A 57,671-nucleotide genomic window follows, 5' to 3' on the forward strand; every position below is an offset into this window, starting at 1 on the left:
TGCACACCTTTGATCCGCAGCAATTCTTTTGGATCGATCGAACCTTCTGTGAGAACATCTCCAGCAAACACTTCGTCGCCTTCCACCACTTTCAAACGAGAACCATATGGAATGGTGTGTGTTTTGCTTTCCACATCTCCCTCGATCTCCACCTCGCGGCGATCTTTCACTTCACGAATTTCGATTATTTTTCCATCGATTTCCGCAACTATGGCTTGACCTTTTGGATTTCGGGCTTCAAAAAGCTCTTGAATACGAGGTAGACCTTGGGTGATATCATCCCCTGCAACCCCTCCAGTATGGAAGGTACGCATGGTCAACTGGGTTCCTGGTTCCCCAATAGATTGAGCCGCAATAATACCAACAGCTTCTCCGATCTCTACTGGTGTTCCAAGTGCTAGATTTCGACCATAACATTTTTTACATACGCCATGTTTGGTTCGGCAAGAAAGCACCGAGCGGATCACTACCGTTTCAAGACCAGATTCCATGATTTGAGTTGCTGTTTCTTCATCGATCAATTCATTGCGATTGATGATCACATGATCCGTTTCAGGATGGCGAACGGTTTGGAAACTAACACGCCCGACAATGCGATCGTATAAATCTTCGATAATTTCATTGCCATCATGGATTCGTTTCACGAGCAATCCTTTATCCGTACCACAATCCTCATCCCGTACGATAACATCTTGAGCAACATCAACCAATCGTCTTGTCAAATAACCAGAGTCAGCAGTACGTAAGGCAGTATCCGCTAGACCTTTCCTCGCACCGTGAGTAGAAATGAAATATTCCAATACAGTCAGACCTTCACGAAAGTTGGTACGAATAGGTTGTTCGATAATTTTACCGGCTGGGTTGGCCATCAAACCACGCATCCCTGCAAGCTGGGTAATCTGAGAAACGTTACCTCGCGCACCAGAGTGAGCCATCATATAAATTGGGTTGTATCTACCCATGTTGCCCATCAATACTTCTGTGATACGATCTTTTGCTTTACTCCAAATGGAGATAACACGCTCATAACGTTCATCATCCGTGATCAAACCACGACGATATTGCTTCATAACTGTTTTCACTTGGTCTTCCGCTTCTGCCAAAATATCCTTCTTCGCTTCTGGAACCATAACGTCTGATACAGACATTGTAATCCCTGCTTTGGTCGAATAAGAATATCCAAGTGCTTTTACACGGTCTAAAATGACAGATGTCATCATGGTACCAAAACGGCGGAAACATTCTGCGATAATGGCACCTAGATCCTTTTTAGTCAATGCACCAGGCTCATCCAATTTTTGAATAAACTCAGGGATATTTACTCCTTTATCATAGATGAAATATTTTTCAGGAGTCGCAGTAAAGTTATTCTTACCAGGTTCATTAATATATGGAAAATTCTCTGGCAAAATTTCATTGAAAATTAATTTACCTGGTGTTGTTACGAGCAAAGATGATTGTTGTTTCTCCGTAAAAGTCGTTTTGTTAAGTGATTTTACTGGAATAGCAATTCGAGTATGCAAGGTGACATATCCATGATGATATGCACTGATTGCTTCTGCTATAGAGTAGAATACAGTACCTTCGCCTTTTTCACCTGTTTTCTGTATGGTTAGGTAGTAACAACCTAATACCATATCTTGCGAAGGAGTAACAACAGGTTTTCCGTCTTTTGGATTCAGGATGTTTTGTGCTGCTAACATCAAAAGTCGAGCTTCTGCTTGAGCTTCTGCCGACAATGGAACGTGTACAGCCATTTGGTCACCGTCAAAGTCAGCATTATAAGCCGTACAGACGAGCGGATGCAGGCGAATCGCTCTACCTTCGACCAAAATGGGTTCAAATGCTTGAATACCTAAGCGGTGAAGGGTTGGAGCACGATTTAAGAGTACAGGGTGTTCTTTGATGACTTCTTCTAAAACATCCCAAACTTCTGGATGTATTCTCTCTACTTTCCGTTTCGCACTCTTGATATTATGAGCTAGTCCTTTGGCTACTAACTCTTTCATCACAAATGGCTTAAATAGTTCCAAAGCCATCTCTTTTGGTAGACCGCACTGGTACATTTTGAGGTTAGGCCCTACTACAATAACGGAACGTCCGGAATAGTCAACCCGTTTACCCAATAAGTTTTGACGAAAACGACCCTGTTTCCCTTTGAGCATATGAGATAAAGATTTCAATGGTCTGTTCCCTGGACCTGTAACTGGACGTCCACGACGACCATTGTCGATTAGAGCATCTACCGCTTCTTGTAGCATACGCTTTTCGTTTTGCACGATAATATCTGGCGCACCAAGGTCTAAAAGACGTTTCAATCGATTGTTCCGGTTGATAACTCGGCGGTACAAATCATTCAAGTCAGAAGTAGCAAAACGACCACCATCTAGTTGAACCATAGGGCGAATTTCTGGTGGTATAACAGGAAGTACATCCATGATCATCCAATCTGGGCTATTGCCAGATGAACGAAATGCTTCCAACACTTCCAAACGTTTTACCGCACGATTGCGGCGCTGCCCTTGTGCTGTTTCCAGTTCTTCCTTTAGTTGTTCGACTTCTTTATCGAGATCGATTGAAGCAAGAAGGCGTTTGATCGCCTCTGCTCCCATCATGGCTACAAAACCATTGCCATATTTTTCACGGTAACTACGAAATTCTTTTTCTGACAACAGTTGTTTCTTTTCGAGAGGAGTAGCACCTGCATCTACGACTACATAAGAAGCGAAATAGATAACTTCCTCCAAAGACCGTGGTGACATATCCAATACCAATCCCATACGGCTTGGAATGCCTTTGAAATACCAAATATGTGAAACAGGAGCAGCCAGCTCGATATGTCCCATACGTTCACGACGTACTTTTGCACGAGTAACTTCTACACCGCATCGGTCACAGACTACACCTTTGTACCGAACACGTTTGTACTTTCCGCAATGACACTCCCAGTCTTTTTGTGGACCAAAAATTTTCTCACAGAACAACCCTTCTTTTTCAGGTTTTAATGTTCTGTAGTTGATTGTTTCTGGTTTTTTGACCTCCCCACGAGACCAAGACCGGATCTTTTCAGGAGAGGCTAAACCTATTTTCATATATTCGAAGTTATTAACATCGAGCATCGGGCTATTCCTCCCTTAGGATTCCATGGTAGAGCGAGTTTCCTGCTCATCCAGTTCAAAACCAAGTCGATCGCTAGAGGGCTCATCTTCATCATCTAGCTCACGCATTTCGATCTCTTCTTCGTTTTCGGCCAAAATCTTGACATCCATTCCAAGACTCTGAAGTTCTTTAATCAATACTTTAAAGGACTCAGGAACACCTGGCTCTGGAACATTTTCACCTTTGACGATAGATTCATATGTTTTGACACGGCCTACCACATCATCCGACTTCACTGTCAAAATTTCTTGCAAGGTATAAGCAGCACCATACGCCTCAAGTGCCCATACCTCCATCTCCCCAAAACGTTGTCCACCAAATTGCGCTTTACCACCAAGTGGCTGCTGCGTAACAAGGGAGTATGGTCCAGTGGAACGAGCATGGATTTTATCGTCTACCATGTGTGCCAGTTTGATCATGTACATCACACCGACTGTAACACGGTTTTCCATCGGCTCACCAGTACGTCCGTCATAAAGAACAAATTTTCCGTCTGCATTCAGACCCGCTTCTACAAGTGTTTCAAATACATCACTCTCATGAGCGCCATCAAATACTGGAGTCGCAATATGCAAGCCTAATGTTTTTGCAGCCATTCCGAGGTGCACTTCTAAAACCTGTCCGATGTTCATCCGTGATGGAACTCCAAGTGGATTAAGTACGACTTCAACTGGCGTACCATCGGGCAAGAATGGCATATCTTCTTCTGGCATGATCCGGGCAATAACCCCTTTATTTCCGTGACGGCCAGCCATTTTATCTCCTTCGGAGATCTTTCTCTTCTGAGCGATATAAACACGCACAAGTTGATTTACACCAGGTGGCAGTTCATCTCCATTTTCCCGGGTAAATACTTTGACATCCACTATGATTCCATCTTGACCGTGAGGTACACGCAAGGAAGTATCCCGAACTTCACGTGCTTTCTCGCCAAAGATTGCATGTAATAGACGTTCTTCCGCAGTCAGTTCGGTTACACCTTTAGGAGTTACTTTCCCAACTAAGATGTCACCAGCTTTGATCTCTGCACCGACACGGATAATTCCACGTTCATCGAGGTTTTTCAATGCTTCTTCCCCAACATTAGGAATATCTCTGGTGATCTCTTCTGGCCCAAGTTTCGTGTCTCTTGCTTCTGATTCATGTTTTTCGATGTGAATGGAAGTATAAACATCTTCTTTTACTAGCTTTTCACTTAAGAGAATCGCATCTTCGTAGTTGTAACCTTCCCAAGTCATGAATGCAACGACTACATTTCGTCCTAGTGCCATTTCTCCTTGTTCCGTAGAAGGACCATCAGCAAGTGTAGCTCCAACCTTAACACGCTCTCCCGCTTTAACAACTGGGCGCTGGTTGACAGAAGTACCTTGGTTAGAACGGATAAACTTGCTCAAACGATAACGATCCAAGTCACCTTTTACCAATCGACCATCGACTTCTGCTTCATGACGAACCAAGATTTCATCTGCTGTAACTCTTTCAACTACACCAGAACGGCGAGCTAGAATCATAACACCTGAATCCACTGCAGATTTATACTCCATACCAGTACCGATAAATGGAGCTTCTGGTTTTAGGAGTGGTACAGCTTGACGTTGCATGTTAGACCCCATCAGAGCACGGTTAGAGTCATCGTTTTCTAAAAATGGAATACATGCTGTAGCAACTGAAACTACCTGTTTAGGAGAAACATCCATGTAGTCAACACGATCTTTTGGCACAGCAATCGTTTCATCCCGATAACGAACGGTCACGGAATCTTGGAGAAAGTTACCTTCTTCATCAATCTGTGCATTCGCCTGAGCTACATAGTAGTTATCTTCTTCATCTGCAGTTAAGTAATCAATCTTGCTCGTCACTTGACCTGTTTCTGCATCTACACGGCGATATGGTGTTTCAATAAAACCAAATTTATTAATTCGTGCATAAGTAGATAGACAGTTAATCAAACCAATGTTAGGTCCCTCAGGTGTTTCAATAGGACACATTCTGCCATAGTGAGAGTGGTGAACGTCACGAACTTCCATCCCCGCACGTTCCCGAGTAAGTCCACCAGGTCCTAAAGCAGATAGCTTACGTTTGTGGGTCAACTCTGCTAATGGGTTTGTTTGGTCCATAAACTGAGACAACTGACTGCTACCAAAAAACTCTTTTATTGAAGCAATCACTGGGCGGATATTGATTAACGCCTGTGGCGTAATTGCATTTGCATCTTGGATGGACATTCTTTCTTTCACTACACGCTCCATCCGAGATAAACCGATACGGAATTGGTTTTGCAGGAGCTCTCCAACTGAACGAATACGACGATTACCAAGATGGTCGATATCATCGGTCAAACCAACCCCATGAAGGAGATTGATAAAGTAGTTGATAGATGCAATGATGTCTGCTGGTGTAATATGTTTGATCTCTTGATCTACTTCTGCATTGGAAATAACTTTGATTATTTGATCATCATTCGTAGCAGAGTGAATATTTACAGATTGTAGGCGAACCAAACCTTCTGTTGCTTTTGGCTCCATTTGAACTCCACCTCGAACGGTATATTCTTGTAGTCCAAATGGTGTTTCACCTACTAGATAAGGGATTACTTTATCTAATAAACGTCTTTCTAATAATTGACCTGCTTCTGCCAATACCTCGCCAGTCTCGCTATCTACGATATGCTCTGCTAGTTTTTGATTGAGAAGTCGATTTTTGATATGTAGCTTTTTATTCATTTTATAGCGTCCAACATTCGCAAGATCGTAGCGTTTCGGGTCAAAGAAACGAGAATATAACAGGTCACGAGCATTTTCTGCTGTTGGAGGCTCTCCAGGACGCAGACGTTCATATATCTCAATGAGTGCCTTTTCTGTATTTCCTGTATTGTCTTTATCGAGTGTATTGCGAATATATTCATCTTCCCCAAGAAGATCAATAATTTCCGCATCTGAACTATATCCTAAAGCGCGCAAAAGAACCGTTACAGGGATCTTTCTGGTACGGTCTATCCGAACATAAATAATATCCTTCGCATCTGTCTCCAGTTCCAGCCATGCGCCACGATTTGGAATTACTGTGGCAGTATAAGTTGGTTTCCCATTCTTGTCTAATTTCGTGCTATAATACACACTAGGTGAACGAACAAGCTGGCTGACGATAACACGTTCTGCCCCATTGTAAATAAAGGTGCCTGTCTCTGTCATCAAAGGAAAGTCACCCATAAATACTTCTTGTTCTTTTACTTCGCCTGTCTCTTTGTTGATGAGACGCACTTTTACACGTAATGGAGCAGCATAAGTAACTTGGTGGTCCTTTGCCTCCTCCAAGTTATACTTTGGTTCGCCTAATTTGTAATCAATGAATTCAAGAACCAAATTCCCCGTAAAATCCTCAATTGGAGAAATATCTTGAAACATTTCACGCAGCCCTTCTTCTAGAAACCACTCGTATGATTGTTGTTGGATTTCTATCAGATTTGGCAACTCTAGTATTTCATTAATTCGAGCGTAACTTCTTCGTTTACGTCGACCGTACTGGACAAGTTTACCTAGCAAATCGAGCTCCCCCCTCATAAGCCTATCCAAGAGAACCAAAAGAAATGAGTAAAAAAATACCATAGATGATACCAAAATAAAAACCTATTAACCTATCATAGCCAAGAAATAGGAAAAATAAACCAACACAAAACTGTTTAACATTCCAAAAGGATTTCTGCAAGTTATAACACTAGCACAAGCAATTATACGTGTCAATTGTTTTTTGCAAGAAATATACAATAACCTTTTTTCTGTGTTACTTGCTCAACGTGATCATATAATCGAACTAGCTCCTCTTTTGCAGAAGCTGCACCTTGTTGTTTTCGGATTACGAGCCATAGAGCGCCGTTATCTGATAGGTGTTTTCGCGCTTGTTGAAATAATTGATAGACAAAGGCTTTTCCCACTCGAATCGGAGGGTTACATAAAATCGCATCAAATTTTTGATCATTTAATTGTTCGAATCCATCACTTACTTTTACGGCAATTTGACTCAAAACTTGATTAATCCGAGCGTTTTCTTTTGCCAAAACAGTAGCCCGCTCATTTATATCAACCATCTGCACTTTTAAAGAAGGATAGGCTTTTGCAAGTGCGATACCAACAGGACCATAGCCGCATCCTAAATCTAAAATATGTTCTTCACCTGTTAGCTGGGTGGATTCGATCAATAATCTACTACCAAAATCTATTCCTTTTTTAGAGAAGACACCAGCATCCGATTGGAAAGATAGTTCATTCCCACACAACTGCGCTTTAATCCACCTATTTTCATGCTTTGATTCTGGTTTCGAAGAATAGTAATGATTAGACACGTGATCCCCCCAATAGGAAAAATAGACTCGCCAGTATTCGGCGAGTCCATTATCTTACTTCACTTCAACGCTAGCACCAGCAGCTTCGAGTTCTTCTTTGATTTTGTCAGCGTCTTCTTTGGATACTCCCTCTTTAACTGGAGATGGAGCACCATCTACAAGAGCTTTTGCTTCTTTCAAACCAAGACCAGTAATTCCACGTACTGCTTTGATAACTCCAACTTTGGAGGAACCAGCGCTTGTTAGAATTACATCAAATTCAGTTTTCTCAACAGCGCCTTCAGCTCCACCGCCGCCGCCACCTTGTACAACAGGTGCTGCTGCAGTTACTCCAAACTCTTCTTCAATTGCTTTTACCAATTCGTTTAATTCTAGAACGGTCATGTTCTTTACCGCTTCTAAGATTTGTTCGTTAGACATGGTAGAACCTCCCAATATATTTATCAGATTTGATTTGTAATTTTAATTCAATAATTTTGCTAGCAGAAAACTATCTTTCACGCTACTACTCTGCAGAAGCAGCTTCTGGCTGCTCCTGTTGTTCTGCAACTGCCTTTACAACATAAGCAAAGTTGCGCACTGGAGCTTGTAGTACGGAAAGAAGCATAGAAAGCAGACCTTCGCGAGATGGCAGAGAAGCGATCTCTTTTACTTTGTCAGGTCCAACTACTGCACCTTCTATGATACCGCCTTTGATTTCAAGATTTTTGTGCTCTTTTGCAAAGTTATGGAGGACTTTTGCAGGAGCAACTACATCTTCTTTACTAAACGCGATAGCAGTAGGCCCAGAAAGAAATTGATCCATTTCAGCAAGTCCAGCTTCTCCAGTCGCACGACGTACCAATGTATTTTTCAATACTTGATATTCTACACCAGCTTCTCGCAACTGTTTGCGCAGTTCTGTTACCTCTGCAACAGAAAGACCACGATAATCAGTTACCACTGTACTCACACTAGCGCTCAATTTTTCTTTTACCTCAGCTACTACTTGTTGTTTTTTCTCAAGTACTTTAGACATTCAAGACACCTCCTCGGGTGGAGTAAAATTCGTAAGCGCAGACTTACAGGCAAAAGAAATAGCCTTCGCAGACGGACGAAGGCCAGTGGCTTTCACCTCGGTAGGAAATTAAGCGCTATTGCGCACCTACTGTCTACGGTAAGAAAGATAGAATCATCTTCTTATTTTGTTAGAACAGTTCATTTGCCGATTAACGAGCGGTTAATGTAGAAGAACTCACTTGAACACCAGGGCCCATAGTGGAAGAAACGCTGATGTTCTTCATATAGGTTCCTTTTGCAGCAGCTGGTTTTGCTTTTGCGAGTGCATCAGACAAAGCTTGCAAGTTTTCGGAAAGTTGCTCAGTGGAGAAAGACACTTTCCCGATTGCTGCATGAATATTTCCGGCTTTATCTGCACGATATTCAATTTTACCAGCTTTGATCTCATTAACTGCTTTTTCTACTTCAAATGTCACGGTACCTGTTTTTGGGTTAGGCATGAGACCTTTTGGTCCAAGGATTCGTCCAAGACGGCCAACTTGTCCCATCATGTCAGGAGTAGCTACTACTACATCAAACTCAAGCCATCCTTTTTGGACTTTGCCAACTAGCTCTTCGTCTCCAACAAAATCAGCTCCAGCAGCTTCTGCTTCTTTCGCTTTTTCCCCTTTTGCAAATACAAGTACACGTTTGGTTTTCCCTGTTCCGTGAGGTAAAACCACTGCCCCTCTTACTTGCTGATCCGCTTTTTTCGTGTCAATTCCAAGGCGGAATGCAGCTTCTACTGTTTCGTCAAACTTAGCAGCAGAAATAGATTTTACCAGTTCCAATGCTTCGACTGGTTCATAAACTTTTTCACGATCTACTTTTTGGATCGCTTCTTGATATTTTTTCCCATGTTTTGCCACTTTCATAACCTCCTAATGTGGTGATAGCGGAAAATCCTCCCACCAGACTAATGATACGCGGCTGGATCATCAGTCTTTGATAACAATACCCATGCTACGTGCCGTACCTTCAACCATGCGCATAGCTGCTTCAACATCAGCTGCATTTAAATCTGGCATTTTCGTTTCAGCGATCTCACGAACTTTATCACGTGAAAGTGTAGCCACTTTGTTTCGGTTTGGCTCGCCGGAACCTGACTCAACCCCTGCTGCTTTTTTCAAAAGTACTGCAGCTGGTGGGGTTTTAGTCACAAATGTAAAAGAACGATCTTCATAAACAGTAATTACTACTGGAATAATTAGACCAGCTTGTTCTGAAGTACGTGCGTTAAACTCTTTACAAAAGCCCATGATGTTAACACCAGCTTGACCTAGAGCAGGCCCAACAGGTGGTGCTGGATTTGCTTTTCCAGCTGGGATTTGTAGCTTGACCACTTTAATCACTTTTTTGGCCATGCTTCTTACCTCCTTCAAATGTGGTAGCCCTTCCCATAAAATTATGGGGATATAGGGTCGCGGGTTTCACCCTCCCACGGTAACAAAAAACCGATCAGGCAAACATCTATTAAAATAACATAATATAACGCAAAAGAAAAGTTTTTTTGTTTGTTAAAGTTTTTCCACCTGTCCAAAATCAAGCTCCACAGGTGTATCTCTACCAAACATATCCACTAATACTTTTAGCTTTTCTCGATCTGCATCTATGCCTTCGATCTCACCAACTAAATTTTCAAATGGCCCTTCGATTACTTTCACACTTTCACCAAGTGCAAAATCAACGATTGCTTGAGCTTCTTCGACTCCCATTTGCTTAAGAATGGCTTGGACTTCATCTGGCAAGAGAGGAGTTGGTTTGGAGCCTGCACCAGCAGAACCGACAAAGCCAGTCACACCTGGAGTATTACGAACAACATACCACGAGTCATCAGTCATCACCATCTCCACAAGTACATAACCAGGGAAAACTTTACGCATGACAGTCTTTTTCTTTCCATCTTTATGCTCGATTTCTTCCTCCATCGGCACCATTACACGAAAGATCTTGTCCTGCATACCCATGGAGTCTAATCGCTTCTCCAAGTTTGTTTTTACTTTGTTTTCATAGCCGGAATATGTGTGCACCACATACCAATTCTTTTCCATACAACTAGGGAAAAAAACCCCTGTCCCCCCTTATGACGTCCATCTTACTTCTTAGTTATCAATTGGATTAGCTGTGCGATTCCCATATCTATGAGGAAGAAAAAGATGGTGAGGATTACAACAGCAGCAATCACAACAGTCGTATATTTGACCATCTCTTTGCGAGTAGGCCATTTTACTTTCTTAAACTCTTGGTAACTAGAGCGAAAGAAGCCAGTTGTTCCACTGACACTTTTCTTTATTCCACGTCCAATATTTGTGAGTACAGCCATCTATCTTCCCACCCCAATTTACTTCGTTTCCCGATGTAGCGTATGTGAGTTGCAACGGGGGCAATACTTGCGGAGTTCCATACGGTCTGGATGTTTCCGTTTGTTTTTGGTTAGCGCATAGTTGCGTTCACGACAATCCGTACATGCAAGCGTAACATTTACTCGCATATTAGCACCTCCTCTTCATTCGTGTTTTCATAAGCGCGATATCGATGAATACTCCCAAAACCTAAAAAGGTGTAGGTTTCTAACGTATCAAAACGTTAGCGGAGTTGACACGTTGACGGACTGGTTACCGTCCAACCCCTCTATCTCATTGGTCTAGCCTTTGAGACTGCTTTTATTCCCTTAGCCAAAATGAATCACATCAAAGTGTGTCTAGGCTAATTTATTTGTGGGGAATCTCTGTACAATTAGATAGAAAATACCCAAGTTAGGTTAACATAATAGCGTTCTCAGGTCAAATGTCAATAGCAACCTATTTACACGGCATCCACATTCACAATGAATGCTCCCCACTTCTGCTACGCTTAGAAGTGGGAATTCCCAACTTCTTTGATAAAAAATAAGGAGACTGGTGTTCTACCCCCGTCTCCGCTCTAAAACCTTTTGATTGATTACTGCTACTGAGGTCGGATTATTTATTTGACAACTCCACACGGCTAAAGCCGTTGGATTCTTGGGACGATAGCCTCATGACTATTTTTTACCAAGCTAACCCCGTGTGCCCCACGGTTTACGTAAGTTGATTTCTTTTTTGCCGCGAACAACTTCGTTTTCGTCTGCTGCGACTAGACATATATCACCATGCGAACTTTCGTTTGTAAAATTGCTTTTTTCAAAAGTTGGACTTGTGAAGAAAAATTCTTCCCTTTCATCCAACGCTCGCTTTCATACCGTGATTTAATTCTCGCTCGCAATGCTATAAATTAGATACTTTTCTCACCTGCAAAGAAAGGAATTTGTCCTTTTTTGTCGAATGTGTACAACATTGAAACTAACTGTTTTAAAGTGAGATTTCCTCAATATCTAAATACTTCTCTAACTTTCGTTTCACTCGCTGCAAAGCATTATCGATCGATTTGACATGTCGATTTAAATCGACTGCGATTTCTTGATAGGATCGACCATCTAAGTATAGCATAAGTACCTTACGCTCTAGATCGCTTAAAATCTGGGAAATCTTATCTTCAATGTCGCTATGCTCTTCTCGATTTATATATATTTCCTCTGGATTGGTACGCCCACCAGTCAAGGTATCATAGAGCGTCCGATCGGAGTCATCGTGACTTGGCTTGTCCAATGATACATACGAATTAAGCGGAATATGCTTTTGTCTCGTTGCCGTTTTGATAGCGGTAATGATTTGTCTTGTGATACATAGTTCTGCAAACGCTTTAAAAGAAGCTAACTTGTCCCCCCGGAAATCGCGAATGGCTTTGTATAAACCTATCATACCTTCTTGCACGATATCTTCGTGGTCCGCACCAATTAAAAAGTACGACCGGGCTTTTGCTCTAACGAAGTTTTTGTACTTATGAATAAGATACTCTAGAGCTTCCTGGTCTCCTACACGTATATCTCTAACTAGTTCCTCATCGCCCAACTGATGGTAGAGAACTCTCCTATCCAAATCTCTAGGACTGCTAGATAGTAGGTCAATGCTCAAAATATTTCCCCCTGACCAAGTCGCATTTCAAAATGGCAGTTCTTATTATATTGAATTGAAACAAAAACGTCAATTTTTCATCTATTTTTTTCTGCGCAATTTTTCCAGTTTATACCTGAGTGCTTCAGGAATACTTTCCCATAAAGGATTTTTTGCTGCTTTTGGTGTATGTTTAGATTGAAGCTGATTTGCTATTCCAGTCTTTGACTTAGCGAGCTGCTCGAGAAACTCCCGAGCAGAAATACGATAGGCACCTTGTCCAAAAACCATGCGCTGTTCCAAAAAATCGGAAGTAGCTACATAAATATGACGCTTGTCATCCTTATATTTACTAACAAAATGTTCAATCCATGCATCTGCTGTCTCTTCTTTATTGGTAAACACAATCTTGATTCTTTTTTCAGGGTCCTTCTCTCGTAGACCCTTCATCCGATATGCGTCAAACACAACAAATGTCTTCATCCCGGAAACCGCTTGATACTCCATTAAATCATGAATTAATTCTTCACGTGCAACTTCTATATCCTCACTATACTTGGAATTGGCACGAATAATGTTGTATCCATCGACTACCAGCCATTCTTCCATCCTTACGCACCCTGTGTATTACGACTTTGGAGTACTTGATAAAGCATTACACCTGTGGCAACAGAAGCATTTAGTGAAGATACTTTCCCTTTCATAGGGAGATGAACAAGAAAGTCACACTTTTTCTTTAGCTGTTGGCCGATTCCTTGGCCTTCATTGCCAATAACTAAAGCTAAAGGCATATTATAGTCAACGCTGTCAAAAGATTGCTTAGCTTCTCCATCTGTTCCAACTAACCAGACACCTTGCTCTTTCAGATATTCCGCTGTTCGATTGATATTGGTCACCTTTGCCACAGGAACATATTCGATCGCACCAGCTGATGTTTTTGCTACTGTTGCGGTGAGCCCTACAGCGCGTCTTTTAGGAATGATGACACCATGCACCCCAGTTGCATCTGCTGTCCGCAATACCGTCCCCAAATTATGAGGGTCTACAATTCCATCCAGCAACAACAAAAATGGAGTCTCTCCTTTTTTCTTAGTCGTAGTTAGAATTTCCTCTAACGAAGCATATTGGTAACTGCTCACTTGCGCTGCTATACCTTGGTGAGTTTGATTTTCTGCTACCTGATCGACTTTCGAACGGGGAACCCAGTGATAAGGTATTTTCTGTTCTTCCAGCTGTCGAACTAAGTCTTCTACACTCTTTTTCTTTAGTCCCTCTGCTAACCATACCTTTTCCATATCTCTACCCGCTGCGGTTGCTTCCAAAACAGCATGTTTGCCAAAAATCCAATCCGCCATTATTTGTTCATCCCCTTCTCTAATGGTCCAAGATCAATTAGCATCTGCATAATTTCTTGCAATCTATCTGCTTGTCCCATCAAATATAAATAACCAAGCAATGTCTCTAAACCTGTACCTTGGCGGTATTCTCCCACATCAGCTCGTCTAGAAATACTTGTAGTTTTGGCGTTTCGACCACGCTTGTATACCGCAATTTCATCTTCTGTCAATTGATCCATTATCTTCTGGATTGCATTTGCTTGTGCAGAAGCAGAAACATATCGAATGGCGATTTGTTGTAACTTTTGAGGTTTTACTTCTCCAGAAGCAACTAAATGGTGCCTGACATATAGTTCCTGAACTGCATCTCCAATATAAGCAAGAGTTAGTGGCGGGAGCTCATCAGGCTTACGCTTGAGAGCTCCTAGAGTACCTAGCAGAGTTTGTTCCATCATTTTTTCTTCCACCTGACACCTTGAGGTGTATCTTCTAAAATGATACCCGCAACTAATAATTGATCACGTATATCATCAGCTCGTTTGAAATTCCTCACTTTGCGTGCATCCTGCCGTTCTTGGATCAAACTTTCGATATCTGACTCCAACACATCTTCAGCATGTGTCTCCACTAAACCTAGTACACCTTCCCCATAAGTGGTAAACCAACTTAGCAAAGCATCGATTGATTCTTTACTCAAAACCGGCTGTGCCAACCATTCATTCGCCACTCGAACTGCTTCAAATAGAACAGTGATACCATTTGCAGCATTAAAATCGTCATTCATTTCTGCAACAAATTGTTCGGATAATTGATTCAATAGTGTGCTCAATGCGTCAGGAATAGTCCCAGAAAGCGAAATTTGCCGACGGTGCCGCAAATTATCTACCGCAGTCTGTAATCGCTCTGCACTTTGTTCTGCTTGTTTCATCACTTCAAAAGTAAAATTAATTGGGTTGCGATAGTGAGCAGAAAGAAGGAAATAGCGAATTGCTTTTGGAGAATACATCTTACGCATATCTATGACACGCATGACATTTCCTAGGGATTTGGACATTTTTTCATTTTCCATATTGATAAAACCATTGTGTAACCAATAACGAACGAAAGGTTTATCATTTAATGCCTCACTCTGTGCTATCTCATTTTCATGATGCGGAAAGCAAAGATCGATGCCTCCTGCATGAATGTCTAGGGTTTCTCCTAAATATTCCTTAGCCATAACCGAGCACTCAATATGCCATCCTGGACGACCTGCTCCCCATGGAGTATCCCAACTAATTTCCCCTTCTTTGGCACGTTTCCACAGAGCAAAATCAAAAGGATGTTCTTTCCTTTCATTTACTTCGACTCGTGCCCCTGATTGCAGATCCTCCACCGATTGATGAGATAGTTTTCCATAACCATCTTGGCGAAGTGTACGGAAATATACGTCTCCATCCACTTCATATGCTTTACCTTTTTCGATCAAGGTTTGAATCGCATCGATCATCTGCGTAATATGCTCTGTCGCCTTTGGATGCATATCTGCTCGATGGACACCGAGTGCATCCATGTCTTCAAAATAAGCATCTGTGTATCGCTGAGCGATTTGAGCTACACTTCTCCCTGTTTCAATAGATGCTTTAATCAACTTATCATCTACATCGGTAAAATTTTGTACGTAGGTAACTTTATATCCAAGATGCGATAAATATCGTCTAACCACATCAAAAAAAACAAATACACGGGCATTCCCGATATGAATGTAATTGTAAACAGTTGGACCACAGACATACATAGAAATAGTCTTGTTCTTTGTTTCAAAAGTCTCTTTTTCTTTACTCAATGTGTTGTAAACTTTGACTGTCATCTGTTGATTTGCCCCCTGTGTGTCTCTTTAAGCCTTCTACTTCTTTGCGCAATTCATCTATCTCTTCTTGGATAACACGAAACATTTCAGCTACTGGATCGGGTATATTTACATGATCCATATCTGCTTGCACTCTAACTCCATCTTGGACAACAACGCGTCCCGGTACTCCTACAACAGTAGAATTTGCTGGAACATCTCGTAAAACTACCGAACCTGCACCTATTTTGGCACACCGTCCCACTCGAATGGAACCAAGAATTTTTGCACCAGAAGAAACCATCACATGATCCTCTAAGGTTGGATGTCTCTTTCCTTTTTCTTTTCCAGTCCCGCCCAAAGTCACTCCTTGGAAAATCGTCACATAATCTCCAATTTCACATGTTTCACCGATTACAACTCCCATCCCATGGTCAATAAAAACGCCTTTACCGACGGATGCACCAGGATGGATCTCAATTCCAGTAAAAAAACGACTTATTTGAGAAATAATTCTAGCCAAGAGGAATGCTTTGTGACGATAAAGAAAATGAGCGATACGATGAGACCAAAGTGCGTGAATGCCTGAGTAAGTAAGGATGACTTCTATTGTTGTCCTCGCAGCTGGATCTCGATCAAACACTGCTTGAATATCAGCTTGGATATTTCGTTTACAATTTCTCCACTTACTGAGAATGGACAAAATAACCAGTCCTTTCTAACAAAATAACCGCCCCTGTAGCAATGCTACAGAGACGGAAAAATCCGCGGTCCCACTCTGTTTGGAAAAAACACAGTCCCACTTTTGACTGATAACGGCAGTTACCGGATTATCCTACTTGTCTTTTCAGATAATCACTCATAGGTGCATTTCAAGCAGTCGACATAAAGCTTTGCATCAACCAGCTTCTTTCTAAAATGTCGAACTACTGTACTTTTCCTAGTCATCGTTTTCATTACATTCTATTCTGTTGTAGCTAAATATGTTTGTCAAGATTTTGACACTAATGAAACCACAGCCATGGATGCAATCCCTTCTTCTCTTCCTGTAAACCCTAGCTGTTCCGTAGTTGTGGCTTTTATATTTACTTGATCCATTTCTGCTTCTAGCAACTGGGCGATGCGTTCGATCATTTTGGGAATATAAGGAGCCATCTTAGGCTTTTGGGCAATGATCGTAGCATCTAAATTATTTAAGACATAACCTTTTTCCTTTACCATCAGCCATACATCACGGAGCAAGACAGCACTATCTGCTCCTTTGTAAGCTATATCCGTGTCTGGAAAATGCTTGCCAATGTCCCCAAGTGCAAGGGAACCCAATATTGCATCCGTTATCGTATGTAATAAAACATCTGCATCAGAGTGGCCAATCAACCCTTTTTCATAAGGAATGGAAATGCCTCCTATAATCAAAGGACCTTCGCCCCCAAGTTGATGTACATCAAACCCTTGTCCAAATCGAATCATGTTGTCTGTACGCTACCTTTCCTTCTTTTGGCCAATATTGCCTCCCCCAAAAAAATATCATCTGGGGTAGTTATTTTAATATTTGTATATTCCCCTCGAACCACTTTTACTGGATTACCGAGCATTTCCACAAGCATTGCATCATCAGTGGCTAATATATCTTGCGACTCTGCCTGCTGATGTGCCCCTAGCAGCAATTCTCTATCAAACATTTGAGGGGTTTGTATAATCCACAACTCTTTGCGATTTAATGTCTCTTCCACTAATCCAGATTCATTTACTCTTTTAATTGTATCTTTTACAGGAACTGCAAGTGTTGCCGCTGGTTGATTTTCGTTCACTGCTTGAATAAGAGCTGTTATCTCATCTGCTGTCACAAAAGCACGAACTGCATCATGCACCAATACCCACTCTGTAGGTGTTGCTGTAACACCAGCATAAACACTATTTTGCCTTTCTTTGCCACCAATCACAATTCGGTTTACTTTTTTTATATTATATTCTTGGATGAGATGCTCAACATGATTATAGCTAGCTTCATTGGTCACAACACTGATCTGTGAAATCGAGGGATGCTGCTCAAATACCTCCAATGGGTGTATCAAGATCGGCTTTTTAAGTAACTCCAAAAACTGTTTAGGAGTAGTGCTGTTCATTCGTTTGCCAATACCTGCTGCTAAAATCACTACACCAATTGCCACCGTACCTACTCCTTTTATCTATCTATTTGCACAAGAGGACTCCCATTTCCAAGGAATTGCGCTTTGCTTGGTTCGAAAATAAAAATTTTGCAATTCACCGTAATAAATACAGATAAACCCTGCCATAGCGGACCTCTAAGTCGGTGTTCACATCTATTCTAACACGCAAAGTATTCATAAAAAAAGGCAGTAACTCAACTGAGGATACCATACTTCTGACAAACATAAAACAAGCCCAGTATGCTAACTGGGCTATAAAGCACGTTCTAATAACTTCGGTTTAGCAAAAATCATACGACCTGCTGAAGTCTGAAGTACACTGGTAACTAAGACATCAATTTCATCACCAATAAACTCACGTCCACCTTCAATTACAATCATCGTACCATCATCTAGGTAAGCAACCCCTTGACCATGTTCTTTCCCATCTTTGATGACTTGTACATGAATCTCTTCACCAGGTAAAACAACAGGTTTCACTGCATTTGCCAGATCATTAATGTTTAATACTTTAACACCTTGCAGTTCACAAACTTTATTGAGGTTAAAGTCATTGGTAACTACTTTACCACCAAGTACTTTCGCCAACTTCACTAGTTTACTGTCTACTTCTTGAATATCTTCAAAATCACCTTCGTAAATCATCACTTTTACGTCCAATTCCTTTTGAATCTTATTCAAGATGTCCAAACCGCGGCGACCTCGATTTCGCTTCAACAAATCTGATGAATCAGCTATATGCTGTAACTCTTCCAATACAAAACCAGGTATTACGAGCGTGCCCTCTAAAAATCCAGTACGGCAAATATCTGCAATTCTCCCGTCAATGATGACACTCGTATCTAAGATTTTGTGTTCTTGTATAGCTGATCCTTGCTTTTCTCTTTGTTTTGCTTTATCTCTAGATTGTCTTCCTAAAGTAAAAACAGTAATTAGTTCATCACGCTTTTTATAACCTACACGAAAACCAATATAGCCGAGAAAACCGGATAGCACAAAAGGTAATATTCGTGACACTCCAGGTATAGGCAGTGAAGACAATGGCTGCTGAATTAAGAAAGCAATTATAAGTCCAAAGATGAGACCAAGCGCACCAAAAAGTCCATCTGCCGCAGGAATCTTTACTAGTCTTTCCTCAACCCATTTAATCCATGATACAATAGGGTCAGCCAACCAAATGGCTGCCACAAATAGAATGATTGCCCCAAGAATAGCTCCAATCAAATGCGGTACAGGAACTTCGCCAAAATTAAGAGGAGACCTGAGAAGCACCCCGAACAACTTTGGTCCTAAGTAATATCCAGCAGATGCTCCAGCAAGTGCGAAGGCGAGTTGTACGAAACGTTTCATCATGGGGCTTCACCCCCTCTCTTATCAACTCTAGTTGTTATCATTATAAACAAATCGTAGTCAGAATAATCGAATCCAAGAAAATTTATTTTTGTAAAATACATTTCCCTTGATCTTCAGACACAGACCGAACCTAACTAACCTTAAAGAAAAAAGCACTTGAAGTCTATACTTTTCAGAAAAAGACACGAAAAATTTTTATTGTTGCTCCTGGTTGGTCATTGCTCCGTCTATTAATTCAAAGGCCTGTTCTTCTTCTAAATCTTTTGCAAGAACAAACTCACTGATCAATATTTGCTTTGCATTGTCTAGCATTTTTCGTTCACCAGTAGACAAACCTTTTTCGCCATCTCTTTTCATGAGAGAACGAACAACTTCAGCAACATCATAGATGTCTCCTGTTTTCATTTTATCTAAATTTGCGCGGAATCTTCTGTTCCAGTTTGTTGTGTCATCATCTTCAAACTGTCTCATACGTTGCAAGACGAGCTCTACGGTGTTATCATCAATTACTTCACGCAAACCGATGGAATCCACATTTTTGAGTGGTACCATTACCTTCATATCCCCAATCGGCATCCGCATAATATAATACTGTTGACGTTCACCCAAAATTTCTCTCTCTTCGATTGACTCGATAACTCCAGCTCCATGCATTGGGTAAACCACCTTGTCACCTATGTTGAACAATTGGGCCACCTCCACAGACAATGTCTATTTCCAAGATATCACAAAGCGGGCCCTATGTCAAATCGAAACAAATAGAACATATTAGCACACTAATTAGAATGCGTCAACGATTTTTTTATGATTTTTCCCACAAGGAAAAGGAACATTTCACATCACCTTATGAAAAACCCTAAATCAGAGCATTAAAAGCGATTTGCATTCTATTTTGTAATTCATTTCTAAAAATAAATGAGAGTATGGGCTAAGTTCGACATACAATCTAGAGCAATTCATTCAAACAGGAAGAGCTCAGATACCTATGAGTTCCGTTTAGTTTAGCAAACAATCTTGGAGATTATATGGAGATTCTCCCATTTGCGTTAGCAGATATTTCTAATCAAAAAAGCTTGTCGACCTCTAGTGTCGACAAGCTGATATCCTAATCTTCGACAGGCTCTTCATTTTTGTTTTGCCGTTTCTTCGTAATTGATTTTTTCAATCCGTAAAGAGCATAGAAAGCAAGTGGTACAAAGATAACGAGCGGTAATTCTGCTGGATAAAAAATAGCAGCAATTGCAATAGCAACAACAAATATAGCTGAAATCCATAGAAATGCTTTTGGTGTTTTCATTTTCTTAAATGCTGGATACTTGATTTGACTGACCATCAAGTAAGATAAAAATAACATCCCAAACACCATAATATAGTGATTATCCACATACTTATCATACAGCGCCATGGTAGCCAGTATTCCACCTGCTGCAGTAATCGGCAAACCAATAAAATACCCTTTTGGTCCCGTCTGAACATTAAAACGAGCGAGTCTGAGTGCTCCACAAATAGGAAATATCGCAGTTATAAACCATCCCTGCGCTCCAAAACCATTTAAAACAGAAACATACATAATAATTGCTGGGGCAATCCCGAAAGTTATAACATCAGATAATGAGTCCAGTTCTTTACCAAATTCACTCTGTGTGTTTAACATACGAGCTACTCTACCATCCAAACCATCTAGCAACATACCGATAATAACTGTGATAGCCGCATATTCCCAGTGAGTATTCATCGCTAATAGAATAGCCATGACTCCTAAAAATAAATTTCCCACTGTAAATAGATTGGGTAAAACTCTTGCGAACATAGTGCCTGCTACTAAAAAACAAAGAAAAATGCCTTTTCAAAATAAGCACTAAATCAAAAAGTTTATTCCTTAGGGAGGAAGACATCTTCCTAAAGTAGCAGGATTTCACCTCCTTTTCTTAAATTTGTTTTGAGTTAGGAATTTATTCTTCCCAAAACTCTCTACTTTTTATAACTGCTATTTCTACTAGTGATAGTAAATTCAATTCATTAGAGCATTTGGTTAAAGTATATGGATAAATGAGATGAAACAAGCTTTAAACTTTAGACTCTGAAATATCTTTCATGTATAAGGATTAGACAAAAACATTCTATCCCTTTCCCACATACATAAAGACATTTTATCACATTCACCAAAATATTCAATTTTAAACACAAATCTGCATAAAATCATAGATGGCGGTCAATAAACACCTGACTGCGAATTCGCTTTAAACCGTCTTGTACAGCTTTTGCTCGGACAGCCCCAATTCCTTCTACTTCGTCTAACTCTTCCATTGTTGCCAGCATAATTTGTGGCAACACTTCAAATCGCTCTACTAATTTTTGTATTACCGTACTAGGAATGCGAGGGATTTTTCCCAATATCCGATACCCTTTAGCAGATACAGACTCTTCTTGCAAATTGAGTGGACCTGTATAACCCAGCAGCTTAGCTACTCCTTGATGATCCAATAACTCATCTGCTGTTAATTGTTTAAGGGAAGCAAAAACATTTTTCGGATGGTGCTGTTCCTGATCAAGGGCATAGTCTTTTACCAGTAAATATGCTTCCTGCTCCATATTGCCCATCAATTCATCCAATTGCATGCGAATGAGTCTACCTTCTGTTCCTAATTCATGGATATAACTATCAATTTCACGCTTTACGCGAAGAACCATCTCCATTCGTTGCAGGACATTCGTCACTTCGTCTAATGTAACTAATTCTTCAAACTCCAAAGCACTTAAATTGGTAGTCGCTTGATCTAAAACAGATTTATATTTTTCCAGTGTCTGTACTGCTTGATTAGCCTTTGTTAGAATGACACGAATATCTTTTAACGAATAGCGTACGGTTCCTCTATACAATGTAATGGTATTACGACGTTGAGAGATAGACACCACCAACTTACCAGTTTGTCTAGCAGTTCGCTGTGCTGTTCGGTGACGAATTCCCGTTTCGGTAGAGGGGAGTGTAGCACTGGGGACGAGTTGCGCGTTTGCATACAAAATACGTTTTCCATCATTGGATAAAATAATCGCACCATCCATCTTTGCCAATTCATATAAAAATGCAGATGAAAATGGACAATCGATATGAAAACCACCATCTACAATATCTGCAACTGCGTTATCATAACCCATCACAATGAGAGCACCAGTTTTCGCTCCTAATATATTATCCAAACCTTCTCGAAAAGCAGTACCTGGTGCTATTAGCGTTAACATATCATCAATATGTGCTGTTTTTTCCTCTCGCAACTTATTTACCCTCCCAATGCGACTTCCAATGCTTCTTTCAATGTTTTGACTCCAATTCGTGCAATTCCTTCTGGTGGATTCCATCCACGCATGTTTTTTTCTGGAATAATAACATTTGAAAAGCCCATTTGCCATGCCTCGGCAACCCGTTGTTCGATTCGACTGACGCCTCGTACTTCTCCTGTCAAGCCTATTTCCCCAATAAATAAATAATCTACCCCTATTGGACGATCACGAAAACTAGAAGCAAGACTTAAAGCAATCGCTAAATCGATCGCAGGTTCATCCAGTTTTACCCCGCCGACAACATTTAAAAATACATCTTGCTGATGGAGCGAGAAACCTAATCTTTTTTCAAGCACTGCCAACATCATGCTCACGCGGTGATGATCGACGCCTGTCGCCATCCTTTTTGGAATTGCATTGCTCGTAGGTGTAACTAAGGCCTGTAATTCTACTAACACTGGTCTTGTTCCTTCAATACTAGCGGCCACTGCCGTACCAGGTACTCCTACAGGACGCCCTGCCAAAAATAATTCCGATGGATTTCCTACTTCCACCAATCCTGTCTCTTTCATCTCAAAAACACCGATCTCATTGGTAGACCCAAAACGATTTTTTACTGCTCGCAGCACCCGATATGTATGATGTCTCTCTCCTTCAAAATAGAGAACAGAATCTACCATATGTTCCAACATTCTCGGTCCAGCAAGCGCCCCTGCTTTGGTCACATGCCCTACAATAATAATGGTAACTCGCTTCTCTTTCGCAAGGCGCATCAATTGGCTTGTACATTCTCTCACTTGCGAAACACTTCCAGGTGCAGAAGTGATCTCTGGATGATACATCGTCTGAATAGAATCAATTACAACCAATTTTGGAGAACTCTCATCTACTAGTGTTTCAATAGCAAGTAGATCTGTCTCCGCAGCGATCAATAATTGATCAGACAATGCTTCCAATCTCTCGGCCCGAAGTCGTATTTGTTCCATCGATTCCTCCCCAGAGACATACAAAACTGGCATGCCGCCATCGGCTAAAAGATGAGTAGACTGTAACAACAGAGTAGACTTCCCAATACCTGGGTCGCCGCCTACTAACACCATAGACCCTGGAACCAATCCACCTCCTAGTACTCTATTTAACTCCCTCATGTGAGTATCATAACGAGGTGTTTCTAATTTCTCAACTTTCGTAATGGGTATAGCCTTTTCTTTCGACTTTCTACTCTCTCTACTCTTCGTTTGCTTGTTTCCACCTGTTATCACTTTTTCCTCAACTAAACTATTCCATACACCACAACCCGGACAACGCCCCATCCACTTCGGTAATTCATAACCACATTCACCGCACACAAATACACTTTTGCTTTTTGCCAAATTGATTCATTCCTTGTCCCATCTTTTGTTAATCATTATAGCATTGTGAGCTAAATCGTGGGGTGAAAGCGAGCGTTAGGCGAGGGGAAAGAATTTTCTTTCACCAGTCCAATCTTTGAAAAAAGCAAATTTGCAAACAAACATTCGTATGGTAATATATGTCTAGTCGCCCAGACGAAAACCAAGTTGTTCGCGGCAAAGAAGAAATCAAAATATTTAAACCGAGGTGCACGCGGGATTAGTTTGGTAATAAATAGTCATGAGGCTATCATCCCAAGAATCCAACGGCTTTAGCCATATGGAGTTGTCAAAACACCAAACACATGATGCTTTTAAAAATAACGATGGGTGAGATAAACTATAAATATAAACCAAAGGAGGAATGAAAAAATGTTTATTGCACATTTACACTACCAAAGACCTATTGATGTAATAAATAGTCATGTTCAAGCCCATCGTGATTATTTAGACACACTGTATAGAACAGGCAAATTAATCGTTTCAGGACGAAAGACAGATCAAACTGGTGGGGTAATTGTATTTGCTACTGCTGATCGATCCAAGGTCGAAGCTATCATCGCAAAGGACCCATTCCATTCTCTTGACTTGGCTACATATGAATTAATAGAATTTGATCCAGTTAAATATGACTCTAAATTTGCAGATCTATATTTAAAATAAAAATACTATCATTTATTAAAAATATGATTCTCTTTTAAATCTATCATACTTACCGATGATTTTCAGCAACCTCTCTTTTATAGAAAAAAAAGCGGCTTTACGCCGCTTTTTTACGTTGTACTAACATTTGCTTTTTCAACGACTAATTCGCCATCTTTCAGATCAATTGTTACTTTATCTCCCCGAACAATGTTGCCTCTTAGCAATTCCTCTGAAAGTCTATCTTCTACATGTTTTTGGATAGCACGGCGTAGTGGACGTGCCCCATATGCAGGATCAAAACCTTCTTTTGCCAAATGTTTCGTTGCTTCAGGAGTCATCTCTACGTGAATATTTTGCTCTGCAAGACGTTTTCTAAGTTCTTCTGACATCAGGTTTACAATCTCACTAAGATGCTCTTCTTTTAAGGAATGGAACACAATCACATCGTCGATCCGGTTTAAAAACTCTGGACGGAAGCTTTTTTTCAATTCTTCCATCACATTTTGTTTCATCCGTTCGTACTCATCTTTGCTATTATCCCCGACTGTAAAACCAAGTTTCGTATTTTTTCCGATCGTGGATGCACCGACATTTGACGTCATAATGATGATAGTATTACGAAAGTCAACAGTACGACCCTTGCTATCGGTTAAACGACCATCTTCTAAAACTTGAAGTAACACATTAAATACTTCTGGATGTGCTTTTTCAACTTCATCAAAGAGGACAACCGAATATGGTTTACGCCGAACTTTCTCTGTCAACTGTCCACCTTCATCATAACCTACATACCCTGGAGGAGATCCAACGAGACGGCTAGTCGAATGCTTCTCCATATACTCAGACATGTCAATCCGAATCATGGCATCTTCATCGCCGAACATCGATTCTGCAAGTGCACGAGCAAGTTCGGTTTTCCCTACTCCTGTAGGTCCTAGAAAGATAAAAGAACCAATTGGACGTTTGGGATCTTTTAAGCCTGCGCGAGCGCGACGAATGGCACGCGCTACAGAAACTACAGCTTCTTCTTGACCAATCACTCGATTATGCAAGATGTCTTCCATTTTGAGTAATCTTTCTGTCTCTTCTTCTGCCAATTTTACTACTGGTATACCAGTCCAGTTTGCCACCACATCGGCAACATCTTCTGCTGTAACAGCTGAATCTGTTTTTCCTTGGTCTTGTCTCCAACGGTTTCGAGTTGTTTCTAATTCTTCCCGAAGCTTTTGTTCCTTATCTCGTAGGGAAGCTGCTTTTTCAAACTCCTGACTCTGAACAGCAGCATCTTTTTCTTTCTTCACTTCTTCCATCCGTTGTTCCAATTCTTTTAACTCTGGGGGAACCGTATAGGAAGAAAGTCTAACTTTAGAAGCTGCTTCGTCAATCAGATCAATTGCTTTATCTGGCAGAAAACGATCAGTAATATAACGATCTGAAAGTTTAACAGCTTGTTTAATCGCTTCATCCGTAATTTTCACACGGTGGTGAGCTTCATAACGATCACGAAGTCCTTGGAGAATAAGGATAGCTTCTTCTTTCGAAGGCTCATCAACGGTGATCGGTTGGAAACGACGCTCTAATGCAGCATCTTTTTCAATATATTTACGATATTCATCAAGTGTTGTCGCACCTACACACTGAAGTTCTCCCCGTGCCAATGCTGGTTTTAAGATATTGGAGGCATCGATCGCCCCTTCTGCTCCACCTGCCCCAATCAGAGTGTGCAATTCATCGATGAAGAGAATAATATTGCCTGCTTGACGAATCTCATCCATAATTTTTTTGAGACGATCTTCAAATTCCCCACGATACTTCGTTCCTGCTACTACTGTACCCATATCGAGTGTCATCACTCGTTTGCCACGGAGTGTTTCAGGGATATCCCCTTCGACGATGCGCTGAGCCAAACCTTCTGCAACAGCCGTTTTCCCTACTCCAGGCTCCCCGATGAGTACAGGATTGTTCTTGGTTCGACGAGACAGCACTTGGATCACACGCTCAATCTCTTTGCTTCTACCGATTACCGGGTCTAGGTTGCTCTCTCTAGCGGACTGGGTCAAATCACGAGCCAAACTATCCAATGTAGGTGTATTGGCACTCATTTGTGTCCCTCCTTGATGAGATGAAACTGTCTCTGTACTCCCGAGCAATTGTAAAACTTGGCCACGTGCCTTGTTCAAACTAACACCAAGGTTGTTAAGTACTCTTGCAGCAACTCCTTCTCCTTCACGAATCAAGCCGAGGAGAATATGTTCCGTGCCGACATACGTATGACCGAGTTTACGAGCTTCATCCATAGATAACTCGATTACTTTTTTCGCTCTTGGTGTATAAGCGATACTTGTTGGCTGACCGCTTCCGCGTCCAATAAGTGTTTCTACTTCTTTTTGAATTTTTTCCATGCCAAGCCCAAGTGCAACCAATGCTTTAGCTGCAATGCCATCCCCTTCACGGATCAGTCCCAACAGAATATGTTCCGTACCAATATTGGTATGACCGAGACGAACTGCTTCTTCTTGTGCTAAAGAAAGCACTTTTTGTGCTCGTTCAGTAAATCGTCCGAACATCATATCGCTTCACCTCTTCTATTTATCTTTTTACTCTCTTTCCATTCCAATTCTTTCCCGAATTAAGTCAGCTCGGCGAACATCTCGTTCTTCCGCACCTAATTTTTCACCTGCATATTGCTGTAAAAATCCTGGCTGGATCAATACCATTAATTCATTCATCACAGATGACGGAACTCCTGTCAACAAGCCCAAATCAATCCCCAAGCGAACATCAGATAGACGTCTCATCGCCTCTTTGGAGTCAATAATTCGGGCATGAGCTAGTATTCCAAAAGAACGGTTAACTCTATCTTCCAATTGGATCGAAGACATACCGAGCAATCTATCGCGAGCCTGTTTTTCATGATCGATCATTTGGCGTACTACGCCTTGCAATTTATCGATAATTTCCTCTTCCGACTGACCAAGTGTCACTTGGTTGGATACTTGGTACAAGTTGCCTAACGCTTCGCTTCCTTCTCCATAAATCCCTCGTACTGCTAAGCCCACTTGGGTAATTGCAGGAATAAATCGATTTAATTGCCCAGTCATCGCTAAAGCTGGCAAGTGGATCATCACGGATGCACGAATTCCAGTACCAACATTAGTAGGACAGCTGGTTAAATATCCACACTGTTCATCAAAAGCAAAAGTCACATGCTTTTCTAACCAATCATCTATTTGAGATGCCAACTTCCAAGCCTTCTCTAACTGAAAACCAGGAAATAAGCATTGAATTCGTATATGATCTTCTTCATTCACCATAATACTGACAGACTCATCTTGACTAAAGAGAACTGCTCCAGATGTAGATTCCTCTGCCAAGTGAGGACTAATCAAGTGTTTTTCTACCAAAACTCGCTTTTGAAGTTCGGTCAAGTCTGCCATTTCAATCAGTTCCGCATTCTCCAAAATCTCTGGAATATCATCTTTGGTCAATGCTTCTTTAATGAGATGAGTCACTTCTTCCAATTGGGAGGCGGTACTGAGCATCGGAAATGGCATTTGCGCTAAGTTACGTGCTATGCGAACTCTGCTGGAGAAGATCACATCAGACTCAGCACCTTTTACCTTCATCCATCCACTCACAGCATTTTCAAGAAATTGATTTAACGACATTTCTTATTGCCTCCTTACTCCGAGAGCCGTTCCTGTAGCGAACGAATTTGGTCTCGAAGTTGTGCTGCCTTTTCGAACTCCTCCAACTCTATTGATCGAACGAGTTGTTCACGAAGTTTTTCTAGATCTTTTTTGATTTTTAGTTCGCCTTTTGTACGTTCTGGAAACTTACCATGGTGAGTGGTAGACCCATGAATACGACGAAGAAGCGGATCTAAACGATCACGAAACGTTTCAAAGCAATCGCTACAGCCAAACCGCCCTATTTTACTGAATTGATTATACGTTAACCCACATGTCGCACATCTTGGAACGGTCTGCTGTGCAATATTGGGAGATTCACTTGATACCATATCAAAGTTTAATAATCCAGATAACAGATTATGAAACGAGAAGCCATTGTCAAATCCAGGCATATACTCGCCTTTTTCCTGTGCACAAACCTCACATAAGTGAGCTTCTGTCTTTTCTCCATTTACGATCTTCGTATAATGGAGGGTTGCTGGACGTTTTCCACACTCAGGACAAAGCAAGTTCATCTACCTCCTAACTTTCCAAACAGAATGGAGATCATCGATCGCAACATACGGGCCCTTACCTCATCGCGAATAGGAAGTGGCAGTTGGAGTGTTTCCCGGGAAATAATGCTTTTGATCAGAACTGCTTCACGCTCGGTCAACAGCTTATCTCCCACTAAACGACTGAGAACATGCTCTGCCGTCAGTTGAGGGATCGACTCTCCGATATGAAGCAATAGATCAGCAAAATACTCCTTTTGGGACTGAAGTCTCACGCGGCGAATGCGAATAAACCCGCCTCCACCTCGTTTACTCTCTACCAAATATCCTTTTTCGACGGTAAATCTGGTACTGATCACATAATTGATTTGCGAAGGAACGCATTGAAACTCATCGGCTAATTCACTTCGCTTGATCTCTACCATCCCGCTGTCACTTGCTGCTAGCATCTGTTGTAGATATTTTTCGATGATGTCCGAAATATTCCCCACACGGACACCCCCTTGCTGACTTTGACTAACTTTGACCTTACGATATTATTATACACCAACTATCCAAAATGGCAATGCTTTTTCTTATTTTGGGTCTATTTTTTGACAAATATACAAAAAAAGCTAACCCGCTCGGGTTAACTCGTTTTTCCATCATCTATATAAAAGTTCATTATTATTCGCACGGGGGCAGCAGATTGCTCGAAAGCGATCAGCGCCCCCCCTCCGGCAATAAGCCGGAGGGGTTTGACCGTGTGCGTGCGATGTGAGGAGTTGCGGTTCCTAGGCAGCAACCTTTACAGCGTCGAGGTACTCGTCCACCTGATCCCGGTTGACCCGGCCGACCTTCTCCAACTTCTGGATCTGCTCCCCGGTGAGGGTCGGGTCCTTCTGCTCGAATCGCTTCTGGAAGTAGGAGTAGTACCTCTTCAGCGCCTCATTCTGCCGGCCGGTGAGGGTTCGGTCCTTCTGCTCGTTCCGCTTCAGGAGACCGGCGTAGTACTTCTCCAGTGCATCGACCTGATCCTCCGAGAGGATCAGGTCGTTCTTCTCGGTCCTCTTCAGAACCTCGAAGAAGTACTGTTCCAGCGACTCGATCTGCTGCTCCGACGAGCCGCCCTTAAGTTCCTCCAAGAGATAGAAGTAGTACTGCTCCTCCCTTGCTCCGTTGATCCGCCCGCTCCTCCTCAGCGAGCTGATCTGCTCGTAGGTGAGGGTCGGGTCGTTCTTCTCGAACCGCTCCATCAGGGGCAGCTCGGGACGGGCCTTGGGCTGGCGCGCTTCCTTGGGCATTTCCAGGGAAGAAGCGGACTTCTCCCTGATCGCCAACAGTTCCTGCAGGTACTCGTTGTCCTCAAAGAGCCGCCGGTCAGCAGGAGTGAACTCTTCTTCCTCACCATCGAGAATCATCCTCGCGGCCTGCAAAGTGTGATTCCCTTCAATCTCCGCGTACTCCTCCTCGGTCAGCTCCCTGTACCTGATCTCCGCCAGATCCTTGAAGAGCTTCTTGAAGTGGTTCAGACGGAGATAGTCCAACTTTCGGGGCTTGGGCTTGTCCTGAGAGACGACGATCCGCTTCCCCTGATTCTTCAGGTCAGCGGGAGTGGGCTTCGGACGGGGGACGGGCTTCGATCCCGACTTGGTGACCTTCTGTCCGTCCCAGATCGCCTTCACTTCCTCCTGATTCTCCTCCGGGAGACCCTTGAAGAGATCCTCCATCTGCTGGGGAGTGAGGAGATCCTTGTAGAACTCCATCTGGGAGAGAATCTCCACCACGGTCTTCCACTGGCCGTGCTCCCCCCGCCTGATCTTCTCGCGACGGATCTTGACTTCCACGGGCAGATCTGTCTCGTCGACGGGCTTGACCTCGGGCTTCTTCGCCGGCTTGGGACCGGGCTTGGGTCCGGTGACCTTGGGCTCGGCTGCCTTCGGCTCGGCTGCCTTCGGCTCGGCTGCCTTCGGCTCGGTGGCCTTCGGCTCGGTGGCCTTCGGCTCAGTGGCCTTCGGCTCAGTGGCCTTCGGCTCGGCTGCCTTCGGCTCGGTGGCCTTCGGCTCGGCTGCCTTCGGCTCGGCTGCCTTCGGCTCGGTGGCCTTCGGCTCGGTGGCCTTCGGCTCGGCTGCCTTCGGCTCGGTGGCCTTCGGCTCGGCTGCCTTCGGCTCGGTGGCCTTGGGCTCGACGGCCTTGAGTCCCGTGGCCTTGGGCTCGACGACCTTGAGTCCCGCGACCTTAGGCTTGGCGGCCTTGAGTCCCGTGACCTTGGGCGTCTCGATGGACACCGTCGGTACGACCATCTGCACGCCGATGGACTGGGCCATCTCGCCCAGCTTCTCGCCTGCCTTGATCGTCCCTTCGAGCCACCAGATGTACTGCTGGATACCATCCTTGAGCTTATTGGCCTCGGCGAGCGCAGCTTTGAGGTTGGGGTTGCTGAACATGAGGGATACTCCTCGGGTTAGGTGCAAACGCACACGGTCGGTAAATCTTAACTTCATCTTACATTATTCGCAATTTACTGGTCAATAAAGAATAATGCTCTAAACCGCTCCATACAAAGGTTCTCAACGTCAATAAATTTGCTCCACACGAGTGATTCCTTCCATATGCTGCAATTCTTCCAACAACTCGGCATCTAAGTTCGTTCCTTTTATTTTAATTGTAAAAGTGATCTTTGAAGCATCATGACCATCTTCTTCAATTCGAAGCTTTTTAATAGAGATACTTTTGCTTTTTCCGATAATCTTTACCATCTCACTCAAACGAGAAACGTCATTATCTGTCCAAACTTCTAATACAGCTCTCGTCTTTTGGTTCCAAAACATCCGATCCAGCCATCTGCGGATAATGAGTCCAATAAATACGATCAATGTCGTAATGACTGATGGAAAGTAAAAACCAGCTCCCGTTGAAAGGCCGACAGCTGCTACTACCCAAAGTGAAGCTGCTGTAGTCAGACCGCTCACCGTAACTCCTTGTCGCAAAATAGTTCCAGCCCCCAAAAAGCCAATTCCACTGACAACTTGGGCACTGATCCGCGAAGGATCAAAAGTAAAGTGAGGAAGATGGACAAAGTCAGAAAATCCATAGATCGAAATGAGCATGATCAAAGCTGAACCTACCGAAACCAATATATGGGTACGAAAACCTGCTGGAGAATGGTTTAACTCTCTCTCCCAGCCGATTAACCCACCCATCAATGCAGCCATGAACAATCGCTCCGTCAAAATCCAATAGCTGGGGTATAAAACATCATACATACTCCCACTCTCCTTCTTTCCTACCATTATCCTTTATTAGTATATTTTTATACAAAAAAGTATTAAACATAGAAAAATTTTTTCCCTATTCGTGGTAATAGGTATTGCGTATAATAAGAATAGTGGAATCGTTAGAAGAGAATAGAGGTTAGTATGCTGATTTCTTCGAATGCGCTTTCAACAGAAGAGCTCCCTCAAGTTCACCACAATCTGCTTGTGAGAAGTGGACTCCCTCGTAGTCGGTTCCCGAAATTTGCTATTCTGTGTGAGGATCTGCGGGGAGAAAAACCCCCTATCAAAGATTCCTTCCTTGAAGCTATCGAGGAATTGGAACGCCTCACCACAGAGACAGAAGAAAAGCTACAAAAAGTACAAGAGGAACTGCAACGAGAGAAGACACCACCTTCTACTCCAAGAGAAGAACTCGAAAACGCAGAGAGAACCTACATGCAAGATCTCTTCTCGTTCCATGAACTCATCCCGCTTATCAGTGAGCTGTTCGAACAAGCGTATCGACAGCCTCTCGATGCGAGATGAAGTGACCGGCCGGGTATCTGAGGTAGATACCCGGCCGTCGGCTTTTTAAAGTAGATAAAGGAAAACAAATCCGTTATGATAGAATGGAATTTTTTTTGGCACACCATACGGCTAAAGCCGAAGGATTCTTGGGACGGTAGTCTGATGACTACTTCATTACCAAACTAACCCCGTGAGCCCCACGGTTCCATTACAGCATAGAATAGCCCTACTGCTTGGTTTTCGCATTTCAAACTATCCAAAATTTGTAATTGATGATAGTTTATCAGCAGAATGTATGTTTGTAGATATATTTTTTTAAAATAGTGTTGGATGAGAGAGTGCTGAACCCTCTCATCCAATCCTCGTTTCCATCCCACGATTCAACCGTGGGTTTTCTCACTCTCAATTCTATAAAGGGCTGAATTACTATGTCTACCAAACAAATTAAATGGCTTATCCTCTCTATCCCTACCCTGACGATTGGAGTATGGGAATATCTCCGCCACACGATCCTGCTCCCTCATGTTTCCATGGATCTTGGAAATTGGCTCTCTCCTATCATTATTTTCCTGATTACCATCGCCTTCCTCAATCCGCTCTTTCAAGCCTATGAACATTTATCAAAGCAGCTAAAACAAGAGCGGGAAAGCAAGCAGCTCATGGCCGAGAGAGAGAGGATAGCCCGTGAACTCCATGATGGAATCGCTCAAACTTTGTTTCTCTCCTCTGTGCAAGTAGAAAAATTAAAAGCAATCGCTCCTCATGAGCAATGGAGGGAACTGCAACATAGCTTGCACCATATCCAAGAATATGTACGAAGATCCATCCACACCCTCAAAACAGAATACCAATTAGCCTTATCGGCACAGCTTCAAACAAGTATCGAACAATTTCGTTTGGATACAGGAATCGATGTTCACTATAATTTCCAGTTTCAAGACAGCCACTTCTCCCAAAAAGAAGGCTGGGAACTAATAGCAATCGTCAATGAGGCACTGACGAACATTCGAAAACATGCATTTGCTACAACAGTATGGATAGAATTATCTTCCACAGAGGATAGTTGGAATTTGAAGGTAGAAGATAACGGTGCAGGTTTTGATGAACAAAAATTACAATCGGCAAATAAGTTTGGTCTTAGTATCATGAAGGAACGTGCGGAAGAGTGCGATGCGAAATTTTCTTTCTCGCGGGAAAAAAACAAAACCATCGTTCATGTTTGGAAAAGGGAGCTTTAAAAGATGAATTATCGAATTTTAATCGCTGATGATCATGAACATGCCCGTAAAGCCATGCGGATGATTCTCTCGGAAGATGACCGCTTTATCATTGTTGGAGAAGCGAAACGCGGAGATGAAATCTTACTTCTGACAGAGCAACTCATGCCAGATATGATTTTAATGGATATACATATGCCAGGCTTAAACGGTCTGGAAGCAACACGCCAAGTAAAGGAACAATTTCCGTATGTTAAAATCGTTATGGTTACGGTCTCCGATGATGTTACCAATTTGTTTGAAGCAATTAAAAACGGTGCCCAAGGGTACCTCGTGAAAAACCTCAATCCGACCATTTGGCTATCCTACTTACATGCATTGGCAACCGATACAGCCCCAATGCCTCAAGAAATCGCCAATCGAATCCTAGCCGAATTCACCGGAGTAAAATCAACGAATGACCATTTGTTGACTCCAAGGGAACAAGAGATATTGACAAGGGTCGCCCAAGGACTGAGCAATCGAGAAATCGCAAATGAACTGATTATCTCCGAACACACTGTTAAAAATCATCTCAAAAATATTATGCAAAAATTACACCTGAATAATCGAGTACAACTGACTCGTTATGCCTATGAACAAGGATTTATGGGAGGCAATACGTGAAAATAGCTCTTATGAGGGATGTTTTTTGTTCCTCTGTTTTTTACAATAATAAGGACGCTTTATGTAAAAATTGGAATCAAGATGTTTATACGTAATATTACAAAAAGAAACAAAGGGGTTCTAACGTTGAAGAAAATAGGATGGATGCTGTCATTGGGATTGTTTTTGGTCAGTGGATGTACTTCACCATCTTCCACTTCCACACCTCCAAGTGCACCTGCCTCAATCTCACTTCAGTTTGAAGTACAACCAACAAAACCAGTCCCAAATCAACCAATTACGCTGTCGGCAAAGGTAACTGGAGACAATAAACCTGTGAATGATGCGAATGTCGAATTTGAGATTTGGAATACAGGAGCAAAAAATCATTCCATGCTAAAAACAAAACGAACGGCTGAAGGAACCTATACCATCACAAATACTTATCCTATCGCGGGTAATTATAATGTCATTGTCCATGCAACAACCCCACAGGTGCATCAAATGATTTCGGAGACTTTTACAATTGGCGAATCATCAAATAAAGAACAGAGTCATCATAGTGGAGATAACGGATTGATGATGCATATCCAGCTACCTTCTAACGCCAAAAGTGGGCAGAGTACCAAACTCTTCGGGCATATCGCCCAAAACAATCAGGCCTTAACAGATGCAAATGTAGAGTTTGAAATCTGGAAAGAAGGTGAAAGCAACCACGATTTTACAGATGTCGCGGAAACAAAACCCGGTGAATACTATAGTACTTATCACTTTAAAACACCTGGAACCTATCATGTAAAGTTACATGTCGAAAAAGGGAAAATACACGACCATACCGAGCAATCGTTGACAGTTCAATAGGTATTCGAAAAAAGACCGCTAACAAAAAGTTAGCGGTCTTCTGTCAATAATGAATAGAGTAAAGCCATCCGAATCCACATACCATTTTTTGCCTGTCTAAAATATAGAGCACGAGGGTCCCCGTCTACATCAGGGGCGATCTCTTGGTTACGAGGAAGCGGATGAAGCACCATCGTATGAGAACTAAAACGACTCAACACATGTCTATCAATGACCATTTCTTTTACCTTTCCCTCACTTGCTGGCATTCTTTCTCTCTGCGTTCTCGTTTGATAAAGTACATCTACATCACTTGGTATATCACTTAAAGAAGAACATGCAATAAAACGCCCACCATGATCCTCCATATACTGAATATAATCATCACTTAGTTCTAAACCCGGCAATCCTACACCATAAATCGTTAAACCCTTAAATAAAGATAATATTTTCACCAAAGAATGAACGGTACGGCCATATCTCAAATCACCAATCACCGCAACAGACAGATGGTCTAGCGATGATCGCTGTTCAAATATGGTGTAACCATCTAGTAATGCTTGGGTGGGATGTTCACCTGATCCCCCTCCTGCATTAATAAGGGGGACAGAAGCTACTCTGCTCGCTTCCGCTGCTGCATCATTTTCATGGTGACGCATAACAATCGCATCCGCGTATCCTTCCACAATCCGAATGGTATCTGCAAGGCTTTCTCCTTTTACAGAAGAAGAAACTTCCTTCGCATTTTCGGTACTTATTAAACTTGCCCCTAGTCGCTGAATAGCAGACTCAAAAGAAAGCCGAGTACGTGTACTCGGTTCATAAAACAAAGTAGCCACCACTTTACCACGGAGTGAATCCTGATAGCGACTGGCATTTTTTTTGATATCAGATGTAAGAACAAACAGAGATGTTAGATCTTCTCTGGTAAATTGTGTACTAGAAATTACATGTCGCATGGAGATCCACCTTTTACTCACCAGTTATATTAATCGTTAGTTCTCCTTCTCCTCCTGGTCCAACCTTAGGTTCCATCAGGGACAGTTCAATAGAAGCAGGTTGCATTTCCAAGAAAGGAGTTTTAACTTTTACAATAGTAGTAGCAGCATATACAACAGGGTGTGAGAATAAAAATAAAGAACAAATAGCTAAGCCTAGTAGCTTCACACGCACTTTACCTTTCCTTTCTGGCAAACTATTTCATTGCCTGAGCACTTGATAGTCCATTTTGGTAGAGGCGGTTACTCGGTTCTAATTGGAGAGCTTTTTGAAAAGCTGCAACCGCTGCAGGTTTGTTCTTCACTGCCATATAGCAAACTCCTAGCTGGTAAGAATATTTCCCAACTTTAGGATCACGAACCACTGCCTTTTGTGAAGCTACAATTGCAGAATTATAGCTGCTAGGATGAGTCTTACCATTTATGTAGTAAGCTCGAGCCTTGTAATAAAAGCCTTCTGCATTTGTATCATCGATTTGATTTACAGCGACAAATTGATCAAAAGCTAGATTGAGTAGCTCCTTGAGTTGTTTCGCCTTTACATCGGTTCTCAAGCTTTGATTTCGAAGTTTTTCATCTCTTTGTTTTAAATATAAAAGTCCAAGAGAAATATGATACTCGATACTCTTGTCATTCAACTTAACTGCTTTTTTCTCATTTTCCACTGCAGCTTCTATATTATTAGCTTGTAATTGAATAATAGCAAATTCATGAAAATACACTGCATTTTTTGGAGCTAGTGCAACTGCTTTTTTCATACTCTCTACAGCTGTGTTACTATCTTTTAAAATATTGTAGATTTTCCCTCGATGATAGTAAATACTAGCAGTTTTTTCATCTAGCTCTGCAGCTTTATCAATTGCTGTTTTTGCACTTGGATAATCACGTACATAATAATTAAAAACAGCAAGCTGATCAAACAACTTCGCATCATCTGTAAAATAAGCAGTTGCTGAATTCATCACGATAACGCCTGACTTATAATCTTTTTTCAATCCATAGAGATTAGCCAGGTGCACATAATACTGTTTACTCTCTGTATCCATTGCTAAGGCTTGTTTTGCAAATGTCAATGCTTTATCGATATCGCCTTTCTCATATGCCTTTACAGATTGATTATACAAACTGACAGCTTTGTTTGGATTTTGTTCGACTTCCTGTACAATTTTCGCTTCTACTAAAGGGGTAATATCTGGACCCGTTGTAACAATCAAGCGTGCTAAAAACAATAGAGCAACAATCCCAACAGCAACCCACGTCAACCATCCAGGTAACTTTTTCTTTGGTTTTACTGTGCTTTCCGCATCATTTTTTGTTTTATTGACACCAAAAGAAGCGAGCTTTGAACGTCCAGTAAAAAACTTGTCTACCAATGTATTGCCAGCTTTTTTCTGCTCATCTTTTAGAGCATCAATCCCTTTGGGCTTCTTACCACCAAATTCATGAGCCCACTTCCACAATTCATGTAAAGGTGGTCGCATCACTGGATCTGGTGAGACGCTCTTCATTATCCAAGACTCTAATTCAACTGGAGCATCAGACCGAAGCGATCGCAGTGGTCTCATCTTGTTTTTGTGCTGCTCTATATTTTCTCCTGTCAACATCAAAAACAACAACTCACCAAGTTGGTTTGCCAACTCCGCTTCGCTGTATACATTTTCCTTTTCCGAAGGTAATACAGAAGTAGGTCCACCGTACAAGAAACGAATAGTACCATCTTCATCGATGACCATGTTTTGGGGATCAATAAGGGCAAATTCACCTTGGGACTCGCACTCCATTAAGTGATCAGCAATTGTCTTCGTGATCTGAGAAACTTCTCCTAATGCAAGTGGAGCGTTTTGATAAAGGTAAATCCCTAACAGGTTCCCTTCCATTTTCTCAAATACTTGATAAAGCACTCCATCTTCTACAAAGACTTCTTGCAACGGTACAAAAATACGTTCATTTCTCAAAGGTAATTTCGCAATCGTATCTTCATTTGGTTCAGATTGCAATTGTATTGCATGGATAAAACGTGTTGGTACTTCTTCAGGATCAAACGAATCATAAGTTGTGTAATACAGAACACCATCAACAAATGGAAATACACTGATTACTTGGTAACTTCGTTTTATTCGCTCTCCTTGTTGTTTTATCTGCATAACTTCCCCTCACTCTATCAAGCGGACATTTTTCATATCCCCTATTGTAACATGAAGTATCATTAAGGATGAATGTCATTTTCGTTATATCATCAGGCTATCCTAATTCTTGCAAATATATGGCAGGACAGTTATGTAAAATTAATCATATAATGATGTAAAAATATAACAATTATGCTGCTATTTTCTGTTTGAACAATATAATTTATAGTTTTCTCTGCCTGCTATATCGCAACTGCCTGCAAAATTCTTATAATAATGATAGTGAATCTTTTGTGATCATTACAACCCTACTTTTCATTTATTTTCATTCTGAATTAGTAACAGTTTTTTATTTTGAGATCGGAACTTTTAAGGGGGAACATGATGGACAAAAAAGTTGTACGTGCTTGGATATGGTATGACTGGGCTAACTCTGCTTTTGCCACTACCATGATTGCAGCTGTAATGCCTATCTTTTTTTCAGATGTTGCTGCTAAGAGCTTATCAAAGACAACTGCTACTGCTTACTGGGGTTATACGGAATCCATTTCTTTAGTCTTACTCGTTCTCTTATCTCCTATCCTTGGTTCAATTGCTGATCGAGCAGGACGAAAAAAGCAATTTCTCCGCTTTTTCACCTACTTGGGAATCGGTTCATCACTACTGATGGCTACAATTGATGAAGGTGAATGGAGATGGGCAGTTGTACTAGTGATTATAGGGTCTTTAGCCTTTGCCTGCAGTAACATTTTTTATGATGCTTTCCTGCCAGAGATAGCGGAGGAAAAAGATCGCGATATGGTGTCTAGTCGCGGATATGCCCTTGGATATATCGGTGGTGGTGTATTATTGGCACTGCAACTTGTCTTTATTCAGAAACCCGATTGGTTTGGATTAACGTCAATATCTGCAACTCAGATTGCTTTTGCATCTGTTGGTGTATGGTGGTTCCTCTTTTCCCTTCCCATATTCAGACATGTAAAAGAAAAAGAAAAAAAATCAACAGAGAGCTTCTTCCAACTGAGTAAAAATAGTACCCGGCAGGTAATCCAAACCATTAGGCAACTGCCAAAATACCCAGAACTCATGCGTTTTTTAATTGCCTTCTGGTTTTTTAACGATGGAATCAATACCATTATTAAGATGGCCACTATTTATGGAAGGGAAATTGGGATTGGTACAAGTGATCTCATTCTAGCTCTGCTCATAACCCAATTTGTTGGATTGCCTTTCACATTATTATTTGGAAAATTCGCTGGATGGTTTGGCAGTAAACGCACCTTGATCACCACAATTATTATATATTTGTTCATTGTCATTCTCGGTTATGGAATGACCACCTCTTTTCACTTTTATGTTCTCGCTATCCTAGTAGGAATGGTACAAGGAGGTAGTCAAGCTCTATCTCGTTCCATCTATAGCCAACTAGTCCCAGCCGAAAGAAACGCCGAATTTTTTGGTTTCTATGGTCTATCAGGAAAATTTTCCGCAATCTTTGGACCATTTGTCTTTGGTCTGGCGGGACAATTAACAGGGTCTAGTCGATTTGGTATTCTCTCACTCGCGATCTTTTTTGTCATCGGAATTTCACTATTATGGAAACTTAATCTAGAGAAGGGACAGCAAGAAGCAACTTCTAACTTAAGTAAAAAGTAATCTCTAAAAAAGGTCCTGATGGGACCTTTTTCTCTACCTAAATTTACTACTTCGAAGCCGCTTCTTCCTTACCACTATCGCTGTGGGCCAAACCAAAAGAACAGAAACAACTAGAGCAGCACTTGGATTATTATGAAGAACACCATAGGCGACATAGTTAATTATCAAATTCAGAACGACAATCAGTATATTTGCGAGGAAAACATGAAAAAACAACTGTGTATCCACATATTTTCCAATCCAAAATCCAACGGCAACTTGACCGATAATAAGTACTGGTAAGGTCAACAATATAAGGATCAAGCTGTAAATCAAAAACAGAATAGAAAAGTCCAGCTAGATACTCCAATGGAAACATAATGATCATTCCTAAACCACCAGCTTGCAAAATGCGCAACCGATTTAATTTCACTGCCTCTCCTCCATTTAAAAAGTTATAAAAATGATGCTCCCCTCTCAGTATAAAAAAGCATTTAAATAAATACGATATCTATACACCTTAAGAAAAAAGGAAGCATTACCATAATTAATGGTCGCACCTCCTTTTTTTATCGTATAAAAAATCCTTTATTTACGGCGCACCAAAAGCGCCAAAGGAAATGATGGAATACAGAGAATCAAGGCTACTAGAGGTGCAAAGGCAGTAAACCAAAACGCATTTTGACCAACTATGAAACCGAACAGTACAAGGAACATAAACAATACGATATTTGCTAAATAAACATGAGAGAACAGATGGCTTGCACGTCCCCCTACCTTTCGCCCTAACCAAAACCCCATCACAAATTGACCGAACACTTGAATCGGCAAAAAATATGCGATGATTTGTTCATTTGTAAGATGTAACGGTGATACTCCTTTATAGGACATAATCGAACCTACTACCACACTTCCCAGTAACAAACTGACAAATGTTATTCCTACTGCTTGCAAAATACGAGCTTGGTTCATGCGTATAACTCCCTAAATTTCTGGCACTAATTTTGCAATAATGTTTATGAAAGTAGGATTGCGAAAATTACCAGATATCATTTTTTTGGCTGACATGACCGTAAGCAGTTTTAAGCCACTCAGCTTCCACATCAATAAGAATAACACACTCACCTTCTTGAACCCAATTTTTATGTCGCAAATATCACTTTTCATTTTTTACTTCTGTACGGAAAAAGCCTAGTTCCAATTTCCCAAAATGAGTTAAAACTAGAACAGAAATTCCCTCAGCCGTTTCAAATTTCAAACAAAAAACTAGAGGTTTCCCTCTAGCTCATGTAGGCTTTCGAACATAGTTACGATATAAGTTAATGATCAATACAATCGATAATACATAATTTACAAGATAGAAATAAAAGTTTATATTCCTGAAAAATGGATGATCTATAACAAAGTAGACAGGATTGACCATATATATAAAAGGCAGGATGGCAAATAGTAGAATAATAATAATTCCAAACCCTTTTAATTTTAAGCGAACAACCTCTAGCAAATAACCAAAATCTGTTCGTGTGCTCTTACCCATAACTGCCCATTGATAAATTCGATAGCGTGGTGTAAAAGTAGCAAAAATGTATAAGAGCGGTAGGAGACCGATCAATGAAACGTTTATCATACTAGGATTGTATTGTTGAATGAGAACTAATTCAGCAGCACTAACAAGCGCAAACAACCAACTTCCCGTGAATTGTCTCCCTTCGCGCTTTCGTATCAATGATCGAGATTCTTTGATTTGGGCAATCAAATCTTTGTCTTTGACACTTAATGCTGAAGCACGCTTCACATAAATATAAGCCATCGTTACATCTGCTTGAGAGGTTGGGTAGTAACCAGGATCTAACTGATCATGACCTTCCCCTACTTCTTTCCAAGTGCTAAAAGCAATGTCTAAATATGCGCGTACTAATTCCTTTTTGTATGTATTATTTTTAGGCTCTCGCTCCACACTTTTCTCAAGCAATTGTAGACCACTTTTGAAGTTACCATGTTGTATATAGAGAGACCCCAATTGGTATTGATACTTCATTTCAGTAGGTTCTAATGAGATAGCATGTTCAAATGCTTCTTCTGCTCGTGATAATCGGTTGCAAGATTGATACATTTGCCCCAACAAAAAAGAGTATTCCGCATTATTTGGTGCTAATTCGCATGCCTGAATCAAGTTTGTTATAGCTTCCTGTTTCTCACCTACAGCAAATCTAGCTTGTCCAAGTAGTATCCAAGCTTCTGCCCTGTCTTGTATATGCTCTGTCATTTTAATAGCAATAAACAGCGCATCTTCCGGTTGATTTGCTTTCAATAACCGAAACCCTTCTTCAAGTGCTTCGCTTATTTTTTTTTCGGGCCAGCCAATAGGATGATCTCGAAGCTGTCTATCATATATTTCTCTTTTTTCTTTATCAAGTAGAATGGCTTCAATCATCTCTAATTTGCTTAACATCTGTTCTGCTTCTTGTCGACGATTGATATGAGAAGCATTTGTACGAGCACTCCACAATCTGACTTGATGATGGATGAGTTTTTGAATCTCCTCCGAAGATGCATCTGCGGAGAGCTCTAAAAAACGATAGTAGTTCTCCATGTTGAAAATATCCTTTTTAGGCAGTTAGCTTATTGCCAATTTGGCAACACGTTTTTGTTTCTCTAGTACTTCGTCTTCTGTCAAGTTGGAAGTACGTTCAATATCTAACTCGCCAAGTAATGTACCTGCAGTGGAATCAATGACAGAAATATGAATAATCCCATCACTATCATATTCAAAAATAACTTCGATTGGAGCACCCTTTGGGTATTCAGGAAGATCAATCATACCTTCCCCAACTATTTTCACATAATCGAGGTCTACATCTTCACCTTCTGTCACTTGAATATGTAATTGGGTTTGTTGATCCACTGTAGTGGTATAATGATTGCTTACTCGGGTAGGTATTGCAGTATCCTTCTTCAATACAATAGAGTTTACTTCATTGCCACTTTCATCTAATGCGACAACACCCATGCTGTGAGAGTTAACATCTTGAACTTCCACCATTGGGAAAGCATGGTTGTCAACAAAATCATGACGTCCTTCCTTCAACATCAAGATCATTCCCTGAATGGCGGCACCTTGTGCAACAACTTCATCAGGATTGACATCAAGTGAAGGCTTCAATCCAGTAACTCGTTCAATCAATTCAGGAACAGCACGCATTCGAGTTGATCCACCAACTAGAAGAACACGATTGATATCATTCCAACCCAAATCAGCATCTTCTAATACAAATTCCATTATTTTCTGAGTTTGTTTTAGGAGATGGTGGGTTACTTCTTCAAAATTTTGGCGGGTGAGTGGAATTGTCACGTTCACACCGTTAGCAGATAGGAATACATTCGTGCGTTCTCTGGAAGATAGCGTTTTCTTGGCAATTTCTGCTTTATCTCGAAGATCTTGTTCTAGCATTGGATCTTCTAATAAATCTACTCCGCCAGCTTTGATAAATTGATCATTGAGATACTCCATAACTGCATTGTCCCAATCAAAACCACCTAAACTCTTCGCTCCACCAGTAGCCAATACTTTTAGGCCTTCTGGGCTCAAGTGCATGATGGTAACGTCAAAGGTACCTCCACCAAGATCGTAAACAAGAATGGTCTGGGTTTCGTCCATTTTGTTTAATCCATATGCAAGTGCAGCTGCAGTTGGCTCATTGATAATACGTAAAACATTGATTCCTGCGATTCGTCCAGCATCTTGTGTGGCCTTACGCTGTGCGTCATCAAAATAAGCCGGCACAGTAACAACAGCATCTTCAATTTTTTCCCCTAATAATGTCTCTGCATCTTCTTTCAAGCGACGAAGAATCATAGCAGAGATTTCTTCTGGGGTATATACTTCGGAATTTTCTGTGCGAAATTTCCAGCCTTTATCACCGATTTGTCTTTTTACAAACTGAATAACATTAAAAGGATTGGCCACCGCAGATCGCTTTGCGATGCTTCCTACAATCGGATCATCTCCATCAAACAAAACAACGGAAGGGGTAATTCTCTCTCCTTCACGGTTTGTCAATACTTCAGGTTTTCCATATTGGTTAACGATTGAGATCGCAGAGTATGTTGTACCTAAATCGATTCCTACTACTCGCGCCATCTTTTTTCACTCCTTCTTACCGCATAATGTCAGATGAACGCCAAGCTCGCTAGTTTTTTCAGAAGAAAATGAAAAGATGGTTGCCCATCTATTGGGAGAAAAAACAAAGAGGTTAGAGGGTTTCTTCATTTATAGACAGGTTGTATGTCCATACCATGTGAATCTCTCATGACTTAAAGTCACGAGACTTATCTACGAAGGTTGATAGCTAGGCTGGTTTCCTCATTCGTACAGGCGTATCCACTCCGCCTATAGCATAAAAGCCTATGAATTTCGTAAGATGTCTGTTTGTTAGGAGAAGAAATCTTTGGCGATTATCACATGTTTTCTCGCCACAAATATAAATATCCCCAACAATACTTATTCCTCTTCCCTCTTATTCTCCATAAACGATAGAGAGCAACGGCCTTATTTTGGTTGATATTTCTTTATAACTACTTTGGTTGGTCTTAAAATAACATCTTTGTATTTGAAACCATTACGAACGATGTCAACGATTTGATTATCTTCACTTGGATGAAATGTAGGTTCTATCTTCACTACTTCTTGATACTTTGGATCGAAGGTATAAGATGTGAGGATTATTGGTTCTACTCCACGACGGTACAGGATTTCCATCAGCTCACCATTTAGAGACTTCAGTAAATCTGCTAATTCAGGGGACAATACCCCAGAATCAATTGCATCTTTATAGATACTCTCCATACGATCATGAAATAAAATCAAATCAATATATAGTGGACGCAAGTGTGCAAGTTCTTGATCTTGTTTCAGATCATCCATTTCTTGATACAAGCGTTCAAAAGCTACTTCTTTGGTTTTGTCATAGCTCAACCGTTTCTCAACTAATCTAACAAGTGATGTGAAATTAGATTGTAGACCAGACAAAAAAGAGAGTACCTGTTGCTGTTGGCGATCGGGTGATTTTACCTCCTTCACTTCCTTTGAAGTTGCAGCACGATCTCTGGATAGAAAGCTCATCCGAGACGCTTGCTGACTTTTTTGCGGAAGCTGCGGAGCTTTACCGAAAAATCTCTGGCTCTCTTTTTTGGGACCCATAGATGTTCCTCCCTATTCATGAGTTTACATTTGTGATGATACTAGCCCTATTAAAACCGCAATTTTGGTCACGATCAGTCCCAACAAGATGAAAGGAGCAAAAGGTAAGGTAGTATCTTAATTCACTTTTTTACTATGAAATACCTTCCATTTCAATAGAAAAAACTTGCAGATAGATTTTGTGACAAGGATAGTATATTGATTGGCAGGAATTTTAGAGAAATTTTTAACTTAGAAAGTATTTTTTATATCGCCTCCGCTAATTGACCTATTCCCATGTAATTACCAGATAGTAGTCAATTAGTGTCACAAGACCTGTACCAATGTAGTTCCCGGAGAGGATCGACATATGAGGTTAATACAAGTCCTATTAGAATAACATGATAATAGATTAGGCGATATTTACTAATCTGTAAAACTAGCATAAAAGTTAGCAAGATAGAATTTAGATAGAGTTCCCTAACTTTTTCTAATAACCCAATATCTTTTATTATCCGGTTCTAGGATACAGGGCAATTATAGTATCTTTATAATGTTTAGACAAGCAAGGTAGAACTCTTATCTATTGACTATTTTTTATTATAACAGCTACTTTCAATACTAGCACTACTCAGTTATTCTACTGGCAATATTTGTATATGATCCAGTTGTTTTTGAGTTTATTGTTTTCATCTACTATCACTTCGGATTTGAAGTGATACTATTTTCGAGATTTTCGATCCTATTATTGTTTCCCCTACAAGTCCGCTCAAAGAGAAACATGCTCTAACAGAATGAATACCCTTTTATGCTCTACATGACTACAGTAAAAAACGATATCTTATGCACTGTGTTTCTAAGGGTTACTTCATAGGTCTCCCTTAGAGAGCAATATGCAAGTATAAACCTCCTTAATCGCACTTTGATTTGTACCCTAAATAAGTATACAAAAAATCAGATTAGTTTTAAAGACAATATAGGAAAATAGCCCCTACCTCGTCAAGATAGAAGCTATCTTTCCTATTGTTGTTCACGCATATGCGGAAATAGCAGGACATCACGAATAGAAGGGCTGTCTGTAAGCAACATGACGAGTCTGTCAATTCCGACACCAAGACCACCAGCAGGAGGCATGCCATGCTCCATTGCTTCCAAAAAATCTTCGTCGAGTGGTTGTGCTTCATCATTTCCAGCTGCTTTTTCGGCCATCTGCGCTTCAAAACGTTTGCGCTGCTCAATTGGATCGTTTAATTCTGTAAAGGCATTTGCATGCTCTCTGCCATAAATAAATAGTTCAAATCGATCTGTAAAACGATCGTCATCGGCATTTTGTTTAGCCAGTGGAGAGATTGCCACAGGATGTCCATATACGAAAGTTGGTTGAATGAGCAAGTGCTCAATTTTTTGCTCAAAAAATTCATTCACGATATGTCCAAATGTCATGTTAGGTGTCACTTCTACCCCGTGTTCCTTAGCTAATTGGTGTGCTTTTTCATCAGACATATGCTCGGTAAAATCAATTCCTACATGTTCTTTAATAAGATCCGTCATCGAACGGCGAGCCCAACCTGAAGAAAGGTCGATCTCTTGACCTTGGTATGTGATGAGAGATGTACCGCGAACCTGCTTCGTAATCGAAGCAATCATATTTTCCAGCAAATCCATAATATCCTCAAAATCAGCATAAGCCTCATAAAGTTCCATCATTGTAAATTCCGGGTTATGGCGAGTGGAAATTCCTTCATTCCGATAACATCTACCAATCTCAAATACTTTCTCTACTCCGCCAATCATCAATCGTTTTAAGTGAAGTTCTAGAGCAACTCGCATATAAAGAGGCATGTCTAATGCATTATGGTGTGTCACAAAAGGACGAGCAGAAGCTCCACCTGCAAGTACATGTAGAGTAGGAGTCTCAACCTCCAGATATCCTAAATCCGTTAAATGACGACGCATTGCTGTAAGAATTTGACTTCTTGTTATAAAAGTTTGTTTCACTTCTGGATTCATGATCAAATCCAAATATCGCTTGCGATAGCGTTGTTCTACGTCTTTTAGGCCATGGTACTTCTCTGGAAGCGGGCGAAGTGCTTTGGAAAGGAAAGATAGCTCTTTAGCGCGGACGCTTAACTCACCCCGATTTGTCTTAAAGACAGTTCCGGTTATACCCAAATAATCCCCCATGTCACTTTGGGAGAACACTTCATATTGTTCTTCTCCGACTTGGTCCAAACGTACATATATCTGAATTCGACCACTCATATCTTGAATATGAGCAAAAGATGCTTTACCTTGTACCCGTTTCGTCATCAATCGCCCCGCAATAGAAATCGAAACCTCTTTCTCTGCAAGTTCCTCTTTCGTCAGTCCATCATACAAAGCTTCCAAATCTTTTGCGACATGGGTGCGGACAAATTTTTTACCAAAAGGATCAACACCGCGGTTCCTCATCGCATCTACTTTTTCTCTTCTCACCTGCATTTGTTCACTTTGTTCAGCTTGATCGATCATTTTCTTTCCAACTCCTCTATTCTGGGACTTACGCCACCACGGTCTCTTCTAATTCTTGTGCAAAAGCCAACAAGAAACCAGCCATTTCATCACGTGTAGTGGCACGGTTAACTAAATCTTTCAACTTTGCACTATCACGCAGTCCTTTTAAATACCAAGCAGCATGTTTTCTCATTTCTCTTACAGCAACCTCTTCTCCTCGAAGAGCAATCAGTCGATCCATATGGAGAATAGCAATTTCCATCTTTTCTTTGGCATCTGGTTCTGGGGTTAAAACTCCATCTTCTAAGTAATTAATGGTACGGTATAGCATCCATGGGTTCCCCAGAGCAGCCCGGCCAATCATGACACCATCGCAACCTGTTTTTTCGAGCATGTCACTTGCATCCTCAGGAGTAAAGACATCCCCATTCCCAATCACAGGAATATCTACAGACTCCTTAACTTGACGGATGATATCCCAGTTTGCTTTTCCTTTGTACATCTGAACCCTTGTACGACCATGCACAGAAACCGCGGAACCACCAGCACGTTCTACTGCTTGTGCATTTTCAATTGCAAAAATATGTTCATCATCCCACCCAATCCGCATTTTTACGGTAACTGGTTTGCTCACTGCATCCACAACAGCAGAAACCATTTCATATATTTTATCCGGATCTAGCAGCCAGCGAGCACCTGCGTCACACTTGACTACTTTAGGAACAGGGCAACCCATATTAATATCAATAATATCTGCATTGGTTTCTTGGTCTACTACTTTTGCAGCTTCCACGAGTGTATGGCGGTCTCCACCAACAATTTGTAAACTAAGCGGCTTTTCCCGCTCATCCACAAATAACATTTCTCGTGTTCGTTTATTCCCATGCAAAATAGCCTTGTCACTTACCATTTCAGCACAAACAAGACCTGTACCAAATTCTTTCGCGATCAAACGGAATGCTGGATTACATACACCAGCCATTGGAGCCAATACTACTCGATTCTTCATCGTTATCGATCCAATTTTTAACAACATTTTTCCTCCTTTCGAAAAGGAATTACGAGTATGTTTAAATTAAGTTTTGCCACGAAAAATCTCGTTTTTTTATCCATTGATCTTTTGGCAGTGCTCTCATAGCTTCATCCAAGCTTTGACCAGTTGGAAGAATTAACTCTCCTGTTAACTCGTGGAGTGGAATTAAAGCAAATGCTCGTTCTAACAGCCTAGGATGAGGAATCGTCAATTCCCCAGTATTTATGGTTCGATGGTCATATAACAAAATATCTACATCCATAGTCCTAGGACCAAATCGCTCAAGACGCACCCGATGCAAACACTGCTCTACTTTCTGTGTAGCTTGCAAAAGCTCCGTTGGCGGCAATACCGTATCGATCTCTGCGACTAGATTAAAAAAGTTAGGTTGATCCAAATAACCGACAGGTGATGTCTCATACAAGGACGATATTCTTCTTACCGAGACACCTCCTGAATGATGTAAAAGTGCCAATGCCTGTTGTAACTGGTTAACTGGATCACCTAAATTAGCACCGAGACCTAAGTATGCCATAACCCGCTTACTCATCTTGCTCGAACTACTTCTACCCCAACTGATTCATAATGACCAGGAATTGGGGGATCAGGTTTAGTTACTCTTACCAATATTTCTGGCACTGGAAACTTGGTAAGTAGTTCATCTGCTATGCTTTCTGCTAACGCTTCAATTAAGCGAAACTGTTTTTCTTCCACTATTTTTTGAACAGCTTGAAAAACTTGTCCATAATCAATGGAATATTTCAGTTGATCTGTCTGGCCGGCAGGTTGTAAGTTCAATCGTAACTCTAAGTCAACCATAAAACGCTGTCCAAGTTTATTCTCCTCAGGAAAAGCACCATGATAGGCATAGAAGCTCATCTGCTTGAGAATGATTTTATCCATTTTCTACGGCTCCTTTTAACACATCCATCATCTGACAAAATCGAACCGTTTGCTGTACATCATGAACACGTATGATATGACATCCTTTAGTTATACCCCAACCTACTGTTGCTAGGGTTCCTTCTAATCTCTGGTCTACATCCAATTGGAGCGTATATCCAATAAAAGATTTTCGTGAAGTACCTAGAAGAACTGGGTAGCCAAGCGCGACCAATTCATCTAAATGCTGCATCACTCGAATATTTTCTTCCATCGTTTTGGCAAATCCAATACCAGGGTCAAGAATGATATTTTCCCTGGATACACCAGCATCTTTCACTAGAGCAACAGAGGCTCCAATATCCTCTATTACCTCATTTATAAGTTTTTGGTAAACAGCATTAACACGATTATGCATCAAGATGACTGGAACTTGTAACTCCCCCATCACTCGGGGCATATCTGCATCTTTTTTGGCTCCCCAAACGTCATTAATAATGTGTGCTCCAGCTTGGATGGCCTCTTTTGCGACCTGAGCCTTATAAGTATCGATGGATATAGGAAGATCAATTCGAGTGGACACTTTTTCAATGATTGGAATCACTCGTTCTAGCTCTTCATCTACAGAAACAGCTCGGAAACCTGGTCTGGTAGATTCACCACCGATGTCCAAAATATCAGCGCCATCTCTCTTCAATTTTTCGGCATGCTTCAATGCCCGGTCTAGGGAATCAAACATACCACCATCCGAAAAAGAATCTGGTGTTATATTTAATATCCCCATGACAAGGGTACGTTTTCCCACAGGGAGGATGTGCGAACCAGCTACTAGCAACGAATTACCTCCTAAGATGCATAAGTACGAATGAAGTTGGTCAAAAGCTGTTTACCATATTGACTCAAGAGAGACTCAGGATGAAATTGAACTCCTTCAATCGGTAGTGTTCGATGGCGAACAGCCATTATCTCACCATTTACCGTTTGGGCACTTATCTCAAGTGAGTCGGGTAAAGATGCAGGATCTATGATTAATGAATGGTACCTGGTAGCAGTGAATGGAGATGGGAGATCGACAAATATCCCTTTGCCATCATGATAGATTTCAGAAGTTTTCCCATGCATTAACTCTGTTGCACGTATAACCTTTCCTCCAAACGCCTGCCCAATGGATTGATGGCCTAAGCAAACTCCAAAGATAGGAATAGCATCTGCAAGCTGGTCAATTAGATCAAGGGTAATTCCAGCGTCATTTGGTGTACCGGGACCAGGGGAAATAACGATCATGTTTGGGGAAAGGGCCTGAATTTCAGCTACCGTTTTTTCATCATTGCGGACTACTTTTAACTCTTCCCCAAGTTCACCAAAATACTGCACCAAATTGTACGTAAATGAATCATAGTTATCAATCATTACTATCATCTCTACTCCACTCCTCTATGCTTTCTCCGCTATACTCAATAATGCTTCATTTTAACACAAATGGAGGTAAATCCAAAAGAAAATCATCTTTTACCATTGAAAAAACTACGTATAAAAAAAGGACATTACGTGTAGCTTAACACGTCTGTCCTCTTAATTTCTAATTTTATTTTTCTTCAAACTGATATAAAGGTGTTGTGAGATAACGTTCTCCATTACTTGGAATTACAGCGATTACTTTTTTTCCAGACCCTAAGCGCCGAGCAACCTTTAATGCAGCAGAAACTGCTGCTCCTGAAGAAATCCCAACAAGTATACCTTCTTCACGAGCTAATTTACGTGCCCATTTGAATGCTTCTTCATTTTCCACTTTGATGATTTCATCATAAATTTCTGTATTTAGAATAGATGGTACAAATCCTGCACCAATTCCTTGTATTTTATGTGGACCTGGCTTTCCGCCAGATAATACAGGCGAGTCTTGTGGTTCTACTGCTACTACATGAAGATTTGGGAAGGTCTCTTTTAAGACTTCACCTGCACCAGTAATCGTGCCGCCTGTACCAATCCCTGCAACAAATGCATCAATCTGACCATCCACTTGACTGATAAGTTCTTTTGCCGTTGTTTCACGATGGATTTTTACATTATCCTCATTATTAAATTGCTGTGGCATAAAATACTCTGGATGTGCTTCTTTTAACTCTTCTGCTTTGGCAATTGCACCTTTCATGCCTTCTGCTCCAGGTGTTAAAATGAGTTCTGCACCATATGCCCGCAGCAAGTTGCGACGCTCCACACTCATCGTATCAGGCATAACTAGGATAGCATGATAGCCTTTAGCTGCTGCTACCATCGCTAAACCAATGCCTGTATTACCACTTGTTGGCTCTATGATGGTGTCTCCTGGTTTTAATTCACCTCGCTCTTCTGCACCCTCGATCATACTGAGTCCAATGCGGTCCTTTACACTTCCTCCAGGGTTAAAAAACTCCAATTTAAGATAAACATCTGCATCTGCCTTACCAACAATGTGATTCAACTTCACTAAAGGTGTCTGTCCTATCAATTCAAGTATGTTATTCGCAACTCGCATATTAATCCCCCTAATTCCGAGTGATAAAGCAGGAATATACGATTTTATCTTATCAACTATATGAATAATTTGTCAATCTAGTGAGCCTATGATTTCCAATAGTTCTTTTTTATCAAATTGGTATTTCTCATTACAAAAATGACAAACAACTTCTGCTTCCCCAACTTCTTCTACAATAGATTTTAATTCTTCTACTCCAAGACTAATCAGCATATCTTTTACTTTATCACGTGAACAGGTACATCCAAATTTTGTTTCTTTTTTATCTAAGAATCGTGTATCGTCACCCATTATTTGTTGCAACAGCTGCTCAGGGGATATACCTTTGGCTAATAAATCGGTGATCGAAGTTATTTTTCCTATTCTTTCTTCTAACTGATCAATAATCTCTACTGGAGCATTGGGTAATAATTGTATCATGTAACCTCCAGCGACTAAAATTTTGTCACGATTCACCAAAACTCCAAGACCTACAGAACTAGGAGTTTGCTCAGAAGAAGTAAAATAATAAGTAAAATCGTCTGCTAATTCCCCAGATACAATAGGTGATGCTCCTTGATATGGGTTTCCAAGACCTAGGTCACGAGTTACATACAGTGAACCTTTCCCAACTGCCCTTGCGACGTCTAATTTTCCTTTATCGTTCAATGGAAGTAGAACATCTGGATGATCGACATATCCACGTATCTTACTTTCACCATCTGTTTCCGCTACAATCCGGCCTACTGGGCCATCTCCATCTACCTGCAAGGTAATACTTTCTTTTTTTCCTTTGATGGTTAAGCTTAAGAGAGATGCCATTGTCGCAGTTCTCCCCAAAGCTGCACTTGCAACTGGAAAAGTAAAGTGTCTTTGTTGTAATTCTTGTACAAGATCTGTCGTTAACGCTGCAAAACCTCTAACATGTCCATCAGCCGATATGGCCCGAATTGTATAATCCATCGCACAACCTCCAATTATTGATTTCTTTTATAAATTATTTTCAATCCTTCCAGAGTAAGGAGAGGGTCTATTTTATCAATCGTATCTGTACTGTGACAGATTAGGCTTGCCAAACCCCCTGTAGCGATAACGGTAGGTTTTACAGGACTTAGTCTTTTCATACGATTTACGATGCCATCCACTAAACCAACATATCCATAGTAAATCCCGGACTGAACAGCATGAACGGTGTTACGCCCAATAACTTCTGTAGGCTGAACAATTTCTACTCGTGTTAGTTTTGCGGCTCGCTGATACAAGGCCTCAGCAGATATTTGAACACCAGGAGCTATTGCACCTCCAAAGTACCTGGCATGCTCATCCACGTAACAGAAAGTAGTAGCTGTACCAAAATCGACAATGATCGCTGGAGCACCGTACAATTCTACAGCTGCCACTGCATTTGCAATGCGATCAGCACCTACTTCTCTTGGATCATCCGTTTGGATATGCAGACCTGTTTTAACCCCTGGCCCTAAAATGAGCGGCTCGATCATCAAGTATTTCTCACTCAGCTTGCGCAAGACATAAGTGATGGGGGGGACAACAGAGGAAATTACAGCTCCATCGATTTGGGACAACTGCAATCCCGCATGAGAAAGCAATTGTTTAAATGTCATGGCATATTCATCTTCTGTTGCATTTCGGTCTGTTTGCATTCTCCAATGATGTAATAATTGCTCTTGTTCATAAATCCCAAAAACAATATTGGTATTTCCAACATCCATCACAAGTAACATATCTATACTCCTTCCATAACCAAGAAAAAAACCTATACTCAATCAGGAAGAAAGGAACAAAGCAGAGAAAGTTATCATCTCTAGCTTTTGTAATCCTTTCTCCCATCCAGTTTGAGTACTAGGTTTTTCATTAAAGATCTTTTTTAGGTGGTTCTTCCTCGTTTATTTCTTCTGCTTTTGATTCTTCCAAATCGGTAGTCGAAGGTTTTATTTCTTCAATCTTCGGCTCTTCTTTTATCGATTCATTGTCTTTTCCTTGGATCGTTACAACAACAGAATCATCGATTTTCCCAGATTCTAAAAGCTGTCTAATTTGTTCTTCATCTAGGGTTTCTCGAGTTAGAAGGGTTTCAGCTAGCAAATTAAGTTGATCTCGTCGTTCTGTCAGCATTTGTTTAGCTTGATCGTAACAGCTGCGAATTAACTCTTGCATTTCGGTGTCAATTTCATAAGCGATTTGATCAGAATAGTTTTGTTCATGACCTAAATCCCTTCCAAGGAATACTTGCCCTTGGGTTTTACCGAACTGCATAGTAGCAAACTTTTCACTCATTCCATACTCGGTGATCATGGAACGAACAATAGCTGTAGCACGTTCGAAATCATTACTAGCACCTGTACTAACTTCTCCAAAGACAACTTCTTCCGCTACACGTCCACCTAGTAATCCTGTAACCCGATCAAGTAGTTCTCCTTTAGTCGCGATATAACGGTCTTCTTTTGGAAGCATCATCGCATATCCACCTGCTTGACCTCGTGGGACGATGGTTACTTTATGAACGGTATCAGCGTTTTTCACATAGTATCCCACAATAACGTGCCCAGCTTCGTGAAAAGCAACAATCCGTCTTTCTTTCGCACTGACAACTCTACTCTTCTTCTGAGGACCTGCGATGACACGATCCACTGCTTCATCAATTTCTAACATGGTTATTTTACGCTTGTTTTCACGAGCTGCTAACAGTGCTGCTTCATTTAACAAGTTTTCTAAATCCGCGCCAGAAAAGCCAGTAGTACGTTGTGCAACAACGGACAGTTTTACATTTTCATCTATCGGTTTATTGCGTGCATGCACTTTTAAAATTTCTTCTCTTCCACGAACGTCCGGACGATTTACCAAAATTTGACGATCAAAACGTCCCGGACGTAACAAGGCAGGGTCTAAAATATCAGGCCGGTTGGTTGCTGCCATGATGATGATACCAGCATTCGCATCAAATCCATCCATTTCAACAAGAAGTTGGTTCAAGGTTTGTTCACGTTCATCGTGGCCTCCACCTAAACCAGCTCCACGTTGACGACCTACTGCATCAATCTCATCGATAAAGATAATACAAGGTGCGTTTTTCTTTGCTTGCTCAAACAAATCTCTTACTCGGGAAGCCCCTACCCCTACAAACATTTCAACAAAGTCAGAACCACTGATGGAGAAGAATGGTACCTTTGCTTCACCAGCTACAGCACGTGCCAACAAAGTTTTACCAGTACCAGGAGGCCCTACGAGTAAAACACCTTTTGGAATACGAGCACCCATTTGTACAAAACGACGATTATCTTTTAGAAAATCAACTATCTCAATCAATTCCGTTTTCTCTTCATCTGCACCTGCAACATCGTTAAAGGTAACTCGTTTTTTCTCTTCGTTGTATAATCTCGCCTTGCTCTTCCCAAAATTCATCACTCGGCTACCGCCGCCTTGTGCCTGATTCATGAGGAAGAGGAATAAAATAATCACACCAACAATCGGAATAATCGAGGTGAAGATCGAAATCCAAATCGAATCACTTTTGGTTTTCTCAACTGAATACTTTACATTGTATTTCTGCAAATCTTGAGTAACCGTAGATCCATAACCTAAGGGTCCTTGGGTTACAAAGGATTTTGATTTATTGTTTTTATACTTACCTGTAATGTGATATGTATCACCTTCGGGTTGAATCGTAACGCTATCAATCTGATTTGTTGTCAACAGATTATGGTATTCACTGTATGTTAGCTGTTTCGTAGCAGAACTTGTATTAGCTACGAGGTTAAACACTCCAACGATTACAAGGATGAGGGTAACATACAATAATCCATTTCTGAGGAAGTAGTTTTTCATCCTTGGCCTCCTCTCCAGTCCTTATCAGTCCATTTATATAAAAAAATTGTGTACTTCCGAAATAAGCACTTGTTCATTCTAGCACAAGTTAAAATGGTCGACTACACTCCCTTTCTGATTTCATCCAAATTCAGTTGTTTTTAGTATTGTACACCTCTTCTTTTAAAACCCCTATGTAAGGCAAATTTCTATACTTCTCATCGTAATCGAGGCCAAAACCGATAACAAACTTATCTGGAACTTGGAATCCATAATAATCAGGAACTAAACTTGCCTGCCGTCTGGATGGTTTGTCAAGTAGTGTAACTGTTTTGACAGAACGTGCATCCCGTCCTTTGAACAGATCAACTAAATAACTCAGTGTAAGTCCTGTATCAATGATATCCTCCACAAGCAGAATATCACGATTTTGTACAGATGAGTCCAAATCCTTCAGAATCCTAACTTGTCCAGATGATTTGGTGGATGCACCATAGCTGGAACATGCCATAAAATCAATTTCGATTGGCAAATCGATTTCACGAATCAAATCCGACATAAATGGCGCTGCTCCTTTTAATATGCACACACACAGTAAGTCTTTCTCTTGGTAATCATTTGTAATTTGTTTTCCAAGTTCCTTGATTTTTTCTTGGATCTGTTCTGTTGATACTAAAATCTCTTTTACGTCTTGATGCAACTTCCTTTTCCCTCCAAACGACTATCACTGTTCCTTGTTTCCAATATGTATAGCTTCGTCTACCCATCTAAATATTTTGTTCCGTAATCCAATGCACAGTCAAATAACGAGTAGTTTTTGAGGTCACTGGCGCAAACGAAGAACGACGAATGCCAGGAATCCAGATAATTTCCTGATCAGAGACGACCATCGGCACTTTGCCTCTTTGTGCTTGAGGAATCTTATGTTCCATCAACAAAGCTTTCACTCGCTTTCGACCTTTGAAACCGTAAGGGCGAATATAATCGCCTGCTCGTCGAGCGCGAACAGCTAGCTGTTGCAACTCTAATTCATCAGCATCAAATACTGCTTTGTGATGAGATTCACGAATATTTAAATGTGTAGGTGTGGTGGACAGAGAAATTTCTATCACACCATATGGTAAATAGGTTGTGCTAGGGATAGGAAGAGGATAATACCATTCATCTTCCCCTTGATTTATGTAATCTTTGGTCAAACGGAGTATTTCATATGATCTTACTCCTTTTATTCCACCGGGAAGGAAAATCCATACCGAAGGAGATTGGTGTACCCCTAATTGTAACACCTGTTCAATCGATTGGTAAGGTAGATTTTCATCAGTTAGACAATTTAATATTAGTTTAACCATCCTTCTTTGTAAAGCAACAGGATAAGAAAGAAAGGTAGGAAGATCAATTTGGTACTCTCCCTCATTTATTTTTTGTGAGCAAGCATTTACACCTTCTATCGTCCAATTTTCCCAGACTTTTTCCTCTTCCTTTATAAGATTACCCAATTGCAATATTGCGTGCTTTGCTTGAGGATTATACGAAAGTAAATCGGGAATTAATTCCAACCGTAAACGATTCCTTGTATAATCTGTTGATTGATTACTGGCATCTTCTCTTGGTACAATTTGTTTTCCGTTCAAATAATCTTCCAATTCTTTCCGATATATCCCTAGAAACGGACGGATGATTTGTAAGTTTTTCCATTCCCTTTTTGCATGCATTCCTGTTAAACCACTTGGTCCAGTCCCTCGAAGTATCCGCATCAAAATTGTCTCTACTTGATCATCTGCATGATGTGCCAACACAATTTTTTTGATATTCCATTCTTCTGAAGCTTCACGAAAAGCTTGATAGC

Annotated in this window: 55 protein-coding genes and 2 other annotated features (2 of these 57 only partly in view); of the genes, 6 read left to right on the forward strand and 49 right to left on the reverse strand. The window is 41.0% G+C overall.

Annotated elements, in window-relative coordinates; genetic code table 11:
* The 23 genes from rpoC to radA form a co-directional block, all read right to left on the reverse strand.
* Positions 1 to 3,119: the 5' portion of a DNA-directed RNA polymerase subunit beta' gene (gene rpoC / locus AC5WOE_RS17400; RefSeq protein ID WP_496051210.1), read on the reverse strand. The gene continues 493 nt to the left of window position 1, outside the view; the window shows 3,119 of its 3,612 coding nt (coding positions 1-3,119); the start codon lies at positions 3,117 to 3,119; the stop codon falls past the left edge of the window.
* A gap of 15 nt (positions 3,120 to 3,134) precedes the next feature.
* A complete protein-coding gene (rpoB, locus tag AC5WOE_RS17405) occupies positions 3,135 to 6,719 on the reverse strand; it encodes a DNA-directed RNA polymerase subunit beta (protein WP_496051209.1) in 3,585 nt (1,194 codons plus the stop codon).
* A gap of 176 nt (positions 6,720 to 6,895) precedes the next feature.
* A complete protein-coding gene (locus tag AC5WOE_RS17410) occupies positions 6,896 to 7,498 on the reverse strand; it encodes a class I SAM-dependent methyltransferase (protein ID WP_496051208.1) in 603 nt (200 codons plus the stop codon).
* Positions 7,499 to 7,552: 54 nt separating this feature from the next.
* The gene (gene rplL, locus AC5WOE_RS17415) at positions 7,553 to 7,918 is read right to left on the reverse strand and encodes a 50S ribosomal protein L7/L12 (protein ID WP_496051207.1); all 366 of its coding nucleotides are present in this window, start codon (positions 7,916 to 7,918) and stop codon (positions 7,553 to 7,555) included.
* Positions 7,919 to 8,003: 85 nt separating this feature from the next.
* Positions 8,004 to 8,516, reverse strand: coding sequence for a 50S ribosomal protein L10 (gene rplJ, locus AC5WOE_RS17420; protein WP_496051206.1), 513 nt, complete (start codon positions 8,514 to 8,516; stop codon positions 8,004 to 8,006).
* A 46-nt stretch (positions 8,517 to 8,562) separates the two neighbouring features.
* Positions 8,563 to 8,673: a sequence feature (ribosomal protein L10 leader region), on the reverse strand.
* A gap of 33 nt (positions 8,674 to 8,706) precedes the next feature.
* The gene (gene rplA / locus AC5WOE_RS17425; RefSeq protein ID WP_496051205.1) at positions 8,707 to 9,405 is read right to left on the reverse strand and encodes a 50S ribosomal protein L1; all 699 of its coding nucleotides are present in this window, start codon (positions 9,403 to 9,405) and stop codon (positions 8,707 to 8,709) included.
* A 69-nt stretch (positions 9,406 to 9,474) separates the two neighbouring features.
* The gene (rplK, locus tag AC5WOE_RS17430; RefSeq protein WP_496051280.1) at positions 9,475 to 9,900 is read right to left on the reverse strand and encodes a 50S ribosomal protein L11; all 426 of its coding nucleotides are present in this window, start codon (positions 9,898 to 9,900) and stop codon (positions 9,475 to 9,477) included.
* Between the two features lie 153 nt (positions 9,901 to 10,053).
* The gene (gene nusG / locus AC5WOE_RS17435; RefSeq protein ID WP_496051204.1) at positions 10,054 to 10,587 is read right to left on the reverse strand and encodes a transcription termination/antitermination protein NusG; all 534 of its coding nucleotides are present in this window, start codon (positions 10,585 to 10,587) and stop codon (positions 10,054 to 10,056) included.
* A 44-nt stretch (positions 10,588 to 10,631) separates the two neighbouring features.
* A complete protein-coding gene (secE, locus tag AC5WOE_RS17440; RefSeq protein ID WP_496051203.1) occupies positions 10,632 to 10,859 on the reverse strand; it encodes a preprotein translocase subunit SecE in 228 nt (75 codons plus the stop codon).
* 18 nt (positions 10,860 to 10,877) lie between these two features.
* Positions 10,878 to 11,027, reverse strand: coding sequence for a 50S ribosomal protein L33 (rpmG, locus tag AC5WOE_RS17445; RefSeq protein ID WP_083964250.1), 150 nt, complete (start codon positions 11,025 to 11,027; stop codon positions 10,878 to 10,880).
* Positions 11,028 to 11,865: 838 nt separating this feature from the next.
* Positions 11,866 to 12,528: an RNA polymerase sporulation sigma factor SigH gene (gene sigH, locus AC5WOE_RS17450; protein ID WP_202404907.1), complete on the reverse strand. Its 663-nt coding sequence runs from the start codon at positions 12,526 to 12,528 to the stop codon at positions 11,866 to 11,868.
* A gap of 81 nt (positions 12,529 to 12,609) precedes the next feature.
* Positions 12,610 to 13,116, reverse strand: coding sequence for an NYN domain-containing protein (locus tag AC5WOE_RS17455; RefSeq protein WP_496053140.1), 507 nt, complete (start codon positions 13,114 to 13,116; stop codon positions 12,610 to 12,612).
* Positions 13,117 to 13,118: 2 nt separating this feature from the next.
* Positions 13,119 to 13,862 (reverse strand): 23S rRNA (guanosine(2251)-2'-O)-methyltransferase RlmB, encoded by a 744-nt coding sequence (gene rlmB / locus AC5WOE_RS17460; RefSeq protein WP_496053141.1) that lies wholly within the window; start codon positions 13,860 to 13,862, stop codon positions 13,119 to 13,121.
* On the reverse strand, positions 13,862 to 14,299 hold the full coding sequence (locus AC5WOE_RS17465; RefSeq protein WP_496053142.1) for a Mini-ribonuclease 3: 438 nt from the start codon (positions 14,297 to 14,299) through the stop codon (positions 13,862 to 13,864). The genes rlmB and AC5WOE_RS17465 overlap by 1 nt, the downstream gene beginning before the upstream one ends.
* Positions 14,296 to 15,693: a cysteine--tRNA ligase gene (gene cysS / locus AC5WOE_RS17470; RefSeq protein ID WP_496053143.1), complete on the reverse strand. Its 1,398-nt coding sequence runs from the start codon at positions 15,691 to 15,693 to the stop codon at positions 14,296 to 14,298. Before cysS ends, AC5WOE_RS17465 begins: the two co-directional genes overlap by 4 nt.
* The gene (cysE, locus tag AC5WOE_RS17475; RefSeq protein WP_496051198.1) at positions 15,662 to 16,375 is read right to left on the reverse strand and encodes a serine O-acetyltransferase; all 714 of its coding nucleotides are present in this window, start codon (positions 16,373 to 16,375) and stop codon (positions 15,662 to 15,664) included. The genes cysS and cysE overlap by 32 nt, the downstream gene beginning before the upstream one ends.
* A gap of 45 nt (positions 16,376 to 16,420) precedes the next feature.
* Positions 16,421 to 16,629, reverse strand: a binding site (T-box leader).
* A gap of 33 nt (positions 16,630 to 16,662) precedes the next feature.
* Positions 16,663 to 17,142 carry a 2-C-methyl-D-erythritol 2,4-cyclodiphosphate synthase gene (ispF, locus tag AC5WOE_RS17480; RefSeq protein ID WP_496051197.1) on the reverse strand — a complete coding sequence of 160 codons (480 nt, stop codon included), beginning with the start codon at positions 17,140 to 17,142 and terminating at the stop codon, positions 16,663 to 16,665.
* Entirely contained in the window at positions 17,139 to 17,843 is a 705-nt protein-coding gene (gene ispD / locus AC5WOE_RS17485; RefSeq protein WP_496051196.1) for a 2-C-methyl-D-erythritol 4-phosphate cytidylyltransferase, read from the reverse strand. Before ispD ends, ispF begins: the two co-directional genes overlap by 4 nt.
* Positions 17,844 to 18,095: 252 nt before the next feature.
* On the reverse strand, positions 18,096 to 19,196 hold the full coding sequence (locus tag AC5WOE_RS17490) for a PIN/TRAM domain-containing protein (protein ID WP_496051195.1): 1,101 nt from the start codon (positions 19,194 to 19,196) through the stop codon (positions 18,096 to 18,098).
* A 195-nt stretch (positions 19,197 to 19,391) separates the two neighbouring features.
* Positions 19,392 to 19,892 (reverse strand): CarD family transcriptional regulator, encoded by a 501-nt coding sequence (locus AC5WOE_RS17495; RefSeq protein ID WP_496051279.1) that lies wholly within the window; start codon positions 19,890 to 19,892, stop codon positions 19,392 to 19,394.
* A 409-nt stretch (positions 19,893 to 20,301) separates the two neighbouring features.
* The gene (gene pssA, locus AC5WOE_RS17500) at positions 20,302 to 21,006 is read right to left on the reverse strand and encodes a CDP-diacylglycerol--serine O-phosphatidyltransferase (RefSeq protein WP_496051194.1); all 705 of its coding nucleotides are present in this window, start codon (positions 21,004 to 21,006) and stop codon (positions 20,302 to 20,304) included.
* A gap of 389 nt (positions 21,007 to 21,395) precedes the next feature.
* Positions 21,396 to 22,469 carry a DNA integrity scanning diadenylate cyclase DisA gene (gene disA, locus AC5WOE_RS17505; RefSeq protein WP_496053144.1) on the reverse strand — a complete coding sequence of 358 codons (1,074 nt, stop codon included), beginning with the start codon at positions 22,467 to 22,469 and terminating at the stop codon, positions 21,396 to 21,398.
* 5 nt (positions 22,470 to 22,474) lie between these two features.
* Positions 22,475 to 23,848: a DNA repair protein RadA gene (gene radA / locus AC5WOE_RS17510; RefSeq protein WP_496053145.1), complete on the reverse strand. Its 1,374-nt coding sequence runs from the start codon at positions 23,846 to 23,848 to the stop codon at positions 22,475 to 22,477.
* 390 nt (positions 23,849 to 24,238) lie between these two features.
* Here radA and AC5WOE_RS17515 point away from each other — a divergent pair, with 390 nt between their 5' ends.
* A complete protein-coding gene (locus tag AC5WOE_RS17515) occupies positions 24,239 to 24,529 on the forward strand; it encodes a YciI family protein (protein WP_496051191.1) in 291 nt (96 codons plus the stop codon).
* 110 nt (positions 24,530 to 24,639) lie between these two features.
* Here the strand turns inward: AC5WOE_RS17515 and AC5WOE_RS17520 are convergent, their stop codons facing one another.
* The 6 genes from AC5WOE_RS17520 to AC5WOE_RS17545 all read right to left on the reverse strand — a co-directional run bounded on the left by AC5WOE_RS17520 (position 24,640) and on the right by AC5WOE_RS17545 (position 31,942).
* The gene (locus tag AC5WOE_RS17520; protein ID WP_496051190.1) at positions 24,640 to 27,081 is read right to left on the reverse strand and encodes an ATP-dependent Clp protease ATP-binding subunit; all 2,442 of its coding nucleotides are present in this window, start codon (positions 27,079 to 27,081) and stop codon (positions 24,640 to 24,642) included.
* A gap of 27 nt (positions 27,082 to 27,108) precedes the next feature.
* Positions 27,109 to 28,179 carry a protein-arginine kinase McsB gene (gene mcsB, locus AC5WOE_RS17525; protein WP_496053146.1) on the reverse strand — a complete coding sequence of 357 codons (1,071 nt, stop codon included), beginning with the start codon at positions 28,177 to 28,179 and terminating at the stop codon, positions 27,109 to 27,111.
* Between the two features lie 14 nt (positions 28,180 to 28,193).
* On the reverse strand, positions 28,194 to 28,712 hold the full coding sequence (mcsA, locus tag AC5WOE_RS17530; protein ID WP_496051278.1) for a protein-arginine kinase activator protein McsA: 519 nt from the start codon (positions 28,710 to 28,712) through the stop codon (positions 28,194 to 28,196).
* A 2-nt stretch (positions 28,713 to 28,714) separates the two neighbouring features.
* Positions 28,715 to 29,188, reverse strand: a complete 474-nt coding sequence (locus AC5WOE_RS17535; RefSeq protein WP_496051188.1) for a CtsR family transcriptional regulator — start codon at positions 29,186 to 29,188, stop codon at positions 28,715 to 28,717.
* Positions 29,189 to 29,470: 282 nt separating this feature from the next.
* A complete protein-coding gene (locus AC5WOE_RS17540) occupies positions 29,471 to 31,123 on the reverse strand; it encodes a hypothetical protein (protein WP_496053147.1) in 1,653 nt (550 codons plus the stop codon).
* Positions 31,124 to 31,252: 129 nt separating this feature from the next.
* A complete protein-coding gene (locus AC5WOE_RS17545; RefSeq protein ID WP_496051186.1) occupies positions 31,253 to 31,942 on the reverse strand; it encodes an MgtC/SapB family protein in 690 nt (229 codons plus the stop codon).
* Positions 31,943 to 32,095: 153 nt separating this feature from the next.
* Between AC5WOE_RS17545 and AC5WOE_RS17550 the strand changes: the two genes are divergently transcribed.
* The 4 genes from AC5WOE_RS17550 (at position 32,096) to AC5WOE_RS17565 (ending at position 35,184) form a co-directional block, all read left to right on the forward strand.
* A complete protein-coding gene (locus AC5WOE_RS17550; protein WP_496051185.1) occupies positions 32,096 to 32,479 on the forward strand; it encodes a hypothetical protein in 384 nt (127 codons plus the stop codon).
* Between the two features lie 410 nt (positions 32,480 to 32,889).
* Complete coding sequence (locus AC5WOE_RS17555; RefSeq protein ID WP_496051184.1) at positions 32,890 to 33,699, forward strand: sensor histidine kinase; 810 nt, start codon at positions 32,890 to 32,892, stop codon at positions 33,697 to 33,699.
* A gap of 3 nt (positions 33,700 to 33,702) precedes the next feature.
* The gene (locus AC5WOE_RS17560; protein WP_496051183.1) at positions 33,703 to 34,344 is read left to right on the forward strand and encodes a response regulator; all 642 of its coding nucleotides are present in this window, start codon (positions 33,703 to 33,705) and stop codon (positions 34,342 to 34,344) included.
* A 126-nt stretch (positions 34,345 to 34,470) separates the two neighbouring features.
* Entirely contained in the window at positions 34,471 to 35,184 is a 714-nt protein-coding gene (locus AC5WOE_RS17565) for a FixH family protein (protein ID WP_496053148.1), read from the forward strand.
* Positions 35,185 to 35,213: 29 nt separating this feature from the next.
* Here AC5WOE_RS17565 and pyrB read toward each other — a convergent pair whose 3' ends face one another.
* The 3 genes from pyrB to AC5WOE_RS17580 are packed head-to-tail and all read right to left on the reverse strand — an operon-like array spanning position 35,214 to position 38,305.
* Positions 35,214 to 36,122 carry an aspartate carbamoyltransferase gene (pyrB, locus tag AC5WOE_RS17570; protein WP_496053149.1) on the reverse strand — a complete coding sequence of 303 codons (909 nt, stop codon included), beginning with the start codon at positions 36,120 to 36,122 and terminating at the stop codon, positions 35,214 to 35,216.
* Positions 36,123 to 36,135: 13 nt separating this feature from the next.
* Positions 36,136 to 36,336: a hypothetical protein gene (locus tag AC5WOE_RS17575; RefSeq protein ID WP_496051180.1), complete on the reverse strand. Its 201-nt coding sequence runs from the start codon at positions 36,334 to 36,336 to the stop codon at positions 36,136 to 36,138.
* A gap of 22 nt (positions 36,337 to 36,358) precedes the next feature.
* Positions 36,359 to 38,305, reverse strand: a complete 1,947-nt coding sequence (locus tag AC5WOE_RS17580; RefSeq protein ID WP_496053150.1) for a tetratricopeptide repeat protein — start codon at positions 38,303 to 38,305, stop codon at positions 36,359 to 36,361.
* A gap of 366 nt (positions 38,306 to 38,671) precedes the next feature.
* Between AC5WOE_RS17580 and AC5WOE_RS17585 the strand changes: the two genes are divergently transcribed.
* Complete coding sequence (locus AC5WOE_RS17585; RefSeq protein ID WP_496051178.1) at positions 38,672 to 39,943, forward strand: MFS transporter; 1,272 nt, start codon at positions 38,672 to 38,674, stop codon at positions 39,941 to 39,943.
* Positions 39,944 to 40,100: 157 nt separating this feature from the next.
* On the opposite strand, the gene AC5WOE_RS17590 is transcribed toward AC5WOE_RS17585, so the two are convergent.
* The 17 genes from AC5WOE_RS17590 to tilS all read right to left on the reverse strand — a co-directional run.
* Positions 40,101 to 40,355 (reverse strand): hypothetical protein, encoded by a 255-nt coding sequence (locus AC5WOE_RS17590; protein WP_496051177.1) that lies wholly within the window; start codon positions 40,353 to 40,355, stop codon positions 40,101 to 40,103.
* Between the two features lie 155 nt (positions 40,356 to 40,510).
* Positions 40,511 to 40,894 carry a hypothetical protein gene (locus AC5WOE_RS17595; RefSeq protein ID WP_496051176.1) on the reverse strand — a complete coding sequence of 128 codons (384 nt, stop codon included), beginning with the start codon at positions 40,892 to 40,894 and terminating at the stop codon, positions 40,511 to 40,513.
* 313 nt (positions 40,895 to 41,207) lie between these two features.
* The gene (locus tag AC5WOE_RS17600; RefSeq protein ID WP_496053151.1) at positions 41,208 to 42,515 is read right to left on the reverse strand and encodes a tetratricopeptide repeat protein; all 1,308 of its coding nucleotides are present in this window, start codon (positions 42,513 to 42,515) and stop codon (positions 41,208 to 41,210) included.
* Positions 42,516 to 42,539: 24 nt separating this feature from the next.
* Positions 42,540 to 44,063, reverse strand: a complete 1,524-nt coding sequence (locus tag AC5WOE_RS17605) for an Hsp70 family protein (protein WP_496051174.1) — start codon at positions 44,061 to 44,063, stop codon at positions 42,540 to 42,542.
* Positions 44,064 to 44,471: 408 nt separating this feature from the next.
* Positions 44,472 to 45,122: a nucleotide exchange factor GrpE gene (locus AC5WOE_RS17610; RefSeq protein WP_240876363.1), complete on the reverse strand. Its 651-nt coding sequence runs from the start codon at positions 45,120 to 45,122 to the stop codon at positions 44,472 to 44,474.
* Between the two features lie 999 nt (positions 45,123 to 46,121).
* Positions 46,122 to 47,609, reverse strand: coding sequence for a lysine--tRNA ligase (gene lysS / locus AC5WOE_RS17615; RefSeq protein ID WP_496053160.1), 1,488 nt, complete (start codon positions 47,607 to 47,609; stop codon positions 46,122 to 46,124).
* A gap of 31 nt (positions 47,610 to 47,640) precedes the next feature.
* The gene (gene dusB / locus AC5WOE_RS17620) at positions 47,641 to 48,627 is read right to left on the reverse strand and encodes a tRNA dihydrouridine synthase DusB (RefSeq protein WP_496051276.1); all 987 of its coding nucleotides are present in this window, start codon (positions 48,625 to 48,627) and stop codon (positions 47,641 to 47,643) included.
* A gap of 37 nt (positions 48,628 to 48,664) precedes the next feature.
* Complete coding sequence (folK, locus tag AC5WOE_RS17625; RefSeq protein ID WP_496051173.1) at positions 48,665 to 49,177, reverse strand: 2-amino-4-hydroxy-6-hydroxymethyldihydropteridine diphosphokinase; 513 nt, start codon at positions 49,175 to 49,177, stop codon at positions 48,665 to 48,667.
* The gene (folB, locus tag AC5WOE_RS17630; RefSeq protein ID WP_496051172.1) at positions 49,174 to 49,530 is read right to left on the reverse strand and encodes a dihydroneopterin aldolase; all 357 of its coding nucleotides are present in this window, start codon (positions 49,528 to 49,530) and stop codon (positions 49,174 to 49,176) included. The genes folK and folB overlap by 4 nt, the downstream gene beginning before the upstream one ends.
* Positions 49,523 to 50,293: a dihydropteroate synthase gene (gene folP, locus AC5WOE_RS17635; RefSeq protein ID WP_496051275.1), complete on the reverse strand. Its 771-nt coding sequence runs from the start codon at positions 50,291 to 50,293 to the stop codon at positions 49,523 to 49,525. Before folP ends, folB begins: the two co-directional genes overlap by 8 nt.
* Positions 50,294 to 50,355: 62 nt before the next feature.
* On the reverse strand, positions 50,356 to 50,928 hold the full coding sequence (locus tag AC5WOE_RS17640; protein WP_496051171.1) for an anthranilate synthase component II: 573 nt from the start codon (positions 50,926 to 50,928) through the stop codon (positions 50,356 to 50,358).
* 166 nt (positions 50,929 to 51,094) lie between these two features.
* Complete coding sequence (gene cysK, locus AC5WOE_RS17645) at positions 51,095 to 52,024, reverse strand: cysteine synthase A (RefSeq protein ID WP_496051170.1); 930 nt, start codon at positions 52,022 to 52,024, stop codon at positions 51,095 to 51,097.
* Positions 52,025 to 52,096: 72 nt separating this feature from the next.
* Positions 52,097 to 52,966, reverse strand: coding sequence for an Hsp33 family molecular chaperone HslO (gene hslO, locus AC5WOE_RS17650; RefSeq protein ID WP_496053152.1), 870 nt, complete (start codon positions 52,964 to 52,966; stop codon positions 52,097 to 52,099).
* A gap of 14 nt (positions 52,967 to 52,980) precedes the next feature.
* On the reverse strand, positions 52,981 to 53,745 hold the full coding sequence (locus tag AC5WOE_RS17655) for a type III pantothenate kinase (protein WP_496051168.1): 765 nt from the start codon (positions 53,743 to 53,745) through the stop codon (positions 52,981 to 52,983).
* Positions 53,746 to 53,875: 130 nt separating this feature from the next.
* A complete protein-coding gene (ftsH, locus tag AC5WOE_RS17660; protein WP_496051167.1) occupies positions 53,876 to 55,846 on the reverse strand; it encodes an ATP-dependent zinc metalloprotease FtsH in 1,971 nt (656 codons plus the stop codon).
* A gap of 130 nt (positions 55,847 to 55,976) precedes the next feature.
* Positions 55,977 to 56,525 carry a hypoxanthine phosphoribosyltransferase gene (gene hpt, locus AC5WOE_RS17665; protein ID WP_496053153.1) on the reverse strand — a complete coding sequence of 183 codons (549 nt, stop codon included), beginning with the start codon at positions 56,523 to 56,525 and terminating at the stop codon, positions 55,977 to 55,979.
* Positions 56,526 to 56,592: 67 nt separating this feature from the next.
* Positions 56,593 to 57,671: the 3' portion of a tRNA lysidine(34) synthetase TilS gene (gene tilS, locus AC5WOE_RS17670; protein WP_496051165.1), read on the reverse strand. It continues 322 nt past the right edge of the window; only the last 1,079 of its 1,401 coding nucleotides appear in the window; the start codon falls outside the window, past its right edge — the gene reads right to left on this strand; the stop codon is at positions 56,593 to 56,595.

Source organism: Shimazuella sp. NTD248, assembly GCF_059510395.1.

Excerpts from the sequence above, each read along its gene's own strand:
- rpoB (WP_496051209.1), bottom strand. The coding sequence starts at position 6,719 with ATGAGGGGGGAGCTCGATTTGCTAGGTAAACTTGTCCAGTACGGTCGA.
- rplL (WP_496051207.1), bottom strand. The coding sequence starts at position 7,918 with ATGTCTAACGAACAAATCTTAGAAGCGGTAAAGAACATGACCGTTCTA.
- rplJ (WP_496051206.1), bottom strand. The coding sequence starts at position 8,516 with ATGTCTAAAGTACTTGAGAAAAAACAACAAGTAGTAGCTGAGGTAAAA.
- rplK (WP_496051280.1), bottom strand. The coding sequence starts at position 9,900 with ATGGCCAAAAAAGTGATTAAAGTGGTCAAGCTACAAATCCCAGCTGGA.
- nusG (WP_496051204.1), bottom strand. The coding sequence starts at position 10,587 with ATGGAAAAGAATTGGTATGTGGTGCACACATATTCCGGCTATGAAAAC.
- secE (WP_496051203.1), bottom strand. The coding sequence starts at position 10,859 with ATGGCTGTACTCACAAATATTGGACGTGGAATAAAGAAAAGTGTCAGT.
- rpmG (WP_083964250.1), bottom strand. The coding sequence starts at position 11,027 with ATGCGAGTAAATGTTACGCTTGCATGTACGGATTGTCGTGAACGCAAC.
- AC5WOE_RS17455 (WP_496053140.1), bottom strand. The coding sequence starts at position 13,116 with ATGGAAGAATGGCTGGTAGTCGATGGATACAACATTATTCGTGCCAAT.
- rlmB (WP_496053141.1), bottom strand. The coding sequence starts at position 13,862 with ATGGCGGATTGGATTTTTGGCAAACATGCTGTTTTGGAAGCAACCGCA.
- AC5WOE_RS17465 (WP_496053142.1), bottom strand. The coding sequence starts at position 14,299 with ATGATGGAACAAACTCTGCTAGGTACTCTAGGAGCTCTCAAGCGTAAG.
- cysS (WP_496053143.1), bottom strand. The coding sequence starts at position 15,693 with ATGACAGTCAAAGTTTACAACACATTGAGTAAAGAAAAAGAGACTTTT.
- ispF (WP_496051197.1), bottom strand. The coding sequence starts at position 17,142 with ATGATTCGATTTGGACAAGGGTTTGATGTACATCAACTTGGGGGCGAA.
- AC5WOE_RS17490 (WP_496051195.1), bottom strand. The coding sequence starts at position 19,196 with ATGATGAAACGTTTCGTACAACTCGCCTTCGCACTTGCTGGAGCATCT.
- pssA (WP_496051194.1), bottom strand. The coding sequence starts at position 21,006 with ATGTTCGCAAGAGTTTTACCCAATCTATTTACAGTGGGAAATTTATTT.
- AC5WOE_RS17515 (WP_496051191.1), top strand. The coding sequence starts at position 24,239 with ATGTTTATTGCACATTTACACTACCAAAGACCTATTGATGTAATAAAT.
- AC5WOE_RS17520 (WP_496051190.1), bottom strand. The coding sequence starts at position 27,081 with ATGATGTTCGGACGATTTACTGAACGAGCACAAAAAGTGCTTTCTTTA.
- mcsB (WP_496053146.1), bottom strand. The coding sequence starts at position 28,179 with ATGTCGTTAAATCAATTTCTTGAAAATGCTGTGAGTGGATGGATGAAG.
- AC5WOE_RS17540 (WP_496053147.1), bottom strand. The coding sequence starts at position 31,123 with ATGTTCAGCAACCCCAACCTCAAAGCTGCGCTCGCCGAGGCCAATAAG.
- AC5WOE_RS17545 (WP_496051186.1), bottom strand. The coding sequence starts at position 31,942 with ATGTATGATGTTTTATACCCCAGCTATTGGATTTTGACGGAGCGATTG.
- AC5WOE_RS17550 (WP_496051185.1), top strand. The coding sequence starts at position 32,096 with ATGCTGATTTCTTCGAATGCGCTTTCAACAGAAGAGCTCCCTCAAGTT.
- AC5WOE_RS17555 (WP_496051184.1), top strand. The coding sequence starts at position 32,890 with ATGTCTACCAAACAAATTAAATGGCTTATCCTCTCTATCCCTACCCTG.
- AC5WOE_RS17560 (WP_496051183.1), top strand. The coding sequence starts at position 33,703 with ATGAATTATCGAATTTTAATCGCTGATGATCATGAACATGCCCGTAAA.
- pyrB (WP_496053149.1), bottom strand. The coding sequence starts at position 36,122 with ATGCGACATGTAATTTCTAGTACACAATTTACCAGAGAAGATCTAACA.
- AC5WOE_RS17580 (WP_496053150.1), bottom strand. The coding sequence starts at position 38,305 with ATGCAGATAAAACAACAAGGAGAGCGAATAAAACGAAGTTACCAAGTA.
- AC5WOE_RS17585 (WP_496051178.1), top strand. The coding sequence starts at position 38,672 with ATGGACAAAAAAGTTGTACGTGCTTGGATATGGTATGACTGGGCTAAC.
- AC5WOE_RS17595 (WP_496051176.1), bottom strand. The coding sequence starts at position 40,894 with ATGAACCAAGCTCGTATTTTGCAAGCAGTAGGAATAACATTTGTCAGT.
- AC5WOE_RS17600 (WP_496053151.1), bottom strand. The coding sequence starts at position 42,515 with ATGGAGAACTACTATCGTTTTTTAGAGCTCTCCGCAGATGCATCTTCG.
- AC5WOE_RS17605 (WP_496051174.1), bottom strand. The coding sequence starts at position 44,063 with ATGGCGCGAGTAGTAGGAATCGATTTAGGTACAACATACTCTGCGATC.
- AC5WOE_RS17610 (WP_240876363.1), bottom strand. The coding sequence starts at position 45,122 with ATGGGTCCCAAAAAAGAGAGCCAGAGATTTTTCGGTAAAGCTCCGCAG.
- folK (WP_496051173.1), bottom strand. The coding sequence starts at position 49,177 with ATGAGTAAGCGGGTTATGGCATACTTAGGTCTCGGTGCTAATTTAGGT.
- folB (WP_496051172.1), bottom strand. The coding sequence starts at position 49,530 with ATGGATAAAATCATTCTCAAGCAGATGAGCTTCTATGCCTATCATGGT.
- folP (WP_496051275.1), bottom strand. The coding sequence starts at position 50,293 with ATGGGGATATTAAATATAACACCAGATTCTTTTTCGGATGGTGGTATG.
- AC5WOE_RS17640 (WP_496051171.1), bottom strand. The coding sequence starts at position 50,928 with ATGATAGTAATGATTGATAACTATGATTCATTTACGTACAATTTGGTG.
- cysK (WP_496051170.1), bottom strand. The coding sequence starts at position 52,024 with ATGCGAGTTGCGAATAACATACTTGAATTGATAGGACAGACACCTTTA.
- hslO (WP_496053152.1), bottom strand. The coding sequence starts at position 52,966 with ATGGATTATACAATTCGGGCCATATCGGCTGATGGACATGTTAGAGGT.
- AC5WOE_RS17655 (WP_496051168.1), bottom strand. The coding sequence starts at position 53,745 with ATGTTACTTGTGATGGATGTTGGAAATACCAATATTGTTTTTGGGATT.
- ftsH (WP_496051167.1), bottom strand. The coding sequence starts at position 55,846 with ATGAAAAACTACTTCCTCAGAAATGGATTATTGTATGTTACCCTCATC.